This window comes from Rhizobium sp. SG_E_25_P2 (assembly GCF_029892285.1).
Classification (GTDB): domain Bacteria; phylum Pseudomonadota; class Alphaproteobacteria; order Rhizobiales; family Rhizobiaceae; genus Rhizobium_E.
The window spans coordinates 172089-228921 of sequence record NZ_JARXVM010000005.1; the positions used below are offsets into that span (position 1 = coordinate 172089).

At 62.1% G+C, this 56833-nt stretch carries 54 protein-coding genes (2 of these 54 only partly in view); 25 read left to right on the forward strand and 29 right to left on the reverse strand.

Annotated elements, in window-relative coordinates; all coding sequences use genetic code 11:
- Positions 1-61, reverse strand: partial view of a DUF2007 domain-containing protein gene (locus M2360_RS09645; RefSeq protein ID WP_280774762.1) — the beginning only. It extends 158 nt beyond the left edge of the window; 61 of the gene's 219 nt are visible here — the first part of the coding sequence; its start codon is at positions 59-61; its stop codon lies off the left edge, out of view.
- A gap of 118 nt (positions 62-179) precedes the next feature.
- On the opposite strand from M2360_RS09645, the gene M2360_RS09650 reads away from it, so the two are divergent.
- From M2360_RS09650 to M2360_RS09670, 5 genes are all read left to right on the forward strand, one after another.
- Positions 180-1196, forward strand: a complete 1017-nt coding sequence (locus tag M2360_RS09650) for a polyprenyl synthetase family protein (protein ID WP_280774764.1) — start codon at positions 180-182, stop codon at positions 1194-1196.
- A 177-nt stretch (positions 1197-1373) separates the two neighbouring features.
- A complete protein-coding gene (locus M2360_RS09655) occupies positions 1374-3521 on the forward strand; it encodes a tetratricopeptide repeat protein (RefSeq protein WP_280774766.1) in 2148 nt (715 codons plus the stop codon).
- 198 nt (positions 3522-3719) lie between these two features.
- Positions 3720-4592, forward strand: coding sequence for a 4-(cytidine 5'-diphospho)-2-C-methyl-D-erythritol kinase (locus M2360_RS09660; RefSeq protein ID WP_280774767.1), 873 nt, complete (start codon positions 3720-3722; stop codon positions 4590-4592).
- Between the two features lies 1 nt (position 4593).
- Entirely contained in the window at positions 4594-5142 is a 549-nt protein-coding gene (gene moaB, locus M2360_RS09665) for a molybdenum cofactor biosynthesis protein B (protein WP_280774769.1), read from the forward strand.
- Positions 5135-5623, forward strand: a complete 489-nt coding sequence (locus M2360_RS09670) for a DUF523 domain-containing protein (protein ID WP_280774771.1) — start codon at positions 5135-5137, stop codon at positions 5621-5623. Before moaB ends, M2360_RS09670 begins: the two co-directional genes overlap by 8 nt.
- Here the strand turns inward: M2360_RS09670 and M2360_RS09675 are convergent, their stop codons facing one another.
- Complete coding sequence (locus M2360_RS09675; protein ID WP_280774772.1) at positions 5624-6085, reverse strand: plant virulence effector HPE1-like domain-containing protein; 462 nt, start codon at positions 6083-6085, stop codon at positions 5624-5626. It abuts the gene before it with no gap.
- Between the two features lie 80 nt (positions 6086-6165).
- Positions 6166-7437: a phosphoribosylamine--glycine ligase gene (gene purD / locus M2360_RS09680; RefSeq protein ID WP_280774773.1), complete on the reverse strand. Its 1272-nt coding sequence runs from the start codon at positions 7435-7437 to the stop codon at positions 6166-6168.
- A 187-nt stretch (positions 7438-7624) separates the two neighbouring features.
- Between purD and M2360_RS09685 the strand changes: the two genes are divergently transcribed.
- The 3 genes from M2360_RS09685 to M2360_RS09695 all read left to right on the forward strand — a co-directional run bounded on the left by M2360_RS09685 (position 7625) and on the right by M2360_RS09695 (position 12746).
- Positions 7625-8431 carry a MipA/OmpV family protein gene (locus tag M2360_RS09685; RefSeq protein WP_280774774.1) on the forward strand — a complete coding sequence of 269 codons (807 nt, stop codon included), beginning with the start codon at positions 7625-7627 and terminating at the stop codon, positions 8429-8431.
- 52 nt (positions 8432-8483) lie between these two features.
- Positions 8484-9437, forward strand: a complete 954-nt coding sequence (ubiA, locus tag M2360_RS09690) for a 4-hydroxybenzoate octaprenyltransferase (protein ID WP_280774776.1) — start codon at positions 8484-8486, stop codon at positions 9435-9437.
- 144 nt (positions 9438-9581) lie between these two features.
- Positions 9582-12746 (forward strand): M10 family metallopeptidase C-terminal domain-containing protein, encoded by a 3165-nt coding sequence (locus M2360_RS09695; protein WP_280774778.1) that lies wholly within the window; start codon positions 9582-9584, stop codon positions 12744-12746.
- Positions 12747-12798: 52 nt separating this feature from the next.
- Here M2360_RS09695 and M2360_RS09700 read toward each other — a convergent pair whose 3' ends face one another.
- Positions 12799-13365, reverse strand: coding sequence for a DUF6101 family protein (locus tag M2360_RS09700; RefSeq protein WP_280774780.1), 567 nt, complete (start codon positions 13363-13365; stop codon positions 12799-12801).
- A gap of 333 nt (positions 13366-13698) precedes the next feature.
- Here M2360_RS09700 and M2360_RS09705 point away from each other — a divergent pair, with 333 nt between their 5' ends.
- The 4 genes from M2360_RS09705 (at position 13699) to modC (ending at position 18553) form a co-directional block, all read left to right on the forward strand.
- Positions 13699-15867 carry a DUF1217 domain-containing protein gene (locus M2360_RS09705; protein WP_280774782.1) on the forward strand — a complete coding sequence of 723 codons (2169 nt, stop codon included), beginning with the start codon at positions 13699-13701 and terminating at the stop codon, positions 15865-15867.
- 115 nt (positions 15868-15982) lie between these two features.
- Positions 15983-16777: a molybdate ABC transporter substrate-binding protein gene (modA, locus tag M2360_RS09710; RefSeq protein WP_280774784.1), complete on the forward strand. Its 795-nt coding sequence runs from the start codon at positions 15983-15985 to the stop codon at positions 16775-16777.
- Positions 16778-16784: 7 nt separating this feature from the next.
- Positions 16785-17477, forward strand: coding sequence for a molybdate ABC transporter permease subunit (modB, locus tag M2360_RS09715; RefSeq protein WP_280774785.1), 693 nt, complete (start codon positions 16785-16787; stop codon positions 17475-17477).
- Complete coding sequence (modC, locus tag M2360_RS09720) at positions 17474-18553, forward strand: molybdenum ABC transporter ATP-binding protein (protein ID WP_280774788.1); 1080 nt, start codon at positions 17474-17476, stop codon at positions 18551-18553. The genes modB and modC overlap by 4 nt, the downstream gene beginning before the upstream one ends.
- Here modC and M2360_RS09725 read toward each other — a convergent pair.
- From M2360_RS09725 to M2360_RS09750, 6 genes are all read right to left on the reverse strand, one after another.
- Complete coding sequence (locus M2360_RS09725; RefSeq protein ID WP_280774789.1) at positions 18538-18939, reverse strand: winged helix-turn-helix domain-containing protein; 402 nt, start codon at positions 18937-18939, stop codon at positions 18538-18540. The genes modC and M2360_RS09725 overlap by 16 nt on opposite strands.
- Positions 18936-20357, reverse strand: a complete 1422-nt coding sequence (locus M2360_RS09730) for an FAD-binding oxidoreductase (RefSeq protein WP_280774792.1) — start codon at positions 20355-20357, stop codon at positions 18936-18938. Before M2360_RS09730 ends, M2360_RS09725 begins: the two co-directional genes overlap by 4 nt.
- 26 nt (positions 20358-20383) lie before the next feature.
- A complete protein-coding gene (locus M2360_RS09735) occupies positions 20384-21355 on the reverse strand; it encodes an L-threonylcarbamoyladenylate synthase (protein ID WP_280774793.1) in 972 nt (323 codons plus the stop codon).
- Between the two features lie 64 nt (positions 21356-21419).
- Positions 21420-22022 (reverse strand): DUF6656 family protein, encoded by a 603-nt coding sequence (locus M2360_RS09740; protein ID WP_280774934.1) that lies wholly within the window; start codon positions 22020-22022, stop codon positions 21420-21422.
- Between the two features lie 118 nt (positions 22023-22140).
- A complete protein-coding gene (locus tag M2360_RS09745; RefSeq protein WP_280774795.1) occupies positions 22141-23100 on the reverse strand; it encodes a GH25 family lysozyme in 960 nt (319 codons plus the stop codon).
- 73 nt (positions 23101-23173) lie between these two features.
- Entirely contained in the window at positions 23174-23683 is a 510-nt protein-coding gene (locus M2360_RS09750) for a cupin domain-containing protein (protein ID WP_280774797.1), read from the reverse strand.
- Between the two features lie 212 nt (positions 23684-23895).
- On the opposite strand from M2360_RS09750, the gene M2360_RS09755 reads away from it, so the two are divergent.
- Entirely contained in the window at positions 23896-24489 is a 594-nt protein-coding gene (locus M2360_RS09755) for a short chain dehydrogenase (RefSeq protein ID WP_280774799.1), read from the forward strand.
- Between the two features lie 4 nt (positions 24490-24493).
- Here M2360_RS09755 and M2360_RS09760 read toward each other — a convergent pair whose 3' ends face one another.
- The 3 genes from M2360_RS09760 to M2360_RS09770 all read right to left on the reverse strand — a co-directional run bounded on the left by M2360_RS09760 (position 24494) and on the right by M2360_RS09770 (position 27707).
- Positions 24494-25489, reverse strand: a complete 996-nt coding sequence (locus tag M2360_RS09760) for a transporter (protein ID WP_280774800.1) — start codon at positions 25487-25489, stop codon at positions 24494-24496.
- A gap of 77 nt (positions 25490-25566) precedes the next feature.
- Positions 25567-26628 carry a neurotransmitter-gated ion-channel ligand-binding protein gene (locus M2360_RS09765; RefSeq protein WP_280774802.1) on the reverse strand — a complete coding sequence of 354 codons (1062 nt, stop codon included), beginning with the start codon at positions 26626-26628 and terminating at the stop codon, positions 25567-25569.
- Complete coding sequence (locus tag M2360_RS09770; RefSeq protein WP_280774804.1) at positions 26628-27707, reverse strand: cache domain-containing protein; 1080 nt, start codon at positions 27705-27707, stop codon at positions 26628-26630. Before M2360_RS09770 ends, M2360_RS09765 begins: the two co-directional genes overlap by 1 nt.
- A 196-nt stretch (positions 27708-27903) precedes the next feature.
- Here M2360_RS09770 and M2360_RS09775 point away from each other — a divergent pair, with 196 nt between their 5' ends.
- Together M2360_RS09775 and M2360_RS09780 are read left to right on the forward strand one after the other, a co-directional pair.
- Complete coding sequence (locus tag M2360_RS09775; protein ID WP_280774805.1) at positions 27904-29682, forward strand: acyl-CoA dehydrogenase; 1779 nt, start codon at positions 27904-27906, stop codon at positions 29680-29682.
- 10 nt (positions 29683-29692) lie between these two features.
- Positions 29693-30451: a crotonase/enoyl-CoA hydratase family protein gene (locus M2360_RS09780; RefSeq protein WP_280774807.1), complete on the forward strand. Its 759-nt coding sequence runs from the start codon at positions 29693-29695 to the stop codon at positions 30449-30451.
- Positions 30452-30463: 12 nt separating this feature from the next.
- Here the strand turns inward: M2360_RS09780 and M2360_RS09785 are convergent, their stop codons facing one another.
- Both M2360_RS09785 and M2360_RS09790 read right to left on the reverse strand, forming a co-directional pair.
- Positions 30464-30895: a DUF1284 domain-containing protein gene (locus M2360_RS09785; protein ID WP_280774936.1), complete on the reverse strand. Its 432-nt coding sequence runs from the start codon at positions 30893-30895 to the stop codon at positions 30464-30466.
- 25 nt (positions 30896-30920) lie between these two features.
- Entirely contained in the window at positions 30921-31517 is a 597-nt protein-coding gene (locus tag M2360_RS09790; protein WP_280774809.1) for a biotin transporter BioY, read from the reverse strand.
- Positions 31518-31671: 154 nt separating this feature from the next.
- On the opposite strand from M2360_RS09790, the gene M2360_RS09795 reads away from it, so the two are divergent.
- From M2360_RS09795 to M2360_RS09805, 3 genes are all read left to right on the forward strand, one after another.
- A complete protein-coding gene (locus M2360_RS09795) occupies positions 31672-32601 on the forward strand; it encodes a histone deacetylase family protein (protein WP_280774811.1) in 930 nt (309 codons plus the stop codon).
- Positions 32598-32849 carry an exodeoxyribonuclease VII small subunit gene (locus M2360_RS09800; RefSeq protein WP_280774813.1) on the forward strand — a complete coding sequence of 84 codons (252 nt, stop codon included), beginning with the start codon at positions 32598-32600 and terminating at the stop codon, positions 32847-32849. The genes M2360_RS09795 and M2360_RS09800 overlap by 4 nt, the downstream gene beginning before the upstream one ends.
- A gap of 89 nt (positions 32850-32938) precedes the next feature.
- Entirely contained in the window at positions 32939-33961 is a 1023-nt protein-coding gene (locus M2360_RS09805) for a DUF4424 domain-containing protein (RefSeq protein WP_280774816.1), read from the forward strand.
- 195 nt (positions 33962-34156) lie between these two features.
- Here M2360_RS09805 and M2360_RS09810 read toward each other — a convergent pair whose 3' ends face one another.
- The 6 genes from M2360_RS09810 to M2360_RS09835 all read right to left on the reverse strand — a co-directional run bounded on the left by M2360_RS09810 (position 34157) and on the right by M2360_RS09835 (position 43775).
- Complete coding sequence (locus tag M2360_RS09810) at positions 34157-34528, reverse strand: DUF930 domain-containing protein (protein WP_280774817.1); 372 nt, start codon at positions 34526-34528, stop codon at positions 34157-34159.
- 190 nt (positions 34529-34718) lie between these two features.
- Entirely contained in the window at positions 34719-36632 is a 1914-nt protein-coding gene (gene dxs, locus M2360_RS09815; RefSeq protein WP_280774819.1) for a 1-deoxy-D-xylulose-5-phosphate synthase, read from the reverse strand.
- A 153-nt stretch (positions 36633-36785) separates the two neighbouring features.
- Positions 36786-37709 (reverse strand): pirin family protein, encoded by a 924-nt coding sequence (locus M2360_RS09820; protein WP_280774821.1) that lies wholly within the window; start codon positions 37707-37709, stop codon positions 36786-36788.
- Between the two features lie 106 nt (positions 37710-37815).
- Positions 37816-39777: a methyl-accepting chemotaxis protein gene (locus tag M2360_RS09825; RefSeq protein WP_280774823.1), complete on the reverse strand. Its 1962-nt coding sequence runs from the start codon at positions 39775-39777 to the stop codon at positions 37816-37818.
- Positions 39778-40060: 283 nt separating this feature from the next.
- Complete coding sequence (locus M2360_RS09830; RefSeq protein WP_280774825.1) at positions 40061-42013, reverse strand: methyl-accepting chemotaxis protein; 1953 nt, start codon at positions 42011-42013, stop codon at positions 40061-40063.
- 307 nt (positions 42014-42320) lie between these two features.
- Positions 42321-43775 carry a methyl-accepting chemotaxis protein gene (locus M2360_RS09835; protein WP_280774827.1) on the reverse strand — a complete coding sequence of 485 codons (1455 nt, stop codon included), beginning with the start codon at positions 43773-43775 and terminating at the stop codon, positions 42321-42323.
- Here M2360_RS09835 and M2360_RS09840 point away from each other — a divergent pair.
- On the forward strand, positions 43740-44306 hold the full coding sequence (locus tag M2360_RS09840) for a hypothetical protein (RefSeq protein ID WP_280774828.1): 567 nt from the start codon (positions 43740-43742) through the stop codon (positions 44304-44306). The genes M2360_RS09835 and M2360_RS09840 overlap by 36 nt on opposite strands.
- 300 nt (positions 44307-44606) lie before the next feature.
- Here the strand turns inward: M2360_RS09840 and M2360_RS09845 are convergent, their stop codons facing one another.
- The gene (locus tag M2360_RS09845; RefSeq protein WP_280774829.1) at positions 44607-46553 is read right to left on the reverse strand and encodes a methyl-accepting chemotaxis protein; all 1947 of its coding nucleotides are present in this window, start codon (positions 46551-46553) and stop codon (positions 44607-44609) included.
- 174 nt (positions 46554-46727) lie between these two features.
- Between M2360_RS09845 and M2360_RS09850 the strand changes: the two genes are divergently transcribed.
- Together M2360_RS09850 and M2360_RS09855 are read left to right on the forward strand one after the other, a co-directional pair.
- The gene (locus M2360_RS09850; protein WP_280774831.1) at positions 46728-47471 is read left to right on the forward strand and encodes a TlyA family RNA methyltransferase; all 744 of its coding nucleotides are present in this window, start codon (positions 46728-46730) and stop codon (positions 47469-47471) included.
- The gene (locus M2360_RS09855) at positions 47468-48718 is read left to right on the forward strand and encodes a class I SAM-dependent RNA methyltransferase (RefSeq protein WP_280774834.1); all 1251 of its coding nucleotides are present in this window, start codon (positions 47468-47470) and stop codon (positions 48716-48718) included. The genes M2360_RS09850 and M2360_RS09855 overlap by 4 nt, the downstream gene beginning before the upstream one ends.
- A 114-nt stretch (positions 48719-48832) precedes the next feature.
- On the opposite strand, the gene M2360_RS09860 is transcribed toward M2360_RS09855, so the two are convergent.
- Complete coding sequence (locus M2360_RS09860) at positions 48833-49057, reverse strand: YdcH family protein (RefSeq protein WP_280774836.1); 225 nt, start codon at positions 49055-49057, stop codon at positions 48833-48835.
- Positions 49058-49151: 94 nt separating this feature from the next.
- On the opposite strand from M2360_RS09860, the gene M2360_RS09865 reads away from it, so the two are divergent.
- Complete coding sequence (locus M2360_RS09865; protein ID WP_280774838.1) at positions 49152-50069, forward strand: hydrogen peroxide-inducible genes activator; 918 nt, start codon at positions 49152-49154, stop codon at positions 50067-50069.
- A 7-nt stretch (positions 50070-50076) separates the two neighbouring features.
- On the opposite strand, the gene M2360_RS09870 is transcribed toward M2360_RS09865, so the two are convergent.
- The 4 genes from M2360_RS09870 to M2360_RS09885 form a co-directional block, all read right to left on the reverse strand.
- Complete coding sequence (locus M2360_RS09870; protein ID WP_280774840.1) at positions 50077-50661, reverse strand: histidine phosphatase family protein; 585 nt, start codon at positions 50659-50661, stop codon at positions 50077-50079.
- A 19-nt stretch (positions 50662-50680) separates the two neighbouring features.
- Complete coding sequence (fabI, locus tag M2360_RS09875) at positions 50681-51499, reverse strand: enoyl-ACP reductase FabI (protein WP_280774842.1); 819 nt, start codon at positions 51497-51499, stop codon at positions 50681-50683.
- Between the two features lie 176 nt (positions 51500-51675).
- On the reverse strand, positions 51676-52818 hold the full coding sequence (locus M2360_RS09880) for a DnaJ C-terminal domain-containing protein (protein ID WP_280774844.1): 1143 nt from the start codon (positions 52816-52818) through the stop codon (positions 51676-51678).
- A gap of 53 nt (positions 52819-52871) precedes the next feature.
- The gene (locus tag M2360_RS09885) at positions 52872-53261 is read right to left on the reverse strand and encodes an RT0821/Lpp0805 family surface protein (protein WP_280774845.1); all 390 of its coding nucleotides are present in this window, start codon (positions 53259-53261) and stop codon (positions 52872-52874) included.
- A 117-nt stretch (positions 53262-53378) separates the two neighbouring features.
- On the opposite strand from M2360_RS09885, the gene pdxH reads away from it, so the two are divergent.
- Positions 53379-53993 carry a pyridoxamine 5'-phosphate oxidase gene (gene pdxH, locus M2360_RS09890; protein ID WP_280774847.1) on the forward strand — a complete coding sequence of 205 codons (615 nt, stop codon included), beginning with the start codon at positions 53379-53381 and terminating at the stop codon, positions 53991-53993.
- Here pdxH and M2360_RS09895 read toward each other — a convergent pair whose 3' ends face one another.
- Together M2360_RS09895 and M2360_RS09900 are read right to left on the reverse strand one after the other, a co-directional pair.
- Positions 53994-55034 carry a polysaccharide deacetylase family protein gene (locus tag M2360_RS09895; protein ID WP_280774938.1) on the reverse strand — a complete coding sequence of 347 codons (1041 nt, stop codon included), beginning with the start codon at positions 55032-55034 and terminating at the stop codon, positions 53994-53996.
- 81 nt (positions 55035-55115) lie between these two features.
- Positions 55116-55376, reverse strand: coding sequence for a DUF1344 domain-containing protein (locus M2360_RS09900; protein ID WP_280774849.1), 261 nt, complete (start codon positions 55374-55376; stop codon positions 55116-55118).
- A 262-nt stretch (positions 55377-55638) separates the two neighbouring features.
- Here M2360_RS09900 and aroC point away from each other — a divergent pair, with 262 nt between their 5' ends.
- Both aroC and ribB read left to right on the forward strand, forming a co-directional pair.
- The gene (gene aroC, locus M2360_RS09905) at positions 55639-56736 is read left to right on the forward strand and encodes a chorismate synthase (protein WP_280774850.1); all 1098 of its coding nucleotides are present in this window, start codon (positions 55639-55641) and stop codon (positions 56734-56736) included.
- A gap of 10 nt (positions 56737-56746) precedes the next feature.
- Positions 56747-56833: the 5' portion of a 3,4-dihydroxy-2-butanone-4-phosphate synthase gene (gene ribB, locus M2360_RS09910; protein ID WP_280774852.1), read on the forward strand. It continues 1014 nt past the right edge of the window; 87 of the gene's 1101 nt are visible here — the first part of the coding sequence; the start codon lies at positions 56747-56749; its stop codon lies off the right edge, out of view.

Sequence of the window (56833 nt, forward strand, 5' to 3'; positions counted from 1 at the left end):
CGAGCAGGCTCACGGCGTAGGACAGGGCCACCGGGTCGTTGCTGCGCATGATTTCGATCACTTCACGCTCCCTCAGGGTCAAATTTTGTCAATTCATGGGCGCCGGGGCAATTCGCCTCTTGCCGCTAGGCCCCTTGGTTTTTATGGTCCGCCCAAAGAATTCAACAGGAGCCGGTTCTTTGGGCGTGGTCATACCGCTTGATGAAAGCAAAAACAAACAGGCGTCCATCAAGCCTCTGGTCGATCTGACCAAGGGCGATATGGAGCGCGTGAACCAACTCATTTTGTCGAAGGCTGGTTCCGACGTCCAGATGATCCCGGAAGTCGCCAATCACCTGATTTCCTCAGGCGGCAAGCGCTTGCGCCCGATGCTGACGCTGGCTGCGGCCAATCTGTTCGGCTACAAGGGCGAAGGTCACGTCAAGCTCGCGGCCAGCGTCGAGTTCATGCATACGGCGACGCTTCTGCATGACGATGTCGTCGATGAAAGCGACATGCGCCGCGGCCGCAAGACGGCGCGGATCCTCTGGGGCAACCAGGCGAGCGTGCTGGTTGGCGATTTCCTGCTTGGCCAGGCCTTCAAGATGATGGTCGAGGTCGGCTCGCTGGATGCGCTCGATGTGCTGGCCACCGCCGCCACCGTCATCGCCGAGGGCGAAGTGCTGCAATTGTCCGTCGCCAAAAATATGGAGACGACCGAGGACGATTATCTCCAGGTCATCCGCGCCAAGACGGCGGCGCTGTTTGCCGCCGCCGCCGAAGTCGGCCCGATCATCGCCGGCGCCAGCAAGGCCGATCGCGCCGCGCTGCGTTCCTACGGCATGAATCTGGGTCTCGCCTTCCAGCTGGTCGACGATGCGCTGGATTACGGCGGCAAGGCGGCCGAACTCGGCAAGAACACCGGCGACGATTTCCGCGAAGGCAAGATCACCCTGCCGGTCATCCTCGCCTGGCGTCGCGGCTCCGAGGACGAACGCGCCTTCTGGCGCAACGCCATCGAGGGCGGCGAATCGACCGACGAAAATCTCGAGCGCGCCATGGGGCTGATCACCAAATACGGCTCGCTGTCCGACACCATCGCCCGCGCCAACCATTACGGCACCATGGCGCATGACGCGATTGCGGCTCTGCCAGCCTCGCCGCTCAAATCGGCGCTGATAGACGTGATCGAATTTTGCATTGCGCGCGTCAACTAAAAGCCCATTTCGCCCTGTAGCGCCGGATGCTGAGCACGCATCCGGATCTCTTGTGAGGGCTGGCGAATTGTGGTCTTAAGGACGCTTATGATTTGCGTCGTCGGCTTGCATGCCGCTGCCGACGTCGCCACATGCGCGAGGCGGAATGCGCAAAGCGCATCAATGAAAGGCTGTCGAATGGCATTCTTGAACATCGGCCGGTTGAAGTTCGGCACGGCACTGGGGCTTCTTCTCACCTTGTCCGCGCCGGCTCTCGCCGTCGAGGCCGCAAAGCCCGAAGCGGCTGCGCCCGAGATCAGCTTCGACATCGAAAGCGTCGACACTTTCGCCGGGGCGTTTCTCGCCGGCCGCACCGCCGATGGCGACTACGATTACGAAAGCGCGATCACGCTCTACCGCACGGCGCTGAAATTCGATCCTTCCAATCTGGAAGTTCGCGAACGGCTGATGATCTGCCTGTTCATGAACGGCGATTTTGACGAGGGCGTCGCCGAAGCGGTGAAGCTCAAGGACGACCCGGCGGTCGAGCGCATCGCCAAGATCGCCCGCGGCATTGATGCGATCCGCAAGAAGGATTTCAATGAAGCCTATAAATTCCTGAAATATGAAGGTCCCAACGAACTCGACCGCATGATCAACACGCTGATCGTGGCTTGGGGACAATTCGGCGAAGGCAAATCCAAGGAGGCCATCGCTTCCGCCATTGGGCTCAAGGGTCCAGAGTGGTTTTCCGTCTTCCGCAATTACACCGCCGGCATGATCGCCGCTGCGGCTGGCGACATCGAGACTGCGCGCAAGAAGCTGTCGGAAACGGTCGCCAACCGCGAAGAGGGCACGGCTGCGAGCGACACCTATATGCGCGCGGTCATCGCGCTGGCGACGCTCGAAGCGCGCGCCGGCAATCGTCAGAAGGCGCTCGACGCCATTTCCTCGGGCGAAGTCTTCGCGCCCGGCTATATTCCTCTGCAGGCGTTCCGCAAGAAAATCGAAGCGGGCGAAAAGCCCGAATTCGCGATTTCCGACGCGACCCAGGGCATGGCCTCGGTGCTATTTTCCGTCGGCGGCGCGCTAAACCAGTCGCTGGCGAGCGCACCCGACCGGGCCAGCGCCCAGGACATCGTGACCTTTTATCTGGTGACGGCCAACGCGCTGTCTCCTGCCGACGCCGACACGGCCGTGCTGCTCGGCGGTCTGGCTGAGGCCAACGACAAGCCGGAAAAGGCGATCGAATGGTATCGCAAAGTGCCGGAAGGTTCGATCCTGCGCCGCATCGCCGATCTTCAGCTCGGCCTTAACCTCGCCGGCACCGGCAAGACCGAGGAAGCGCGCGAGCATCTGAAGGCGGCCATCGCCGCCGACCCGCGCGACACCCGCGCCTATCTCGCCTATGGCAGCCTGTTGTCCGACAACAAGGAATATGCCGAAATGGCCGCCAATTACGACAAGGCGGTCGAAGTCATCGGTCCTATGCCCAAGCGCACCGACTGGTCGATCTTCTTCCAGCGCGGCATCGCCTATGAGCGTCTCAAGAAGTGGGATCTCGCCGAGCCGAATTTCCGCAAGGCGCTGGCGCTGTATCCGGATCAGCCGCAGGTGCTCAACTATCTCGGCTATTCCTGGGTCGACATGAACATCAATCTCGCCGAAGGCCTTGAGATGATCCGCAAGGCCGTCGATCTCAGGCCCGACGACGGCTATATCGTCGACTCCCTGGGCTGGGCCTATTACCGCCTCGGCCGCTACGATGACGCGGTCTCCGAACTTGAGCGGGCCGTGGATCTGCGCGCCTCGGACGCCACGATCAACGACCATCTCGGCGACGCCTATTGGCGGGTCGGCCGCAAGCTCGAAGCGATCTTCCAGTGGAAGACCTCGCTTGAGCTGAAGCCCGAGCCGGATATGATCCCCAAGCTCGACAAGAAAATCCGCGAAGGCCTGCCTCCGGTCGAAGCCAGCGCGGAAACGACCAAATCGGTCAAGATGGCCGAGACGAAAGCGTCGGCGGCGCAAACCAAGGCCGCCGAGGCCGCGAAGCCTGCTCCCGCCGCTGAAAAGCCAGCCGATGCTGCTCCAGCCGAACCTGCGGCGGTTCTGCCGGCAGCCGAGCAAGAACCTGCCGCTGCGCCGGCGGTCACGGAAGTCGCTCCCACGGCCGAGGCCGGCGCGCATACAGTGGTCAATGGCGACAGCCTTTGGACCATCGCGCGGGACCGTCTCGGCGACGGCCATCGTTTCCGGGAGATCATCGAACTCAATCCGGATCTCAAGCGCCGGCCGGATGCGCTGAAGCCGGGCCAGGTGCTGAAACTGCCTGCCAAGAACTGACAGTTCTCGCCGAGGGGCGCGCCGTCATGCTCGGGCTTGTCCCGAGCATCTGCACCGGCTGAAGTGAAGTTCGAGCGTCTTTGTTTTCCGTGGCAGACTCTCGGGACAAGCCCGAGGGTGACGAACTGGGTGGCTGGCCGTCCTGTGTCAGGATGCGCCGCAGGCTGTATAAAGCCGCCGCCCAATGCAGGGTGATCCATGATCGAAGAATTCGCGCCCGCGAAAATCAATCTCGCGCTGCATGTGACGGGTCAACGCGCAGACGGCTATCATCTCCTCGATTCGCTCGTGGCCTTCGCGGCCGCCGGCGACCGCCTTAGCTTTGCTCCGGCGGAGCAGGATGGCTTCAGCCTGTCGGGCCGTTTCGGGCCGGCCCTCTCGCCTGACGACGCCGGAAACCTGGCGCTCAGGGCGCGAGACGTGCTGCGAGCCCTGGCGACCGAGATGGGCCGCGACGTCGGCTGCGTCCATATCCATCTCGAAAAGAACCTGCCGATCGCCTCTGGCATCGGCGGCGGCTCTGCCGACGCCGCCGCCGCCTTGCGCGGACTGAACCGGCTGTGGAATCTCGGACTCGGCATGGAAAGCCTGCGGGCGTTGGGCCTGCCGCTCGGCGCCGATGTGCCGATGTGCGTCGAGAGCCGCCCGCTGGTCGCCCGGGGCATCGGCGACGACATCAGGCTGCTTGCGGATTTTCCCGCGCTTCATATCCTGCTCGTCAATCCGCTGGTCGAGGTGTCGACGCCGGCAATCTTCAGGCGGCTGACGACCAAGACCAATCCGCCGCTCGCACTTCCCAGCGATGAGGCAGGGCTCTCAGACTGGATCTTCGCGCTTCAGTCGGCGCGCAACGATCTGCAGCCGCCGGCCGAACAGCTTGCGCCGGAGATCTCTGAGGCAATGGCGCTTCTCACGTCCACCAATCCGCTTCTGGCCCGCATGTCGGGCTCCGGCGCGACCTGTTTTGCGCTTTACGCCGATCAGGAGAGACTAACGGCCGCGATGCGCGCGCTTGAGGCGGCGCGGTCGCAATGGTATTGGCGGGCATGCGCATCAACAGGGGAGATCTGACATGTCCCGCATCGACGACACCAGGCCCTTCGTCCCTGTCGGTATTGCCGTGCTCACGGTCTCGGACACTAGAGCCATTGCCGATGACCGCTCGGGCGACACGCTGATCGCGCGCATTGAAGAGGCCGGACATCGGCTGGAAGCCCGCGCCATCGTCAAGGACGACAAACTGGCGATCTATGATCAGGTGAAAGCCTGGACGCTCGATGACCGCATTGATGTGGTCATCACCACCGGCGGCACCGGCTTCACCGGCCGCGACGTGACGCCTGAAGCGTTGGAGCCACTGTTCGAGAAGCGCATGGATGGCTTCTCCGAAGTGTTCCACCGCATTTCCTACGACAAGATCGGCACCTCCACCATTCAGTCCCGCGCCACAGGCGGCGTCGCCAACGCCACTTTCATCTTCGTGTTGCCCGGTTCGCCCGGCGCGTGCAAGGACGCCTGGGACGGCATTCTCAAGCTGCAGCTCGACTACAGGCACATGCCCTGCAATTTCGTGGAGATCATGCCGAGGCTCGACGAGCATCTCAGGCGCGGCAATGGATAGGATCCTGATCAGCGCCTGTCTGCTCGGCGCGCCGGTGCGATATGATGGCAAGGGCAAGTTGCTCGTCCATCCGCTGATCGAGCGTTGGAGGAATGAAGGGAGGCTGGTGTCCTTCTGCCCCGAACTGGCAGGCGGTTTCCAAACCCCGCGACCAGCTGCAGAAATTGCCGCAAACGCCTCCGGCGACGCCGTGCTTGCCGGCGAGGGCAAGGTCATCGATGTCGAGGGCGCCGATGTGACCGCTATGTTCGTGGAGGGCGCGCGACAGGCGCTCGCCAAGGCCCGCGCCGAACGCTGTCGCCATGCGCTGCTGATCGACGGCAGTCCGTCCTGCGGCTCGTTGAGCATTTATGATGGCCGGTTCTTGGGCGAGCGCCATCCGGGTCGTGGCGTTACCGCCGCTCTGCTCGCGGCCAATGGCGTTGAGGTCTTCGCGCCCGTGGATATTGATCGTCTTGCGGCGCTGTTGTCGCCGGCTTGATCACGGAAGCCGCAATTGCATTTTTCCGGGGTCGAACGGCGGCGGAGCGGCTTTGGCTTCTTCAATCGGCGGCGGCATATGCTGCATGTCGGCGCTGACCGCAGACGTTGTGGCGTCGCGGTCGATGATCGGCGTCTCCACGGGCAATGGTTCCGTATCCGCAACGGCGGCGTCGAGGCCCGCGGGCGCCTTGCTGACCATCACCACAGGCGATCCGCCCATCCAGGCCTCGGTGCGATAGATCATTTTCTGGCCGTTGACCGTGCGGATCTCGATTTTCTGCTCGCCGGGCCTGAGCATGGGACCGGTGTCCACGACCTTCTTTTCGGCCATTTGGCCGCAGGCTTCGCAGCGAATGAATTCGACGCTGCGACCGGATCGATCCGTCGCCTTCACATCGATAGACCCGGCGAAAGCCGGCGCGGACATAGCGGCGAAAGCGGCAATGATGGCCAGACGCATGACAGGCTCCCGAAAACGAATTTCCAGGAGCCTATGAAAAATCTATTAAAGTCCGGTCAGCAACGCTGGTAAAGGAAGTGTTAATCGCGCTCGCGCGCCACAGCCCGCCAACCGATGTCCCGGCGGCAGAAGCCGTTATCCCAGCGGAGATCGTCGATGCCGCGATAAGCCTTGCTCTGCGCCTCCGAAACGCTGTCGCCAAGCGCCGTGACATTGAGCACGCGCCCACCAGTCGCCACGAGATGTCCATCCTTGAGCGCGGTGCCCGCGTGGAAGACATGCAGATCCGCCGTATTTTCCGGCAGCGCTTCGATCGGCGTTCCCTTGTCATAGGCGCCGGGATAGCCCTTGGAGGCCATCACCACAGTCAGAGCCGTCTCGTCGCGCCATTCCACTTGTGCGCGGTCGAGTTCGCCCTTGGCGGTCGCCAGCAGAAGCGCCAGAAGATCGGATTTCATCCGCATCATCAGCACCTGGCATTCGGGATCGCCGAAGCGGACATTGTATTCGATCAGTTCCGGCCCCTTGTCGGTGATCATCAGGCCGGCGAAAAACACGCCGCTGAACGGATGCCCCATCTCCGCCATGCCGCGCATGCTCGGCTCGATGATGTCCTTCATCGTGCGCTCGACGAGTTCAGGCGTCATCACCGGGGCGGGGGAATAGGCCCCCATGCCGCCGGTGTTGGGGCCGGTGTCGCCGTCGCCGACGCGCTTGTGATCCTGAGCGGAGGCGAGCGCCAGCGCCGTCTTGCCATCACAAAGCGCAAAGAAGCTCGCTTCCTCGCCGTCGAGAAACGCCTCGACCACCACTTCGGCGCCGGCGGCGCCGAACGCGCCTTCGAAACAATCATCGATAGCCGCGCAGGCTTCCTCGACGGTCATGGCGACGGTCACGCCCTTGCCTGCGGCGAGGCCATCGGCCTTGACGACGATCGGCGCGCCCTGAGCGCGGACATAGGCCTTGGCCTTCGGCGCATTGTTGAAGCGTTGATAGGCGCCGGTCGGAATGGAGAAACGCGCGCAGAGATCCTTGGTGAAGCCCTTGGAGCCTTCCAACTGCGCGGCCGCCTGCGAGGGACCGAAACAAAGGAAGCCCTCGCTGCGCAACACGTCGCTCAAACCGGCGACCAGCGGCGCTTCCGGTCCGAACACGACGAAATCGATGGCCTTGTCCTTGCAGAAAGCGACCACCGACCCATGGTCGTCGACATCCAGGGCGACCAGTTCGGCGTGATCGGCAATGCCGGGATTGCCGGGCGCGACATAGAGTTTGCCGAGAAGCGGAGATTGCGCCAGCTTCCACGCCAGGGCGTGTTCGCGCCCGCCCGAACCGATCAGCAGAACCTTCATGCGCAGCCTCCATTGGAACTTTCGGGCGGTTTAACCCGGTGGGCGGAAAGGTCAAGGCCTGGAATTGTGAAGACAGGCGCAAGACAGCGTTAGACATCTGGTAACCAAATCCGTTAGGAAGGTTTTATCGTAAATGTCGGCATAACAGGCTTCGTCAAAGTCAGGCGAACGCCAGTAGGAGGTTTCCTTGTCCCGTCGCGCCCTAGTTCTCGCCGCCGCTCTCGCCACGCTTCCCATCTCCGCGCTTGCGGAAGACGGTCAGTATTTCTGGTCGGGCGACTGGTATCTGAAGGCAGGCGCCGCCGGTTTCGTCGCGCCGCGCTTCGAGGGCTCCAAGAGCTATATCCTTCAGGCGTCGCCGATCATTTCGCTCAGCCGTCAATCCGCCACGGCGCCGCGCTTCAGTTCTCGCGACGACAATCCCTCCTTCGCCGTGTTTGAAAACGACATGATCCGCGCCGGCGTGACCGGCAAGCTGGTGATGCCGCGCGATCGCGATACATCTGATGATCTCAAGGCGTTGAAGGCTGTGAAGTTCGGCATGGAAGCCGGCGTGTTCGCCGAAGTCTATCCGACCGATTGGATGCGCTTCCGCACCGATATCCGCCACGGCATCCGCAGCCATAACGGCGTTGTCGCCGATCTTGCGCTGGACGCCTTCATGGATGTGACGCCGACCGTGCGCGTCTCCGCCGGCCCACGCCTGTCCATCGCCTCCGACGATTATATGGACGCCTATTACAAGGTCACCAACAAGCGCAGCGCCAAGCATGGCCTGTCGGCCTACGATCCCGATGGCGGCTTCAAGTCGGTCGGCTTCGGTTCCGAGGTGGTCTGGAAGGCGACCGATCGCATCGAGGCGGGCGTGTTCGGACAATACAACCGTCTCGTCGGCTCCGCCGCCGATTCGAGCCTGGTTGAGGAGCGCGGCTCCAAGGACCAGTTCGTGTTCGGCATTTCCTCGAGCTACAAATTCGGCTTCACTCTGCCCTGAGACGCAATGCCCGCTTGACGCGAGCCGGTCTGTCATGGTCATGGCTTAGGGCATGACCAGCCAGATCTCCGACAACGGCCGCGTGGCCGACGCGCCTTCCGACAACTGGGTTTACCGCGCTCTGCCGCGTTGGGCCTGGCCCTATGCGCAGCTTGCGCGATGGGACAGGCCGATCGGCTGGCAGCTTTTGATGTGGCCCTGCTTCTGGTCCGCCGCGCTGGCCGCCAATGCCGCGTTGTCCGAAGGCCGGGCCGTGTTCTGGCAGTTGGTTGGCCACCTCGTTCTGTTCTTCATTGGCTCGGTGGCCATGCGCGGCGCCGGCTGCACCTATAACGATCTGGTCGATCAGGATATCGATATGGCCGTGGCGCGCACCCGCTCGCGGCCCTTGCCGTCGGGTCGCGTCAGTCGGCTGAACGCCAAGATCTTCCTGGCGCTGCAGGCGCTTGCGGGCCTTCTGGTTCTTCTTAGCTTCAACGGATTTTCAATCCTGCTCGGCATTCTCTCGCTCGGTGTGGTGGCGATCTATCCTTTCGCCAAACGGTTTACGGATTGGCCGCAGTTTTTCCTGGGTCTCGCTTTTTCCTGGGGCGGGCTGATGGGCTGGGCGGCGGTGTTCGGCGGTCTGTCCTGGGCTGCCGTCTGGCTCTATCTCGCAGCGGTCGCCTGGACCATCGGCTATGACACGATCTACGCCCATCAAGACAAGGAAGACGATGCGCTGGTCGGCGTCCGCTCCACTGCGCGCCTGTTCGGGGACGCGACCAAGATCTGGCTGACAATCTTCTTCGCGCTGACGCTGCTGCTGCTCGCTTTATCCTTCGGCGCGATCGGCGTCTCTTTTCCCGCTTGGTTGGGTTTGGTCGTCGCCGCAGCGCTGTTTGGCTGGCAATTGTTGATTCTCGATATCGACGACGCGAGTCAGTGTCTGGACCTGTTCAAATTCAATTCCATTGTCGGTGCGGTGGTTTTCGCGGGACTGTTTCTATCGCTTCCCCTTGCGTGACCTGAGCAGCGCTGTTGCATAATTGTGTGAAACTGACCGCATATCTGGAAAAGCTCTGCGATATCGTGAGGTTAAATTGACAGCCTCCCGGCCCTATGGGAAACAACCTATAATTTACCATGATTTGCTGGGGCTTCGGGGCGCATGTCTGATTCTCAAACGCTCGTAGATAAACTTCTTGATATTCCTTACTTTGCTGATCTTGTCGAACAGAACGGCGTGGATTGGCTGACCGATCTCCTCGAAACGCTTGAAACGACGGATTATGATGTCGAGGCGCTGACCTCCATCCTGTCGTCCAGTGATGAGGAAGACGCGTCCGACGAGATTTCGTCATTGCTCTCCTCGGCCACTAGCAGCATGTCGGACACCGACCTGACGGTCGATGCAGCGGACGAATCTTCCGACTCCGAAGATGCCGACGACGAGGAGGAAGAAGAAGATTCCGTTCTCGCCGCCGCCAGTCGGTCTGATGCCGCCGCTGAGGATGACGAGACGACTGACGAGTCCGACGAGTCCGACGATGACAGCGCGTCCGATGACGGCTACGTGGATTGGGACGGCGAAAAAGTCACGACCTTCTCGAACGCTGTCAGCGCGCCGCCGACTTTTCCCGAAGATGATCCCGGCAAATACACCTATTTGAAGAGCTTGTACTATGAGCGTCGCATGAGCCATGACTTTGGCGATGCGGCTAGTGATTTTGGTCTGAACGGCTTTTACCGCAAGATGAATCTTGGCGGCGGCAACGACCGGATCTTCACCACCTCCCTGCAGAGCGACGATCGCTTTGTGTCCGACAGCTACCATGTTTCGGGCGGCGAGGGGTCGGATACGCTGATCCTGCAGGAAGGTAACGGTTTCAACGTTAAACTCGACGGCTGGTCAAATTTTGGCGCCTATGGTGGTTGGGTTGAGATCACTGAAGTCGAAAACATCATCGGCTCGGCGGGCGACGACACCATCACTGGCACTGACGCCGCCAATATTCTCGAGGGCAGCGACGGCGACGACACGATCATCGGCCTGAAGGGCAATGACACGCTGACCGGCGGCGAAGGCGCCGATGCGATCACCGCAGGCGTGGGCGACAATACGATCGGCGGGGGCTCCGGCAACGACACCATCATCGCCGATGCTGGCAACGATACGATCGATGGCGGCGACGGCGCGGATTCCATCGACGGCGGCGAGGGCGACGACGTGATCGCCGGGGGCGATGGCGCAGACACGATCTTTGGTCAAGCGGGTGTGGACTCGATCGACGGCGGCGAAGGCGCAGACGTGATCGACGGCGGCGACGGCGTGAGCACGATCCTGGGCGGCGCTGGTTCCGACACGATCACCAGCGCGGCGGGGGCCGATGTGATCGACGGCGGCGACGACGACGACCTCGTCAAGGCGGGCAACGGCGCCAATTCCGTCGATGGCGGCGCAGGCGACGATACGATCGTCACCGGTGACGGCGACGACACCATCATCGGCGGCGATGGAGCCGATGTCATCAAGGCTGGCGATGGAAGTTCGTCCATCAAGGGTGGCGATGGCGACGACAAGATTACCGCTGGCGACGGCACATTCCATTCCGTCTTCGGCGGTGCGGGCGATGATCGTATTGAGGTTGGAGCAGGCGACGCCGTTCTCGATGGCGGCGACGGCTCAAACCGCATCATTGCCGGCGCCGGCGCGCATACGGTCACGGGCGGCGAAGGCGACGACCGTATCGAGCTGGGCGACGGTGATAATTCGATCTTCGGCGGGGCCGGGGCGGATACGATCACTCTCGGCAAGGGGTTCGACACCATCACGGCTGGCGATGGCTCGGACACGATCAACGCGGGTGATGGGGGCGCTTCGATCTCTGGCGGGGCTGGGGACGACACGATCACCATCGGCGACGGCAAGTTCCACACCGTCCTTGGCGGCGAGGGCAGCGACCGCATCACCATCGGCGATGGCGACGCTTATCTCGATGGCGGCGACGGCTCCAATCGCATTATCGCCAACGACGGAGATCATACGGTGATCGGCGGCGAGGGCAAGGACCGCATCGTCCTTGGCAATGGCGACAATTCGATTTCTGGTGGAGCCGGAGCCGATACGATTATTGTCGGAAAAGGCTTCGATACCGTCATCGGCGCCGACGGCGCGGATATCATCAGGGTCGGCGATGGAGGCTCTTCCATCGACGGCGGCGAAGGCAATGATGATATCACGGCCGGCAATGGTTTCGACACTGTCAATGGCGGCGAAGGCAACGACAAGATCGACGTGGGCGATGGCGGCAGCACTGTAGTCGCCGGTATCGGCGACGATACGATCATTGCCGGCGCGGGTATCGACTCCATTCTTGCAGGCGTTGGCGCCGATCGGATCGAAACAGGCGCAGGCGACGACTATATCGACGCCGGTTCGGGCGACGACACCGTCAAGGCTGGCGATGGCGACGATCGGATCAATGGCGGCGACGGCGCGGACAAATTATATGGCGATGCGGGCAACGACACGATCAACGGCGACGCCAACAATGACGTGATCAATGGCGGCGCCGGCTCAGACCGGCTGTCCGGCGGCGACGGCGCCGACGTCATCGATGCCGGCGACGGCAATGACACGGTGTCTGGCGGTCTCGGTGACGATACGATCACCGGCGGGGCCGGCGTCGACGATATCGACGGCGAAGATGGCGATGATGATCTTGATGGCGGCGCCGGCAATGACAATCTCGATGGCGGCGACGGCAACGACCTGATCAACGGCGGTCTGGGAGACGATAGCATCGTCGGCGGGCTTGGAAACGATACGCTGACCGGCGGCGAAGGCGCGGATGCCGTCTATGGCGGCGAGGGCAAGGATGTCTTGAGCGGCGGTATCGGCGACGACACCATTTACGGTGAGGCCGGCAATGACCAGATCGATGGCGGCAACGGCGCCGACACGATTTCGGGCGGCGCGGGCAACGACACGATCACCGGTGGCGCGGGCCTGGATTCCATGTCGGGCGGCGACGGCGAAGACGTCTATGTCTATAGCTCGACGAAGGACAGCGGTCGCGTTGACCTCATGGACTTCATCTCGGACTTCAGTGTCTCCGAAGACAAATTCGACTTCAGCGAGTTCACTCAGGCCGACGAATTCGTCTTTAAGGGTGACGACGACTTCACCGGCGGCGGCACGGCGGAAATTCGCTACGAGAAGATCTCGGGCGATACCTTCGTTCAGCTGGATCTCGATGGCGATGGCGTGGTGGACATGCAGCTCCAGCTCGACGGATCCCTGACATTGACCTCGTCGAACTTCTCGTTCTGATACCAGAATGTAAAATGGCGCCGAAAGGCGCCATTTCACGGCCGGGGCTGTATCAGTCGCGGGCGAAGATCTCGCGGCCCTGAATTTTCATGCTCACGCCGAGATCGCCGGTCTTGCGGCGCACCAGGAAACGGGGGCGGCGGCTGGCGAAATAGGAATGGCGACGGCGCGGCTTTGCCGAGCGCGCAGCGACGTTCAACAAGTGATCATCCAACTGCCGCGCCACACCGTCGGCCTCGACCATCAGCATCGGGATGCGATAGGCTTCCGACCAGGCTCGCCAATCTGCGGCGATGTCGTAGAGGTCATGGGCGACAAGCAGCGGCACGCAGAAATTGGGATCAGTGTGGTGCAGTTCCAGCGTGACGGTGACTTCGCCATTGCCATGATCAATGGCGCGGGCGGCGACGCCGGCGAAGACGCGGGACGGCAGGGCGATGGTGAGCGGCAAGCCGCTACCGGTCAACATGCGCCGCATGACTGCGCCGCGCTCGTCGAGCGTCACAGTCACTTTGTCTTCTGCGCTGGCCACTTCATAGGTCAGCTGTTGGGGAAACAGGCCCGGATCGAGCCTCAGGACATCGGTGGCCCAGGACGGTTGCATGACGGTGTTCGGCATTTTTCTTGACCCTGTTTTAGCTTGAGAGCTTCTGCTCTTCTCTGCGTTGGGACTTTGCGTCCTCTTTGATGGGGTCAGAATAGGCGGCGTCTGTTTTAGCCGACTTAAAAACTCTGGTTAAAAAACCTTTGTTGTGACAGATGGTTAGCAATTGCCCACCTGAATTGGTTTCATCCGGGTTTACGCTTGCGCTTCAATTTCTCCGGATCTGTCGACGATTTGTAAAGCAATCGACAGCGGCTATCGACTGGTGTCTTGGGACCTCATAATCACCGGTAAGTTTCAGATAAGAACTCTGTGAGACAATCAGAAGGCGCGCGCGAAGGGTCTGTCATGGTCTCCACTTTTCTCACCTACGAAAACGTCAATCGGAACTACAAGGCCAGTCTCGACCGTGTGAAGAGCGACGCCGCGACCTCGCGCGAGGCGCAGTATTATCAGGAGAATATCGGCAAGGTGAAAACCGTCGACGAGTTCGTCGATGATTACCGCCTCTATTCCTACGCCATGAAGGCCTATGGTCTTGAGGACATGACATATGCCTCCGCCTTCATGAAGAAGGTGCTGAACAGCGACCTCACCGACGACAACTCTTTCGCCAACAAGCTGGCCGATCAGAAATATCGAGATTTTGCCGCCGCCTTCAAATTTTCGAGCAATGATGCGCCCATTGTCCAGACCAGCAACCAGATCGACGGCGTGATCGACTCCTATCAGGACGAGATCGACAAGACCAACGAAGAGACCGCCGCCGCCAACGCCTATTACAAATCGGCGATTTCGGAGGTGAAGACGGTCGATGATCTGCTCGACAATTCGGGCCTGCGCGACTACGCGCTCAAGGCCTATGGGGTGGACTCCCCCTATTGGAGCAAAGACTTCCTCACTAAGGTGTTGACCAGCGATGTTGACGATCCCGCGAGCTTCGTCAACCAGTTGACCACGGCTGATCGCAGGAACTACCAGGCGATGGCCAAGGCCTTCAATTTCAACGCCTCGGGCGCGCTCGACAGCGGGGTTGCCGCTCAGACTGCGGATCAAACCGCCGATACGATGTTCGCCTATACGAGCACGGTGCCCGGCCGCACGACGCCGGCGCTCGCAACGCTCAACAAGGAATATTACGAGACCAAGATCGGGACGATCACCTCGGTCGACGAACTCGTCAACGACAGCCGTATGTTTGACTATGTCCGCAATGCCTATGGTTTGCAGGACGTGACGCTGCGCAGCACGCTCAAGAATATCCTGACATCAGACCTGTCGGATCCCGCCAATTACGCCACCACGATGGGCGGCGCGAAATATGAAAAGGTGGCGGCCGCCTTCAATTTCGACACGGACGGCGCGATCAAGGGAACTGATGGGGCCCAGACGGCCAGCCAGCTTACGGAAACGTCAGCGGGTTATCTCATCGGTTATGACGACACACAGCAGCAGACCGACGACGATCTCTACGACTATTATCGGCGGACGATCAGCACCGTTGAGAGCGTGGACGATCTTGAAGGCACCCCCAAGCTCTATGATTTCGTGTTGTCCGCCTTCGGTTTCGACGGCGCGACGAAAAAGACCGACATCGAGAAGGCGCTGACTAGCGAACTCTCCGATCCCACGAGTTTCGCGAGCGCCAACAAGGACAAGCGGTTCCAGGCGTTGACGGAAGCCTTCAACTTCGATGCCGAGGGCAATATGGAGGCGCCCAATCTGGCGCAATCCCAGGCCAATCTCCAGCAGATCGCCAAGGACTATGTCGTTCGCAAGACGCGTTTCGGCAATGACGATGAGAAAGAAAAGGCCACCGAGGAGGCCAGCTATTACACCAAGACCATGCAGACGATCACCAATCGCGACGACTTCCTCGCGGACACGCGCCTGACCGACATCGTGCTCGAAGCCTATGGGCTTGATCCCAAGGATGTCAGCAAGGATTTCCTCAAGCAGGTCATGACCTCGGATCTGTCGGATCCAGACAGTTTCGCCAATCAGCAGACCGATCACCGCTTCGTGGAGATCGCCTCAATGTTCAATTTCACCGAGGATGGTGGTATTGCCGCAAAGACGCCTGGCGTGCAGGACGAGCATGGCCGGCTGACCACCGAATATCTCTATCTCCAGGAAAGCCTGGAAGACGAGACGGGGGCAGGTAGCGTCGGCGCCCAGCTCGCGCTGTATTTCCAACGCATGTTCCCGAGCGTCAACACGGCCTACGACATTCTCGGCGACAAGGCGCTGCTCGAAGTATTCCGGACCGCCTACCAACTGCCGACGGAAATGTCCTCGATGGACATCGACAAGCAGAGCGCGCTGGTCGAGAAATACATGGATTTCGAAGAGCTCCAGGATCCCGAAGAGCTGCAGAAATTCATCACCCGTTTTGCGGCCATGTATGATCTGCAAAACGATACGAGCAGCAATTCGGTGGTCAGCCTCTTCAGCAATTCGTCGTCGTCGATCAGCGCGGACACGCTGCTGTCGATCGCGCAGCTCAGAAACAGCTGATCGCGTTTCACTCCCGCATAAAGCCCGCAGACTGAACCGTGCTCCATGGGATGGCAAGATTCCGATTGCGTCGTGCCGATCATCGATATATCCATTTGGATATCACGAGAGGGAGATGGAACGGATGTTGCGACGGAATGTCTTGAGCGCGTTTATCGCCGCGATGGTGGCAATGGCGGGAGGCGGCGCGGCATTGGCCGAGCAGGCGAAAAGCCTGACGGTGTTTGCCGCCGCCAGTCTCAAGGGCTCGCTCGACAAGGCTGCCCAGCTCTATCAAAGCAAGACCGGGGTGAAGGTCGCCATTTCCTTCGCCGCCAGTTCGGCGCTGGCCAAGCAGATTGAAGCCGGTGCGCCGGCCGATCTCTTTCTGTCAGCGGACCTGAAATGGATGACCTATCTGGTCGACAAGGGCGCGGTGAACAAGGAGCAGGTGGTCAAGCTGCTTGGCAACCGCCTGGTGCTGGTGGGCGCGCCCGATTTCTCCAAGCCGCTGACCATCGGCCAGAATTTCCCGTTGGCCGAGGCGCTTGGCGACGGACGCATAGCCATGGGCGAGCCGAAAAGCGTGCCGGCCGGCAAATATGGCCGCGAGGCGCTGGACTATTACGGAGTCTGGAAGGCCATTGAGCCGAAAGTCGCCGCCGCCGATAATGTTCGCGCTGCCCTGCAGCTCGTGGCGCGCGGCGAAGCGCCCCTCGGCATCGTCTACGAGACCGACGCCAAAGCCGAAGCGGGCGTCAAGGTCGTCGGCGTCTTCCCGGAAGAAAGCCATGCGCCGATCATCTATCCGATCGCGCCGATCGCCCACGCGACCAACCCGTCGACCCAGGATTTCCTGTCTTTCCTGACTGGTGCGGAGGCCCAGGCGATCTTCAAACAGGCTGGATTTACCGTTCTCGCCGGGTCATGATTGGCGCATGGCGTTTTCGGATGAAGAATGGGTTGCGATTGTCTTGAGCCTGAAAGTGGCGGCGCTGGCCGTCACGCTCAGTCTGCCGCTGGGCATAGCCGTTGCCTATCTGCTGTCGCGGCGTGATTTCTGGGGCAAGACCCTGTTGTCGGGTCTGGTGACCCTGCCGCTGGTCCTGCCACCCGTGGTCACCGGCTATCTGCTGCTGATCGCGTTCGGCCGCAAAGGCGTGTTCGGCTCAGCGCTGGAAAGTCTGGGCATCGTCCTGTCGTTTCGCTGGACCGGGGCGGCGCTCGCCGCCGCCGTCATGGGCTTCCCGCTTCTCGTTCAGGCGATCCGCATTTCCATGGAAGCCATTGATGGGCGGTTGGAGCAGGCGGCCCGCACGCTGGGCGCTTCTCCGTTCTGGGTGTTCCTGACCGTCACCTTGCCGCTCTGTCTTCCCGGCATTATCGCCGGCGTGGTGATCGCCTTTGCCCGGTCGCTGGGCGAGTTCGGCGCCACCATCACCTTCGTCTCCGCCATTCCCGGAGAGACTCAGACGCTGGCCTCCGCCATCCATACCGCGCTTCAGGATCCCGACGGCGAGCCGCAGGCTTTTCGTCTGACGCTTCTCTCCATCGCGCTCAGCATGCTGGCGATCTTTCTCTCGGGCTATGTCTCGCGCCTCATTGCCGTCCGCTTGGGAGCCCGGCCATGATCGAGGTGGATATCCGCCATCGCCAGGGCGATTTCGCGCTGTCCGCGCAGTTTTCCGCCGAGGGCGGACTGACGGCGTTGTTCGGCGCGTCGGGATCGGGCAAGACCACGCTGGTGCGCATGCTGGCCGGACTGACGCGCCCCGATCACGGCGTCATCCGTGTCGGCGACACGGTCTGGAGCGACGCCGGACGCGGCCTGTTCACGCCGCCGCATCGCCGCCGGATCGGCTATGTCTTCCAGGAAAGCCTGTTGTTTCCGCATCTCACCGCCCGCCAGAACCTGCTTTATGGCCGGTTTTTTTCGCGCGGCAAGAGCCGGATCAGCGAAAGCGATGTTATCGAACTTCTCGGCGTCTCGCGGCTGTTGGCGCAGCGGCCGGCCACGCTCTCGGGTGGGGAAAAGCAGCGCATCGCCATAGGGCGCGCTCTTCTCTCCAATCCGCGACTGATCCTGATGGACGAGCCGCTGTCGGCGCTCGACCGGGCGCGCAAGGCTGAAATCCTGCCTTATATCGAGCGCATCCGCGACGAGTTCGGCATCCCGATCGTTTATGTCAGCCATTCCGTGGAGGAGGTGGCGCGACTGGCGAACCGGATCGTGCTGCTTGACGAGGGCCAGGTGATGGCAGTGGGTGCGCCGGGGGAGGTGCTGGCGGGGGTGAGTGGGCTGACTGAACCGCTGGCGCCGCAGGCGGTCATCGAGGCGCGTCTGGTCGGTCACGATCCCTATTACGGCGTCAGCATCGCCGAGATCGGCGCGCATCTGATCACCATCCAGCAGGTCGCAGCTCCCATCGGGGCCATGCTGCGGCTCCGCATTCCCGCCACTGACGTTGTGCTGTCGCAGTCGCGGCCGGTGGGATTGAGCGCGCTCAATATCCTGCCCTGCTTTGTCAGAAAGATGTCCACCGAGGGACGGCAGGTTCTCGTGACACTGGATTGCAATAGTCAGACGCTTCTGGCCCGGATCACGCTTCTTTCCGCTGAGCGATTGGAGCTTGCGCCGGGAGACGTCATCCACGCCATCTTCAAGGCGGTGACGGTGGAAGGCGCGGGGATCTATCGCGAAGGCTGATCGGAGTCGGATGCGGGGGCCGCCTCTGTTTCAGCCTCATCCACTCGCATATTAACTTCCATCCAGGCGAGATCGCCGCGCAGCGCCTCCGCCGTGCGGGCCTCCATCGCCCGGAAACGGGTGAGCAGTTCTTCGCCGAACGGCGTCAGCGCAGCGCCGCCGCCGGATTTGCCGCCATGCTTGGTGGCGATTACGGGCTCGATGAACAGATGGTTGAGCTCATCCGCCAGCAGCCAGCCGCGCCGATAGGACATGTCCATGCGCTGCGCCGCCTGGCGGATCGAACCGGTCTCGCGGATCAACTCCATCAGTTGCGCCTTGCCGTGGCTCAGCGGCGCGCCACCGGGAAAGGTGAACCGCAAATTGGTGCGAATGCGGCCCGTCATGGCGTCCGGATCACCTTGTCGGGGTTCATGATCAACGCCGGGTCGAACGCCTTCTTGATCCGCCGCATCAGGTCGATCTCGATGTCGGAGCGGATCTCCGCCAATTCATCGCGCTTCAATTGCCCAATGCCGTGCTCGGCCGAGATCGAGCCGCCGAAATCCAACACCAGCGCATGCACGATGGCGTTGATCTCGCGCCACCTGTCGATGAAGGCCTGCTTGTCGGCGCCGATCGGCTGGGAAATGTTGTAATGGATGTTGCCGTCGCCGAGATGGCCGAAAGCGCAGATCCGCGCACCGGGAATGGCATCCATCACAGCCTGTTCCGCCTTCGCCATGAAGGCGGGAATGGCCGACACCGGCACCGACACGTCATGCTTGATCGAGCCGCCCTCGGGCTTCTGGGCGTTGGACATGCTTTCGCGCAGCCTCCAGAAATCGCGCGCTTGTTGGCTGGAGGCTGCGATGGCGGCATCCCGGACGAGCCCCGCCTCGAAGGCCTCCTCCATCAGACTGTGCATCATCGTCTCCGCAGCCTCGGCGCTGTCCGAAGTCGAAATGTCGATCAGCGCATACCACGGATAGGCGTCTGACAGTGGCTCGCGGACGCCTGGGATATGCTTGACGGTGAACTCGACGCCAATCCGCGCCATCAGCTCAAAACCGGTCAGCGAGGAGCCGCAGATCGCCGACGCTCGTTCGAACAGCGAGAGCGCTGCCTCGGCGCTGTTGAGCCCGGCAAATGCGACCTGATGGCCGCGCGGGCGCGGAAACAGCTTCAACACCGCTCCGGTGATCACGCCAAGCGTGCCCTCGGCGCCAATGAACAGGTCGCGCAGGTCGTAACCGGTATTGTCTTTTTTCAGCTTGCGCAGCCCGTTCCAGATTTCCCCGGTCGGCAGCACCACTTCGAGCCCCAGGCAGAGCTGGCGCATATTGCCATAGGCCAGCACCTGCGTGCCGCCGGCATTGGTGGAGAGATTGCCGCCGATCTGGCAGGAGCCCTGCGAGCCCAGCGACAGCGGAAACAGTCGCTCATGGCACGCCGCTTCCTCCTGAATGGTCTGGAGAATGCAGCCTGCATCAACAGTCATCGTATTGGCGGCTGCGTCCACGTCACGGATGCGATTGAGCCGCGCCAGCGACAGAAGCACGTCGGCGCCGCCTTCACGCGGCGTCTGGCCGCCGACATGGCCAGTATTGCCCGATTGCGGCACGATCGGCGTGCCGGTCTCGCTGGCGAGCGCCATGATCGCCGAGACTTCCTCGACAGTGCCGGGCTTGAGCAGGAGAGGGGAGGCGCCGAAATAGAGGCCACGGGTCTCTTTCAGATGCGGGGCGATTTCGGACTGGTCGGTAATCGCATATGCCTCGCCGACAATGGCCATGAACCGGTTGAGAAGCGTCTGGTCGAGCATGCCTTGTCCTTCTGGCCTCTGACTGTTCAGCTTTTGGGAGCCGCCGCTCTTGAAAGCCGGTCGTTGATCGCCTCGCCCAGACCATCCATCGGGATCGGGGCGAACACGATGGCTGCGGGCGCCAACGCATCCGCCTGCTTCATCATCGCGAACAGATTGGCGGCCGCTTCGCGCAGGTCGCCACGCGGGCTGAGATCCAATTCTTCTACGGCCATGTCACGGCCGGCGATGTCCTGGCCTGCAAAATTGATCAGCGCCTCGCCGGGCCTGACGCAATCCACGTCGAGGCGCACGCCAACATCAGGCGCATAATGCGAGGCCAGCATGCCCGGCGCTTCGATCGCCGCGCCATGATCGGCGCGAATGAGCTGCACGCCGAGCACGGCTTCGATCTCGGCTGCGTCGAGCCCGCCAGGCCGCAACAGCTTGGCTTCGCCGCCTTCGATCTTGACGATGGTGCTTTCGACGCCGACCGCCGCCGAGCCGCCATCGAGCACAAGCTTGATCCGGTCGCCGAGATCATCAGCCACATGGGCGGCGGAGGTCGGGCTGATCCGCCCCGAACGATTGGCCGAGGGCGCGGCGAGCGGCTTGCCATAGGAGGCGATCAGCTCACTGGCGAAACCGCGCGGGCAGCGTAGACCCACGGTCGGCAGGCCTGCGGTGCAGAGATCATGGATGTCGCTGTCCGCCTTCAGCGGCAGCACCAGCGTGAGCGGCCCGGGCCAGAACGCTTCGGCCAGCTTTCGCGACAGCGAATCGAAATGGGCGTGGCGCTCGGCCATGGCGAGATCGGCGACATGGGCGATCAGCGGGTTAAAGCGCGGCCGTCCCTTGACCTCATAGATGCGGGCGATGGCGTCGGGATTGGTGGCGTCGGCGGCCAGCCCATAGACGGTTTCGGTGGGCATGGCTATCGGCTCGCCAGAAGACAGGATCTCGACGGCGCGGGCGAGCGCCGCGTCCTTATGTGTCTCAATGTCGATAATGTCCGCCATGAAGCCGTCTTTCGTCAGGCCTCGCCTATAGCGCGGGCAGAGCGGCTTGCCAAGTTGGCAGTCTTCAGAGCGCGCGGATGATCCGGCGCAACTGATCTTGCTTGGCGCCCAGCATCAGCACATTCTTAAACGCCACTTTGGGATCCTGCGTGCGGAACAGCAGGCCATTGCCGCGCACACTGGTGTTGATGGTCAGCTTCTGCTGGTCCTCGTCCTTCTCCACGGCGACGGCGAAATACATGCGTTCGGCGCGCATGTTGATCTTCTCGAAGGTCAGATGCTCGACCTCGATATCGGCGAAGAAATTGGCGATGTAGAAGGCCCATTTCACGTCCTTGAATTCCGCGAAACTGGTCTTGGCGGCGGTAACGTGGCAATAGCCGAGATGCGGCGTTCCCTTGAGCGTGCGATGGAAAACCAGCTTAGGGAACCGGATCGAGCGGTGAAAGCCGTTCAGCCGCTCATGCGTGCGTTCGCCGGCCGTCGTCAATTGCTTGCCGGCGCGTTCGGCCACTTCCTCATAGCTCAGGTAACGTTTCTGTACGCCGTCCCAGCTGGGACGGTTGCGGTCGATGCGACCGGTCCGCAGGAAATCGGAATGGACGGTCGGCTTCTTGGGAGCCTGCTCCTCCTTCTTCTTTTCCTCGAAATATCGCAGTTGCGCAATCATTTCGGTCTTGGATGTCGGTTGTTCCTGGGCTTGCATTCGCTCGCTCTACGCTCTCTCACTTGCTTGCAGGCTAGAGGCGCATGATTACGCGAGGCTTGCCCCAAGGCCGTGAAACTCAACGAAAATATTGCGCTGTCTCGGTTTCCGAAGCCGCCTGCTCGCCACCAGAGAGCGTAAAGCTCGCCCCACCGATATGGCTCACGCCGAGCGCGCCCTTGGCGCTGACCAGATATTGCAGCACGGGCGGCCGTTCCGGCAGAAGTTCGCCGCGGCTCCAGGCGCGGGCGAGCGTCGCCCGGTCGCCTCCAGCGGAATTGACGTCGATATCTTCCTGCGCGCCGTCGATGCGCATCGGGCAGGCTTTTTCGTCGCAATTGGCGATCGAGGAGAATTGCCAGAGGAAATAGTTTTCCCAATGGCCCATCGGGAATACGCCCTTGATCTCCGGCTTGTAGCGCGCATACCACAGCGGCAGGCGCGACAGCAGCGGATGCTCCTCACGTTTCAGCGCGATCAATTTCGCGGTATCGTGATTGGTGTAAAGCACGGGATAGCGCCCGGTGCGCGCCTTGATATGGCGGGCGAAGATCTCGGCGTCCTCGAGCGACATGTATTTTTCGGTGTCGAGGCCTTCGATGTCGAGCGCCATGAGATCGTCGGGCGCGGGGCGGGCGTAATCGAGAAAGTGATTGGCCTGGTCGATCGGGTTGCCGGGCCGGGCCAGATGATAGGCGCCCCACAGCAATCCGTTCTGCCGCGCGAGCAGCCTGCGGGTCTGGTAGAGTTCCCGGCTGACCGCATATTTGCGCCACATCGTCTTGCAATGCGCCGCCGTGTCGCCCTTATGCGGCTTGGAGCAATCATAGACTTCCGGCAAACCATCGGACGCCTTCGAGATGAAGCCGGCGATGCGCTTGTTGGCGACCAGCTTTTCCCAGTCGAGAATGTTCAACTCGTAAGCGTCGAGCACGATCGCCTTTCGAGGGTCCTTCCAGGGCTCGTCATCGGCCGCTCGCGCGGCGGGAAGGCCTGCCAGAAGGGCTGTCGCCAGGGTGATTGCTCGAAATAGGTTCATGCTCGCCTTGCCGGTTTGTTGAAAGCAAAGCGTGCGCCAGTAAGGTTAACAAGTGGTGAGAATGCGACCGGCTTCAGAAAAAGTCGGGCGTCATCATCAGCGCCATCGAACCGACGATGGCGGGCGGAAGGATATAGGGAACGCTCTTTCGCTTCAACTTGCCGAGCATGGTGCGAAGAAGAAGAACCTGGGCCGAATATTTGCGGCGGCAGAAGGCGATCTTCCGGACATAATCGTCGATCTCCCACAGCGCGCGGCTGCCTTGGGCGAAATAGGCGATGTCGCCCGCTTTCAACACGCGCGTCGCGCTGTCCTCCGTCGTCACCCGCACCGCGCCTTCGAGAATGACCACCGTCTCCTCGTCATGGAACGTCCACCAGAAGCTCCCGGCGCTGCATTCCCAGATCTTGGTCTCTGCTCGGCCGTCGACGCTGGGCGAATGCAGACCTGCCCGCGCTCGGGGGGCGCCCGAGACAATCCATGCCGGATTGATGGGGGCGTCTTCAAGCGTCACATCCTCCGGGCGTCCCGCCACGAACGAACCGTCAAGCGCTTTCAATGTGCCTGTACTCGCCTGAGCCATGTTCAAATTCCCTTTCTCCCGATGAAACCGTCATCGCACAAAATCCTCGCGGAACCTTTGATGAGGTCGCTAAAGTTTTAGCCGGTTGGCGTTCTTTTGGGTCAGTATCGCGTGTTTGCCGGTCTGCTGTTCCGAAACGGGCCACCTTGCCCCCGTCGGCGCGTTTGGGTACCGATGAGACAGACGAAGGTTATGCATAGGGAGAGACCGGCATGAAGATTTTGGTGATCGGCGCGAGCGGCGTGCTCGGCTCAGCCGTGGCGCGCGAATTGTCGGCGCGCCATGAGGTGATTTCCGCCTCGCGCAATGGCGACGTAAAAGTCGACGTCAAGGATGTCGACAGCATTCGGGCGATGTTCAAGACGGTCGGCGAGGTCGATGCAGTGGTCTCCGCCGCCGGCAAGGTGCATTTCGGCCCGCTCAAGGACATGACAGCCGACCTGATGGCGGTTGGCGTCAAGGACAAGCTGATGGGCCAGGTCAATCTGGTGCTCGAAGGGACCCCTTATGTTCGCGACGGCGGCTCGTTCACGCTCATCTCCGGCATTCTCGGTCACGACCCGATCCGCGCCGGCTCCAGCGCCAGCCTGGTCAATGGCGCGATCGATTCCTTCGTGAAGGCCGCAGCCATCGAACTGCCGCGCGGAATCCGCATCAATGCGATCAGCCCGACCGTGTTTGAGGAATCCATGGAAGGCTACGGCCCGTTCTTCCGCGGCTACAAGCCGGTCCCCGTGGCCGACGCCGCGCTTGCTTATTCGAAAAGCGTCGAAGGCGCCCAGACCGGGCAGGTCTATCGGGTCTGAGCCCTTACAAGATCCTCGCCCGCCGAAGCAGCATCCAGGCGGCGCCGATAGACAGCGTGATCAGCACTCCCGCAAAGAAGGTGCCGCCTTCGGTATGAGCGAAGGGCAGGTTTTCGGTGTTCATGCCGAAAAAGCCAGTGACCAGCGTCGGCGGCATCAGGAAGGCGGTCAGCAGCGACAGGATATAGAGGTGGCGATTGGTTTCGGCCTGCGCGCGGGAATCGATATCTTCATGCAGGAGCCGCGCCCGTTCCTGCAGCGAAAACACATCGCGCTCGACCACCTCGATCCGCTCGGTCAGCTTCTGGGCGATTTCCTGAAAGCCGTCGGGCGCCTCGTCGTCGTCTGAGGCGGCGGCGCGGCGGAGCAGCGCCAGTTCGGTGCGCAGGTGGCGATAGAGCTTGACGATCGAGCGCCGGGCCGGGGCCAGCCGGTGGCGCTCGTCACGCTCGGCGTTTTCATAGACGAAATCCTCGATGCGGTTGAGTTCGTCGTTGATCTCCTGCGCCATGGCCATCACCGTGCGCTGGAATTCGATCACCAGCGTCGAAAACACATCCATCGGACCTGAGACGCGGGCGCTGTTCTTCTCCAGCGCTTGGCGCGCCCGGTCGATGCTGCGCAGCGGATGCAGCCTGGTGGTGATGATCATCTTGTCGGTGATGGCGAAATGCAGCCAGCCGATTTCCGAGGTCATTTCGTCAAAGCCCCGCTGCAGGTCGATGATCGTGCCGCAGACGATCTCCGGCGACACCGATAGCGTCGCATGCGCGTCTCTGCTCGTCAGCGCCTGCACGGCCTCGGATGGCAGGCCTTGTATGCCTTCGAGAAGATGCGGCACGCGGGCATCCGACAGGCCCAGATGCAGCCAGAGAAAGCCGGGTTGCGATAAAAGCGCCTCTAGATGGGTGTCCGGCGGCAATCTCAGGCTCGCGCCTGACTGCGGCTCAAAACGTGTCGCCCAGACGAAACCGGGAATGGTGGAGACGGGAAGCTCCATGCTGTCAGCGACGTCCTTCTGTCCGAAACTTTGCCCGGACAGCAATAGGTCGCCGACATGACAGTTTTGCTACAAAATCATGACAGCGAGCGCACGACCGAGCAGATGCAGATCAGCGTGAAGATCGCCGGCAGGGTGAAGCGAACGCTGCGGTGGATTTCGCGAACGAGATAGACGTTGCGCCGCACGGCCGGAAAATCGGCGTATTGCAGTCCAAGATGGATGAGCAGAGTGAGCACCAGGTAGAAATAGCCGAGCGAAATCATGAAGGCGATCGGTGAATTGACCGACATGGACCCCGGAAAGCTCGATTCGAAGGTGAAAGACAGCGCCGCCAGCGCCAGAAGCGCCGAATAGGTGATGCCCGCGTGGTCGACTTTCAACTTCTGCGGAGCCCAGAGAATGAACAGCGACACCGACACGACGGCCGCGAACGGGACGAAGATCCGCAGGAGATAGCGCGGCCATTCGCGGCTCATGGTGGCGGTTGCGGTGGCGCGCACGAATGGCTTGGCGTTCCATCCGTAGAATTGGGTGAGCGTGAAGGACAGCCGTTCTGGCCGCCAATCCGAGATCGAGATCTGCTCCGCGATGGCGGAGAGTTCACGGTCGCGATCATCGACCACGAAAATCAGATCGCTTGCCGAATAGCGCGGGGCAGTGAAGATGAAATCGATATTCTGCCGGTCGAAGGGAAAGGCGGCGAGATCGACCGAAATCCGGAAATCGGCGTCCAACTGCCGGATCAGAGCAATCGAGCCGTCGGCGGAGATCGAGAGGGCCACTGAACGAGAACGGGGCTCATCGATCTGATTGGCGATCGTGACGTCGGGCGTCCAGATCTCGGCGATCTTGCTTTCGGCTTCCTCGCCGAAATAATCGTGCCGGTAGACACCGGCCGCGATCGGATCAAAGGCTTGGTTCGGGTCTCTCCATCCTTGCGTATATTCCACGCGCGCCGAAATTTCGTCCTTGGTTTCCTCAAGCCGGGTGATGTTGAGCACCCGCACCGAGAGGTGGGTTTCGATGGGAAGATGCACGCGTCCCGGCAGCGACGGCGGCGGTCCCGAGGCGAAAGCCTGAGACGCCAGGCCCGCGAAAAGCAAAAACGTCGCGAAAAGCCTGCGGAGCGGAAACATCAGGCGTCTCCGCCGCTGCGAAGCGCCCGGGCGGCGCCGTCGCGCATTTTGAGATAGGCTGCGAGCGCGGTGGTGGGCGCGCCGATGCGGCCGCTCTGCAATTCATCGGCAAGTTCTTCGAGCGGACGGAAGACGAAGGCCCTGAGGCCGGCCATGATGACGCCGAACCCGATCATTAGTCCGGACAGCGCTACAACGATCACGGTCACCAATGTGGCGCGGAAAGCCGCCTCCGCCACCGTGAAATCGCGGGCGACGATCATCGCGCCGATCACTTTGCCCGAATAATCGAGGAGCGGTCGCGTCATCACCCCAAGCGTCGCGGCCTCGCGCTTGGTGATCTCAAGCTCTGGTCCGCGCGACAGTTTGATCAGACCGTCCTTCTGCAGCGCTTCAAACAATGTGCTGTTTGTGGAGCCGTCGAGCTGCAACTTGGCGCCGCGCTCGCCGAAACCGCCTTTGGCGGTGGGGATGTATTGCGGGTCGAGGAAAATCGCGAAATCCGCTCCAGTGGAGGATTTCGACGCCTCCATCAGCATTTTCAGACTGACGCCGACTTCCACCGTGCCGATCACCGCATCACTGTCAATTGCGGCGGAGACGGCGCGCAGGCTGAGGCCCTTCAAGCCGATTTCGAGACCCTTCTGCGGCTTGCGGCTGCGGTTGGCGGCCAGCACCATCGGCCGGATCTTTGACAGATCCTGCCCGAAGTCCTCGGGAGCCCAGACGCGCAGGAAGGATTTGATGTCGGCTGTCTGGAAATGCAGCACGTCGACGCCCGCTTCGAGCGCCAGGCTGTCGAGCGTCGGCTTCATCTTGGCCATGAGCCCCGCCCGATCGCCAGCCTTCAGCAGCGCGATCACCTGATTATCCTGGGCGATCAGTTCAGAATGACTGACCGTCAGGTTTTCCGCCTGAGTCATGGCGGTGATCAGCACGAGGCTGGTCGCCTCGATTTCCTTCTTCTCGCTTGCGGAAAGCGCTGCACGTCCATCCGCATAAAGGATCCAGCCGCCGATCGCCAGGGTCGCCCCCAGGATCAGGCTGGCGATGACGGCAATTCTGCGCTCGAGCTTCATGGTGGTCCCGCAATCGAAATGAAACGCTTCTAGCGTTAGCGACTGCGGGAAAACTTGTCGACGATGGTGAACTATGCGGAAAGCTGCATTCCACAGTCCCCTTAATTGACGTTTACGTAAAAATCAATTAGACCGACTTTCGAAAGTCCGCAGCGCGCGCTAGGCTGCGGCGGCACGATCAGCTTGGAGGAGCGGAATGTACAAGGCGCCCGTGGGAGAAATTCTGGCTGCGCTCAAGGCGCAGGGGTTGGACATGGCGTTGGGACGCGGCGCTTATGCGGAGCTGACTGGCGATGTCGTTGAGGCCATCGTGGAGGAGGCGGGAAAGTTCGCCAGCGACGAGGTCGCGCCTCTGGGCGAGATCGGCGACAGGCAGGGTTCGCGCCTGATCGACGGCGCGATCAGGACGCCCGATGGTTGGGCGGATCTCTACAAGGCCTGGTCGACCGCCGGATGGAATTCGCTCACCGCGCCTGAGGCCTATGGCGGCCAGGCGCTGCCGCATATGCTTCTCGTGGCGACGCTAGAAATGTGGAATGGCGGCTCACTCGCGTTCTCCCTCTGCCCGACGCTCACCATCGGCGCGATCGAGGCGATCGAGGCGCATGCGACGCAAACGCTCAAGCAAACATACCTGCCCAAAATGATCTCCGGCGAGTGGACCGGCTCGATGAACCTCACCGAGCCGCATTCCGGCTCCGATCTCGGGGTCATGCGCAGCCGCGCCGAGCGCCGCGACGACGGCAGCTACCGCATCTTCGGCCAGAAGATCTATATCACCTATGGCGAACACGATTTCACAGACAATATCATCCATCTCGTGCTGGCCCGCCTGCCGGACGCGCCTGCCGGTTCGCGCGGCATCTCGCTGTTTTTGGTGCCGAAATTCCTTGTCAATGGCGATGGCTCGCTCGGCGCGCGCAACGACGCCTATTGCCATTCCATCGAGCACAAGCTCGGCATTCACGGCTCCCCCACCTGCACCATGATCTTCGGCGACGGCAAGTTCGGCGAGGAGAAGGGCGCGATCGGCTATCTGATCGGCGAGGAGAACAAGGGTCTCGCCTGCATGTTCACCATGATGAACAACGCCCGTCTCGCTGTCGGTATGCAGGGCGTCGCCGTCTGCGAAGCGGCGACCCAGAAGGCCATCGCCTACGCCAAAGAGCGCACCCAAGGCCGCGCGCCCGGCTGGACCGGCGCCGGCATGAGCCCGATCATCGAACATCCCGACATCCAGCGCATGCTGGCGACGATGAAGGCGCTGACCGCAGGCTCGCGCGCCATCGCTTATGCCTGCGCTCACGCCATTGACATGGCGCATGTGACAGAAGGCGATGACAACAGGCACTGGCAGGAGCGCGCCAATCTGCTGACGCCGATCGCCAAGAGCTTCCCCACCGATTGCGGGGTCGAGGTCGCCTCGCTCGGCGTGCAGGTGCATGGCGGCATGGGTTTCATCGAGGAAACCGGCGCGGCCCGGCTCTATCGCGATGTGCGCATCACCACGATCTATGAGGGCACCAACGGCATCCAGGCCATCGATCTCATCGGCCGCAAGCTGCCGCAGTCGAATGGCGCACATGTGCTCGGCTTCATCGACGAGCTCGCCGCAACGGTCGATCAGGTCCGCGCCTCCAACGATCCCGGATTCGGCCGCACTGCCGACAGCCTCGACGCTGCGCTCGCCGATCTCCGCGAAGCCACCACCTGGCTGCTCGCCAGCATGGGCGAGGGGAAGATGACCGAGGCGCTCGCCGGCGCCACGCCCTATCAGCGCCAGTTCGGGCTCACACTCACCGGCGTCTATCTCGCCAAATCCGCCATCACCCCTGTCGACGATGGCAAGGCCGAGACGCGCGTCGCGCTCGCCCGCTTCGCCAGTGAAAACCTGATCGCCGAGACGGCGGCGCTGAAGGACCGTGTCATGCACGGGGCTGAAAGCCTGGCCGCCGTTCGCGCCGCCCTTGCCTGAGGAGACCATCATGACCGACCATATCCTGATCGAGCGTCCCGAGGCGCATCCCGGCGTCACCGTCATCCGCATGAACCGGCTCGACAAGAAGAACGCCATCACCCGCGACATGTATGGCCAGATGGCGTTGGCGCTGGCAGAAGCCGACGCCGATGACGCCATCCGCGCCGTCGTTCTCTCAGGCGGGCCCGGCTGCTTCTCGTCTGGCAACGATCTCGCCGATTTCATTCAGATCGCCGCAGTCGAAAGCGAAGCCAAGAATGTCATCGCCTTCCTGCATGAACTCGCGCGCTTCACCAAGCCGCTTCTGTCGGCGGTCGATGGCATCGCCATCGGCGTCGGCGTCACCATGCATATGCATTGCGACCTGACCTTCGCCTCGACGCGCACTGTGTTCAAGACGCCGTTCACCGATCTCGCCGTCGTGCCGGAAGCCGGCTCGTCGCTGCTCGGCCCGCGCATCATGGGCCATCAGCGCGCTTTCGCCATGCTGGCGATGGGGGAGGGCTTCTCCGCCGAAGAGGCGCGTGAGGCCGGCCTGATCTGGAAGGTTCTGCCGGAGGACGAGGTCGAAGGCGCCGCACTCGCCGCAGCCTCCAGACTGGCCGCCAAGCCGCGCGACTCGCTCACGATCTCGCGCCGGCTGCTGAAGGGCGACGTCGATGCGCTGCGCGATCACATGGATGAGGAGATGAAACACTTCCTCGCCCAGTTGCGCTCCAAGGAGGCCGCAGCCGTCTATGCCGGCTTCTTCGCCAAGAAGGGATAAACCCTTACTGCGCTATAGCTTCGTGTCGGAAAAGCCGTCGCTCGCGATCGCCGTGCAGAAATCCGCCCAGGAACAGTCCTTGCAGGCCTCGCGGATATCTCCGCTCGCAAAGGCGGCGCGCAACGCCTCGACCCGCTCTGCGGTCAGCACGATGGCGGAGCCCTTGTCCGCAAGGTCGGGCAGCAGGCGAGCGACAGAGGCGATGGCCGTGCGATCCATCTCCATCGTCGAGGCCAGCGAACAGTCGTGATCGGACATATCGCGACAGGCGGCGGTGAAGCCGTTGCAGATGTCATCGGGGCCTGCGGTGAGTTCCACCCCTGCGCCGGCTTTGATCGCGGCGACCACCCGGCTCATATTGGCGACGAAGGCCGGCGTATAGCCATAGCCGCGATAGGTCAGCACGCATAAAAAATGATGCCCGCGCAAGCGCACGGGCATCATGTCATTCAAGAGAATGTCTTTTCGTTCAGCCACGGATCAGGCTGGACGCGCCGGAGATCACGCCCTTGGCAATGAGGATCGCGAGCGCAGCCTTGACGAGGTCGATGGCGATGAACGGAACCACGCCGACCGCGAACGCAGCCTGGAGATTCTCGATCAGGGTGGCCTGACCCATAAAGGTCGACAGCCAGGCGACGCCGCAGGCGAACATCGCCACCTCACCGATCACAACGGCGATAGCCGCGCCAACGAAGCCACGGGCGAAACCGCGATCAACCATCCAGCCGATGATCACGGCCTGCAGGAAAAAGCCGACGAGATAGCCGGCCGACGGGCCGAGTGGCAGGAGCGACTTGAACTGGGCGAAGACCGGCAGGCCCATCGCGCCTTCGAGCAGGTAGAGACCGAGCGACGCAGCGGCAAGGCGATGACCAAAGGTCAGGCCGATCAGGATCACGGCGAGCGTCTGCAGCGTGGTCGGCACCGGCCAGCCGATCGCGATCTGCGACATGGCGGCGAGAAACAGGCTGCCGCCGAACGCGATGGCCGCCTTGCGGGCGAGCGTCGAGCCAAACAGCGTGTCGAGCGTCTGGGCGCCCGAGGAGAGAGCGAGATTTGCCATCGGAAATTTCCCTTCCTACGAAATATGGTCCCACCTCTGTCACAAACCGGTCAGTCCTTGTCAATCCGTCCTTCGGTTGGGTTAACGATTTTATCCCGCGCCGCGGCGCCGGCGACTGTGGACCGGCAAGGCGTAAGAGGCTATATCAGGCGCCATGACGACACGCCTCTATGAACATCAGGTCTTTCTCGCTCATCATGTTCCGGAGGGCCATCCGGAACGTCCAGATCGTTTGCGCGCCCTGAATGCGGCGCTCGAGCATCCGCATTTCTCCACGCTCGACCGCCAGGAAGCGCCCGTCGCCAATGAGGACGCGGTGCTGCTCGCCCATCCCGAGGAACATCTGTTTTCGGTGATGCGCTCGATGCCCGAAGAAGGCGTCAAACAGATCGAGGCCGACACCCATGCCAGCCCCGAAAGCCTGAAGGCGGCGCTCACCGCCATCGGCGGGGCTATGGCGGGCGTTGACGACGTCTTCGCTGGCAAGGCCGACAATGTCTTCGTGGCGGGCCGACCGCCGGGCCATCACGCCGAGCATGACAAGGTCATGGGCTTCTGCTTCTTCAATACGGTGGCCATCGCCGCCCGCCATGCGCAGAAGACCTATGGCGTCGAACGCGTCGCCATTGTCGATTTCGACGTGCATCACGGCAATGGCACCCAGGATATTTTCTGGAACGATCCCTCGGTGCTGTTCTGCTCGACGCATCAGATGCCGCTCTATCCCGGCACCGGCGCCAAGGACGAGACGGGCGCTCACGATACGATCGTCAACGCGCCGCTCAGCCCCAATTCCGCCGGCGATCATTTCCGCGAGGCGATGAAGAGCCGGGTATTGCCGGCGCTTGAGAATTTTCGCCCCGATTTCCTGCTGATCTCAGCTGGCTTCGACGCCCATCACCGTGATCCGCTCGCCCAGATCAATCTGGTCGGCGACGATTTCGACTGGATCACTGGCCGCCTGATGGAAATCGCGGGGAAATATGCGGGAAACCGTCTCGTCAGCGTGCTCGAAGGCGGCTATGACCTCGAAGGCTTGGCGGAATCGGCCGGGCTGCATATTGCGCGACTGATGAGAGGATGACGATGAGCGACGCCACAGATCTTTCCGGCCTGAGTTTCGAACAGGCCGTGCAGGAACTCGAATCGATCGTTGCGCGTCTCGAACGCGGCGACGTGCCGCTCGACCAGTCGATCGCCATTTACGAACGCGGCGAGGCGCTGAAGAAACATTGCGAGACCCTGCTCGGCGCCGCCGAATCCCGCATCGAAAAGATCCGTCTTGATCGGGCCGGCAAGCCCGCGGGCGTCGAGCCGCTCGATCCGGCGTGATGGCGCGCGCGTTCGTCTTCATAGTCGGGCGCCGTTGACCCCCGTTAGCAAGCCCGCTAGCGTCCCGCCGCATGATCAGGAGGGACACGATGACCAGAAATTTCGCCTTGGCCGCCGGGCTTTTCGCCCTTGGCGCGAGCACCGCTCTGGCCAATGACACCACTGCCGTCTTGAAGACCGGCGGGCTGGAATTCACCCGCAGCGCCGACATTTCCATGGAGAAGGAAGTTCTCTTCATTTCCATGCAGCAAATTCGCGTCGACTATGTGTTCCGCAATTCGTCCGATAAGGCGATCGATACGCTCGTCGCCTTCCCGATGCCGGATATCGACGGCGGGCCGATGTCGGATGTTTCCTCCGGCGATCAAAACCAGGACAATTTCCTCGATTTCACCGTCACGCAGGACGGGGTGGCGATCGAGCCTCAGCTGCAGCAGCGCGCCTGGGCCAATGCGCTCGACGTGACCGAGGAGATCAAGGCGGCCGGCATATCGCTTCTTCCCAACAGCGAAGCGACGCAAAAGGCGGTCGATACTCTGCCCAAGGAGACGCTCGACAAATGGGTGGCCGACGGTCTGGTGCGGATCGACAGCTGGGACCAGGGCAATGGCGAGGAAACCCACTACATTCCGATCTGGACGTTGAAGTCAGCCTATTACTGGCGCGCGCGCTACGAGCCTGGCGTCGATATCAACGTGTCCCACACCTATAAGCCCAGCGTCGGCGGCACGGTGCAGCCGGCCTTCCTCAACGAGAACCAGCAGCCCAAGGGGCAGTATTACGAGGAATACAAGGCCAAATACTGCGTGGACGACGGCTTCGTGCGCGCCGCGCAGAAAACGCTGAAAGCCATGATGGCCGGCAAGCCCTATCACTACGAGTCCTGGATTTCCTATGTGCTGACCACCGGCGCAAACTGGGCCGGTCCGATCAAGGACTTCACCCTCATCGTCGACAAGGGATCCAAGGACAACTATGTCAGCTTCTGCGGAACCAACGTCAAGAAGATCGGCCCGACGACCTTCGAGATGAAGGCGACGGATTTCTGGCCGGAAAAGGATCTCGATGTGCTGATCCTGAACTACAACGATCCTGCAGCCAATCCGGGGTGAGGGTTTAAGCGGTAAGGGGTGGCGCCGTTGCTACCCCCTCATCCGGCCTGCCGGCCACCTTCTCCCCACAGGCGGGGAGAAGGAGACTCCTGGCGATGTCGGCGCTCCATCCGCCTTCTCCCCGTCCTACGGGGAGAAGGTCCCGGCAGGGGGATGAGGGGCGGTCACGCGCATGTATTGCCGATCAGATCCCTCTCAATCATAAAGCTGATACTGCTCCCACTCTTCCCGTGGAACCCTGCTTCCGATCTTGTAGTCGAACCTGACGACATCGACATGATCGGCGCTGGTGGTGCAGCTGTAGGACAGCCGGTACCACTCGCCCTTGCGGCGGAAGACGGCGCCGGGGGCGTCGATATGGGCCTTGCGGTAATGCGGGTCGGAGAAGGTGTAGGCGATCACTTTGTCGCCTTTCACTTTGGCCATGCCTTCGGTGTCGCAGCGCTGCTCCAGCTGGTCGCGTGGCGCCAGGCGCTTGATCTGGCTGAGCATTTTCTGGTCGATGGCGTGGGCCGGCATGGGCGTGAGGAGACTGGCGGCCAAGGCTGCCATTCTGCTTGTCTTCATTCCGTTTTATCCTCGTTCAGTCTGCTGAAAAGCGGTCGGCAAAGCGACGGCTGGGGTCGTCAGGTGACGATGGGACGCATTGGCGCGGGCAATGCGCTCCTCAAATTCCACCACAGTCGGGCGAGAATGGGGCGGGGGCTCGAATGAGCAGGGAGAACCGCGCCGCGTGGCGGCGCGATGGAGGGAGAAGTCAGGCGAGCCGCTCGGCCATTTCGCGTCCCAGCGCGGAGAACACCGCGCTCACGATGCCCTTGCGGTCGAGACCGGCATAAGCGTTCATCGCCTCAGGCTTGGCCTGATCCATATAGATGTCCGGCATCACCAGCGGCCGCACCTTGAGGCGTCCGTCGAGCAGGCCCTCGATCGCCAGCGCATGCAGCACATGCGCGCCGAAGCCGCCGATCGCGCCTTCCTCCACCGTCACCAGCACTTCATGGTGCCGCGCCAGCTGACGGATCAGTTCGAGATCCAGCGGCTTGGCGAAGCGGGCGTCGGCGACCGTGGTCGACAGGCCCGCCGCATCGAGATCTTCCGCCGCCATCAGACAGTCGGCAAGGCGGGTGCCGAAGGACAGGAGCGCCACCTTCGAACCCTGCTTGACCACCCGGCCCTTGCCGATCTGCAGGATCTCGCCGCGTTCGGGCAGGTCGACGCCCACGCCTTCGCCGCGCGGATAGCGGAAAGAGATCGGGCCGTCGTCATAGGCCGCAGCAGTGCGCACCATATGCTTGAGTTCGGCTTCGTCGGCGGCGGCCATCACCACCATGCCCGGCAGCGTGGCGAGGAAGGTCGTGTCGAACGATCCCGCATGGGTCGGCCCGTCGGCGCCGACATAGCCGGCGCGGTCGATGGCGAAGCGCACCGGCAGCGACTGGATCGCCACGTCATGCACCACCTGGTCATAGGCGCGCTGCAGGAAGGTTGAGTAAAGCGCGGTGAACGGCTTGTAGCCGTCGGCGGCGAGGCCGGCGGCGAAGGTCACGCCATGCTGTTCGGCAATGCCGACATCGAAGCAGCGCTTGGGAAAAATCTCGCCGAACTTGTCCAGCCCCGTGCCCGTGGGCATGGCGGCGGTGATGCCGACGATCTTGGAATCGTGATGGGCCTCCTGGATCAGCGCATCGGCGAAGACCGAGGTGTAGGACGGCGCATTCGGCTTGGCTTTCGCCTGTGCGCCGGTGATGACGTCGAATTTGTTGACGCCGTGATATTTGTCGGCGGCGGCTTCGGCGGGCGCGTAGCCCTTGCCCTTCTGCGTCACCACATGGATCAGCACCGGTCCGGTGGAATTGTCGCGCACATTGCGCAGCACCGGCAGGAGATGGTCGAAGGAGTGACCGTCGATCGGGCCAATATGGTAGAAGCCGAGCTCCTCGAACAGCGTGCCGCCGGTCACATAGCCGCGCGCATGCTCCACGGCGCGGGTGATGGCGCGGTCGACCTTCTTGCCGAGATAGGCGGTCAGCTTCTTGCCGAGTTCGCGGAAGCCGAGATAGGTGCGGCCCGAGGCGAGGCGGGCGAGATAGGCGCTCATCGCGCCTGTCGGCGGGGCGATCGACATGTCGTTGTCGTTGAGGATGACGATCAGCCGGGCGTCGAGCGAACCGGCATTGTTGAGCGCTTCAAACGCCATGCCGCCCGACAGCGCGCCGTCGCCGATCACGGCGATGACATTGCGCCTGCGGCCATCGAGATCGGCCGCCACGGCCATACCCAAGCCTGCGGAAATCGAGGTCGAGGAATGGGCCGCGCCGAACGGATCATAATCGCTTTCGGCCCGCTTGGTGAAGCCGGACAGACCGTTTTCCTGCCTGAGCGTGCGGATGCGTTCCCGCCGGCCGGTGAGGATCTTGTGCGGATAGCATTGATGGCCGACATCGAAAATGATGCGATCATCCGGCGTGTCGAACACTTTGTGAAGCGCGATCGTCAGCTCGACCACGCCGAGGCCTGCGCCCAGATGCCCGCCTGTCTTGGAGACGGCGTCGATCATCTCGACCCGAAGCTCGGCGGCGAGCTGCGGCATCTCCTTGTCGTCGAGCTTGCGGAGATCCTCGGGATAGGAAACCTTGTCGAGGAGCGGCGTCTGGGGCATTGCGTTCACGGGCTGGTCCTGTCACCGGACAAAGTTGAAGCCGGCTTATTATCGCTCTTTGAGCCTTTTTCAACAGCAAACAACGCTGAAAATGAGGCGCGCATCGGACCACCCTAGCCCCAATCGCGTCAGCCGCCAAGCTTGGCGCGCCAAAACGCGTCGTTACGTCGCCGGCAGCGGGATGAATTCCTCCTCGTCGCCGGGCACGATATCGAACTTGCCGGTGCGCCATTCTTCCTTGGCTTGTTCGATCCGCTCCTTGGAGGAGGAGACGAAATTCCACCAGATATAGCGCTTCTCGGCCATCGCCTCGCCGCCGAACAGCATGATGTGGCAGCCCGTCGGTCCCGCCGTCAGGTCGATCGAGTCGCCCGGGCGGAATACCAGCAATTGATCGGCGGGATGTTCGATGCCGGAAATCAGCACCGTTCCCTCCAGTACATAGGCGGCGCGCTCTTCCGCGCCGGCCGGGAAGGGACAGGTCTCGCCGGCGCCGATCGTCAGGTCGACATAAACCGTGTCGGTCGGCGTCTTGACTGGCGAGGCGAGGCCTTGCCAGGATCCGATCACGACACGGCCGCGGCTTGCGCCGTCTTCAAACACTGGCAGATCGCCGACGCCGGTATGGGCGAACACGGGGTCGATCTCTTCATGGCTTTCCGGCAGCGCCAGCCAGGTCTGCAGGCCGGAGATTGAGAAGGGCTTTCCGCGCAGATTGTCCGGCGTCCGCTCGGAATGGACGATGCCGCGCCCGGATGTCATCAGATTGATGTCGCCGGGCTTGATCACCATACCGGTGCCCAGACTGTCGCGGTGATGGATCTCGCCATCAAACAGATAGGTGACCGTGGACAGCCCGATATGCGGGTGCGGCCGCACATCCATGGCCTGGCCGGCGCGCAACAGGGCAGGGCCCATCCGGTCGAAGAAGATGAACGGGCCGACCATTCGGCGCTTGGCGGAGGGCAGCGCACGGCGCACCTCGAAATTGCCGATATCGGACGAGCGCGGAATGATCAGAAGCTCGACCTGGTCGACGGCCTGCGCGTCGCCGGGCTCTGGATCGTGGCCGGGAAAGAAGGACATGGTCTGTCTCCTGTTCAGACAACGACTATGGCCGAGGAGCCGGAAAATGAAAACCCCCGGACGGCGGACCGTCCGGGGGCGTCATGTCTGTGAGGGATGGAGCCGATCAGAACTCCTCCCAGTCGTCCTTGACAGCGAGATTGCCGCTTGTCGGCCGGGGCGCGGAGTTGCGACTGCGCTGCGGAGCGCTGAAGGTTGCGCTCGCCATGCGAGAAGCGGTCTGGCGCAGAAGGTTTGCGGGCTGCGCCGCCGTATGAGCAAGCGAAAACCGGTTGACGAGATCGCGCAGCTTGGCGGCTTCCTGGGCCAGCGTTGCAGCCGCCGCGCTCGATTGTTCCACCATGGCCGCATTCTGCTGCGTGGAATGATCCATTGAGGAAACAGCGGCGTTGACTTCCTTGAGCCCGATCGATTGTTCGCGGGACGCCGTGGAGATTTCCTCCATCTTGCGATTGATCGTCAGGATGTGGCCGCCGATCGCATTGAGCGCGGCGCCTGCGTCGCGCACCAGTTTCACACCATTACCGACTTCGTTCGACGAGTTCTGGATCAGTTCCTTGATCTCCTTAGCGGCATTGGCCGACCGTTGGGCGAGTTCGCGCACTTCCTGCGCCACGACGGCAAAGCCCTTGCCGGCGTCTCCGGCGCGTGCGGCTTCCACGCCGGCGTTCAACGCCAGCAGATTGGTCTGGAAGGCGATTTCGTCGATCACGCTGATGATGCTGGCAATCTTGCCGGAGGAATCCTCGATGCGCTGCATGGCGGCTTCGGCATTGGCGACGATCGCGCCTGATTTGCCGGCGTCGGCATTGGCCACCGTCGCCTCGTCGAGCACTTCCTTGGTCAGATGCGTCGAATTGGAGACGTTGACGGTGATTTGTTCGACGGCCGATGTGGTCTCTTCAAGCGAGGCGGCTTGCGATTCCGTGCGCTTGGCGAGATCGGCTGCGCCGGTGGCGATCTCGCGCGAACCAGCATCGATGACGCTCACGCTCGACCGGATGGCGGACAATGCGTCGCCGAGCTGCTTGACCGAGGCGTTGAAGTCGTGCCGCAGGGCTTCGAAGTCTGGTGCGAAAGGTTCGGTCAGTTCGAAGGCCAGATCGCCATCGGCCAGCCGACGCAATCCGCCGGCAAGTCCCGAGGTCGCCTGTTTGAGGCGGGCGGCAGCCTCGGATTCGGCGCGGGCCTGCGTCTCCAGGCGGCTGCGCTCCATCATCTGACGGTTCTCTTCCGCTTCGGCCTCGAGTTTGCGATTGCGAATGAACGCGGCCCGGAACACGTCGAGCGCCCGCGCCATGGCGCCGATCTCGTCGGCGCGGTCATGACCTTCGACATCCACAGAGATGTCGCCATTTGCGAGATGCTCCGTGGCGTTCGCCAGCTTGCGCAGCGGGCGGATTGCGGTGAGCCTGAGAAGAAGGGCGATGGCGCCGAGCGCGATGGTCAACACGGCGAAGCCGATCAGGAGTTTCGTCTTGATCGCAGCCGACACGGCGGCGCGCTCGGGAGCGAGATCGACGGCGGCGCTATAGGCGCCCACGACTTCGCCCGCCTGAATATTCATTTTTGCGGTATGACAGGCCGCGCAGGCTGGATCGGCCGCAGTGCCCTGACCCAGAATGACCGGGCGCGTGATGCGCATATGTTCGCCTGCGACCGTGACCTGGCCGGCCTTGTCGGTGATTGTCTTTTCGTCAACGGCGTCTTTGGGGCCTTCGAATTCCTGTGCGCCTTCCGATTTCTGGAAGGCCACGATCTTCGGACCCATCACCAGCCAGAGATCGACGCCCTGGCTCTGGGAGGAAAAGCGCTCCATGGTTCCGTCGAGCGTTTCGATCGCGGGATCGCCGTCCGCCACCTTGTCCCGGTTCAGCATGGCGCTCACATGCACGGATTCCAGCATGTCGAGCGCCGCATCGCCGCGCTTCTGCGCGTTTTCTTCGATCGACGCATTCTGCTGGGAAATTTCATAGGCGAGATTGGCGGCGCCAACCAACACCAGAACAGCTGCGACGCTGCCGATGATCTGCACCGACAGTGGTAGAGAATTGATGATGGATTTCACGATGGCTCCGCCCCACACGAATGACAGGTTTTGACAAAGCGCAAGCCATGCGAAACCTGCTCATGTTTTAGCTATATAAAATTAACGAACCGTTGGTTTGTCATGCGGATTTACTTTTCTTGCTTTGCGCGCAAGTCTCTGTAAAAAAATACAAAATTGAATCAGTATATGCTAAATAACGCTTGCGGACAGCGAGCCGGTCTTTCGTCTGCCTGTGGCCCTTCCTCCAAAAAAAAGCGGGGCCGAAGCCCCGCGCGTCGTCGTCCATGCTTGTTTGGCCGTCTCAGAACTCTTCCCAGTCGTCCTTGACGGCGGCGTTGCCATGCGAGACGGCTTTGGCGGCAGGGCGGGCCGCGACGGGGCGAGAGACTGCCGTGCTGGCCGCCGCCGGACGCGCCATGGCTGCAGCCGTCTGGCGAAGCGCTGCCGTCTGGGCGGCCGCGCCATGCTCCAGGCGGAACTGTGCCACGAGATCGCGCAGCTTGCCGGCTTCCTGGGCGAGCGAAGCTGCGGCGGCGGTGGACTGCTCCACCATGGCGGCGTTCTGCTGGGTGGTCTGGTCCATCTGGTTGACGGCAGTGTTGACTTCCGCGAGCCCGGTCGATTGTTCGCGCGCCGAAGTGGCGATGGATTCCATGTGGCGGTTGATCGTGCCGATATAGCCGCCGATGGTCTTCAGCGCCTCGCCGGTGTCGCGCACCAGTTTCACGCCGTTTTCGACTTCCGAGGTCGAATTCTGGATCAGCCCCTTGATTTCCTTGGCGGCCTTGGCCGAGCGCTGGGCGAGCTCGCGCACTTCCTGCGCCACGACGGCGAAGCCCTTGCCGGCGTCTCCAGCGCGGGCGGCCTCGACGCCGGCGTTCAGCGCCAAGAGATTGGTCTGGAAGGCGATCTCATCGATCACGCCGATGATATTGGAGATCTGCTGGCTCGATTGTTCGATGCGCTGCATCGCCTCTTCGGCATGGGACACGACGCCAGCGGAGTGCGCGGCGCTCTGATTGGCGGCCTGAGCCACGGTGCGGGCCTCGTCGGTCAGCTTGCTGGAGCTTGAGACATTGGCGGTGATCTCATCCAGCGCAGCCGCCGTTTCTTCGAGCGAGGCGGCCTGCTGCTCGGTGCGCTTGGAGAGGTCGGAGGCGCCGGAGGAAATTTCCCGCGTGCCGGAATCGATCGAGCGCGTGGCTTCGGCGACGGAGGCGAGCGTGTCGCGGAGCTGCGAGACCGCTGCGTTGAAATCGAGGCGAAGGCCGTCGAAATCCGCAGCGAAAGATTGCGACAGTTCGACGCCGAGATCGCCATTCGCCAGTTGTTTCAGCCCAGCGGCGAGGCCTGCAGTCGCCTCGGCCATTTCGCCGGCGCGGCGGCGGTCCTGTTCGGCCGCGCGGGCGCGTTCCGCTTCCGTCATGTGGCGGTCCTGGGCGGTCTGCGCTTCGAGGTCGCGGGCTTTGACGCCAGTGTCCTTGAATACCTGCACAGCCCTGGCCATGGCGCCGATCTCGTCGCGGCGATCCGCGCCTTGAACCGATGCTTCGAGATCCCCCTTGGCGAGAATATCCATGGTGGCGGAAAGGGCGCTGATCGGCTTGACGACCGTCGCGCGGACGACAGCGTAACCGATGGCGCAGACCAGCATGAACCCAGCCAGAATCGCGAAGAACACCATCAGAATGGCGTGTTCTGTGGTCGAGGTGATCTTGGCGCTTTCCGTTACCTGCTTGTCGGTCAGTTTAGCGGTGGCTGCGGTGATCGCCTCGGAAACACCGACAATCTCCGGCTGGCAGATCTTGTAGAATTCTCTCTGGATCTTCTGATTGGCTGTCGGGTCCGTCGTGCTCAATCCGGCCGCAATGATATCGCTGCAGGTGACATCAATGACTTTCAAAGCCTGCGCCTTGATGTCCGGAAGCGATGTTTCGGTCGCCGCGGCTGCAATGGCGGTATCCATGAGATCGATAAATCTCCGATGCGCGACATCGAATTCCGCCTTTGCGCTATTCAGAATTTTTGGATCGGAGGCCATGATAATGTCGCCGACAGTGGCGCGGATGGTCTGAAAATTGCGGTTGGCGCGCGCCAAGGACACGGCCGCGACGGATTCGTGCTCTATGAGATCGCTGTATCCGCCATCAATGTCGCTCATGACTGATGCGGAATAGAGCGCCACTGCCAGTGTAAAAAACCCGAAGAGCCCCATAATCAGCAGGAATTTCAGCGTGATCGGAATGTTTTTCATGGAGTTTTCCCTTTTATATTTACGAGCGGCATGCGCCAAATAACAAACCACGAATGGTGTCTACATATTTAATCAAAAACGAACAGTTAACGTGTGGTTGTGGTTCGTGGGGCGTGATTTATTATAATCTATATATTATAATAAAGTGAAATATGTTTTTGCGTGGCTGTTTTACTTAATCGACCGTGCGTGATTGGGCGCTTGGAGAGTATCAGCGTTCTGATTGAAACCAGCGCACAGTCGCTCAAAACAAAACGGCGCGGGACCTTGGCCCCGCACCGTTTTGTCAGAGGAATATCTGCTGATCTCAGAACTCTTCCCAGTCGTCCTTGACGGCGGCGTTGCCATGCGAGGCGGCCTTGGCGGCTGGGCGAGCCGGGGACGGGCGGGCCGGAGCGGTGCGAGAGGCGGACGGGCGGGCGGCCGCAGTGGGACGCGCCATGGCGGCTGCCGTCTGACGAAGCGCTGCCGTCTGGGCGGCCGCGCCATGCTCCAGGCGGAACTGGGCGACGAGATCACGCAGCTTGCCGGCTTCCTGGGCGAGCGAGGCGGCGGCGGCGGTGGATTGCTCCACCATCGCGGCGTTCTGCTGGGTGGTCTGGTCCATCTGGTTGACGGCGACATTGACCTCTGCGAGGCCGGTCGATTGTTCGCGCGCCGAAGTGGCGATGGATTCCATGTGGCGGTTGATCGTGCCGATATAGCCGCCGATGGTCTTCAGCGCCTCGCCGGCGTCACGCACGAGCTTGACGCCGCCTTCGACTTCCGAGGTCGAATTCTGGATCAGTCCCTTGATCTCCTTGGCGGCGCTTGCCGAACGTTGGGCGAGTTCGCGGACTTCCTGGGCGACGACGGCGAAACCCTTGCCGGCTTCGCCAGCGCGCGCCGCTTCGACGCCGGCATTGAGCGCCAAGAGATTGGTCTGGAAGGCGATCTCGTCGATCACGCCAATGATGTTGGAAATCTGCTGGCTGGATTGCTCGATGCGCTGCATGGCCTCTTCGGCATGCGCCACCACCTTGGCGGATTCCGCCGCGCTCTTATTGGCCGATTGCGCCACGCCCCGCGCCTCGTCGGTCAGCTTGCTGGAGCTCGAGACATTGGCGGTGATCTCATCCAGCGCTGCGGCGGTCTCTTCCAGCGAGGCGGCCTGCTGTTCGGTGCGCTTGGAAAGGTCGGAGGCGCCGGAGGAAATTTCCCGCGTGCCGCTGTCCATGTTCTGCACCGCGACAGACACCGAGGCGATGGTCTGGCTCAATTGCTCGACGGTGACGTTGAAGTCGGACCTCAGGCTTTCATATTCGGCGGCGAAGGCCGTGTCGATCCGGCAGGTCAGGTCGCCCGAGGCAAGCTTCTTCAGGCTTTCGCCGAGCGTTGAAGTGGCGATGCGCAGCTGTTCGGCCTCGCGGGCGGCGCGCTGCTGTTCGGCGAGGCGGTTCTGCTCGGCGTCGCTGCGCAGTTGCTCGCTCTGGCTTTCGAGTTGGCGGGCCCGGAGCGCATTGTCCTTGAACACCTGCACCGCAACGGCCATTTTGCCGATTTCGTCGCCGCGGTCGCGGCCGGAAATCTCCAGGTTGAGATCTCCATCAGCCAGCTTCGCCATACCCGACCGCATGATGTCGAGCGGCGCGACAAGCCATGCGCGCACAGCGAAATAGGCGGCTGTCATGATGACCGCAGTGCCGATGATCATGCCTGCAAGTGTAGAGTTGGCGATGAAGAGCGATTGGACCGTCAGGTCGTCGCTGACTTTTGCCGCCACAGCTTCCAGCTCCTTCGTTTTGTCGGCAATGACCTTACTCAATGGCGGAAACTTGGTCTGACATTGGCTTCTGAAGAGCTCGATCGCCTTTATGACATCTGCGTCTGTAGTAGTTGCGGCGCCAGCAACGAAGGAAGCCGCGCAATCCTTGTCGAGGATCGTGATACCGAGTTCCCGAAATGTTTTCAGGTCTTGATCGTCTGGGAGCGCCTTTATGGCTGTGTTCGTGAAATCATCGAAGCTTTTTCGCGCAGAGGCAAACTCAGCTTTCGCGGTTTCAACTGCCGTAGGGTCAGAAACCATGATGGTTTCGCCGATCGCCGCTCGGGCGTTCTGGAATGCCCGATTGGACTTTGCGAGAAACTGGGCTGCGCGCTGTTCTGTCACCAGAAGTCCGGAATAGGCTGTATCGACATGCTTGATCTTCTGGCCGGCATAGAACGACGCCGCGACGGCGAAAGCGCCGAAAGCGGCGAGGATCAGCAGGATTTTATAGACGATAGGAAGGTTTTTCATAGCGGTCCTTCATAAGATTGATCCGATCACCCGATTTAGGAGATTGCCTGCGCGAGGCCTGTTCAAGGCTGTTCGTCGCATGCCCCGGCGAAATCATTTCGCTATGTCTCACCTCGGAAGGTGCGGTGGTGGCAGTCGCCGGTCAGCTCTTTGCAGCGCGCGACGGTCGATGGTTAAGGATACGAAAAACTTATTTAGGGAAGCTTAATATATCATTTTCTAATTCGACTTATGGCGTTGTAAAATAAGCGTCTCCAATGCAAAAACGCGGAGCAATGCCCCGCGCTGTGGTGTTCAGGCAATGAGTTCTTTCGTTCAGAACTCTTCCCAGTCGTCCTTGACGGCGGCATTGCCATGCGAGACGGCCTTGGCGGCTGACCTAGCCGGAGCCGGGCGGGCGGCGGCCGGTCTGGAGGATGAGACGGGCCGCGCCATCGCGGCTGTCGTCTGGCGAAGCGCTGCCGTCTGGGCGGCCGCGCCATGCTCCAGGCGGAACTGGGCGACGAGCTCACGCAGCTTGCCGGCTTCCTGGGCGAGCGAGGCTGCGGCGGCGGTGGATTGCTCCACCATGGCGGCGTTCTGCTGGGTGGTCTGGTCCATCTGGTTGACGGCGACATTGACCTCTGCGAGGCCGGTCGACTGTTCGCGCGCCGAGGTGGCGATCGATTCCATATGGCGGTTGATCGTGCCGATATAGCCGCCGATCGTCTTCAGCGCCTCGCCGGTGTCGCGTACCAGTTGCACGCCGCTTTCCACCTCGGTGGTGGAGTTGCGGATCAGCGACTTGATTTCCTTGGCGGCGTTGGCCGAGCGCTGCGCGAGTTCGCGGACTTCTTGGGCAACGACGGCGAAACCCTTGCCGGCTTCGCCCGCTCGGGCCGCCTCGACGCCGGCGTTGAGCGCCAAGAGATTGGTCTGGAAGGCGATCTCGTCGATCACGCCAATGATATTGGAAATCTGCTGGCTGGATTGCTCGATGCGCTGCATCGCCTCTTCGGCATGCGCCACCACCTTGGCGGATTCGGATGCGCTCTGATTGGCCGATTGCGCCACAGTGCGGGCCTCGTCGGTCAGCTTGCTGGAGCTCGAGACATTGGCGGTGATCTCGTCGAGCGCGGCGGCCGTTTCTTCGAGCGAGGCGGCCTGCTGTTCGGTGCGCTTGGAGAGGTCGGAGGCGCCGGAGGAAATTTCCCGCGTGCCGCTATCCATATTCTGCACGGCGACAGACACCGAGGCGATGGTCTGGCTCAATTGCTCGACGGTGACGTTGAAGTCGGACCTCAGGCTTTCATATTCAGCGGCGAAGGCCGTGTTGATCCGGCAGGTCAGGTCGCCAGAGGCAAGCTTCTTCAGGCTGTCGCCGAGCGTTGAAGTGGCGATGCGCAGCTGTTCGGCCTCGCGGGCGGCGCGCTGTTGTTCGGCGAGCCGGCTTTCTTCGGTCGCGCCTCGGGCGGCGCGCGCCTCTTCCTCAAGCCGTTTGTTGTTGACGGCGTTCTGGCGGAACACTTCGACCGCGCCGGCCATGGCGCCCACTTCGTCGGCGCGTCCGGCAAAGGGGATCTCGGTCGTGATATCGCCTTCGGCCAGGCGGCGCATGGCGGCTGTGATGCGCTGGATCGGGTTGGCGACGCCTGAGACGGCGACGAACATGCCAATAATCCCAATTGCGGATGCGACGATGGAAATCGCCAGCGTCGCCATGAAGTCGAAGCCCGCCGAAGCTTCGGCGTCCTTCACCGTGTCATGGGCGTTGCCGACCACGAAATCCACCAGTTCGTTGATCTTGGTGTTGACCGCGTCCGCCCGCGGCTTCAACTCACTGCGAAAATAGGGAAAGGCCTGCGATTTCTTGTCGGCTTTGACCAGATCGACAAAACCCTGTGCGGCTGCGTAATAGTCGGCAATCAGCGGCTTGATCTCGTTGATCAGAGCGCGACCCTTTTCCGTCCGGACACCGCTTTCATAATTGGCAATCGATTTGTCGAGTTCGTCCTTGGCCGTGGCCAGGTTCGTTTCTTCGGCAACGAAGTCGTCCTTGTTGCCGATCATCGCGTGACGGGCGAGCGCCAGCCTGACATTGGCGAAACTCCCCTTGATCTCGCGCGCGTTCAGCAGTCGCTCAACCCAGTAATCGCCGATGTCGGCGGTTGCCGCGCCCATGGTTGCCATGCTGCGCAGGGAAACTGCGGAGAGCGCGATGACGGAAATGACAATCGCCCCCATTATGCCAATCATCATCGTCTTTATGTCAGGTCTGTTCATCTCTTCCCCCATGGATTCTGAGGGGGAATTATATGCTTAACTCATAAATAAATTCCTTATGTCTAAAATAGGGTGAAGATGGAATTGGCGCTGGACGCGTCTCTCTTGCCGCCCGCCTCTTGTCTTCCTCGTCGGAAGCTGATCAACCGGCGCTTTGATCCAGGAACGCACGCCATGACTGAACTTCGCCGCCTCGACCAGCTTCTCATCGAAAGAGGCCTGTTCGAAAGCCGCTCTCGCGCCGCCGACGCCATCAAGCGCGGGGCGATCACCGTGGATGGCGCTGTCGCGACCAAGCAGGGAGCGCTCGTCCCCGAACTGGCCGATATCCTGGTCGACGATCCGGCGCGCGCCTATGTCTCGCGCGCCGCGCTCAAGCTCAAGGCGGGGCTCGAGGCTTTCGGCCTGTCGCCTGCGGGTCTCGATTGTCTGGATATCGGCGCCTCCACCGGCGGCTTCACCCAGGTGCTGTTGGAGGAGGGCGCGGCCCATGTCACGGCCGTCGATGTCGGCCATGGACAAATGGCTCCGCGCATCGCCAATGATCCCCGCGTCGCCAATATCGAAAGCGTCAATGCGCGCGCGCTCGACGCCGGTCATCTCGGTGGCCGCACGATCGGCGCCGTTGTCTCCGACGTCTCCTTCATTTCGCTGAGGCTGGCGATGCCGCCGGCGCTTGATCTCGCAGCGCCCGGCGCCTGGTGTCTGCTGTTGGTCAAGCCGCAATTTGAGGTCGGTCGCGAAGGCGTCGGCAAGGGCGGCCTGGTGCGCGACAAGCGTCTGGCCGACAAAACCGTCGCGGATATGGTCGATTGGCTGAATTCGCTTGGCGGATGGGAAAGCCTGGGTGTAAGCCCCTCTCCAATTTCCGGCGGCGACGGAAATTCCGAATATCTCCTGGCCGGAAGAAAAACATGAGCGCAGAACAACTGACCATTCACGCCATCGGCGCTGAGGGCGACGGCATCGCCCGCAGCGAATCCGGTCCTGTTTTCGTGCCGTTCACGCTGCCCGGCGAAGAGGTGGCGGTGGCGCGCGTCAAGAACCAGGCGTCCGTCATGTCCTGGTCGACGACATCTCCCGACCGGGTGACGCCGCCCTGCAAGCATTTCGGCCCCGAGGGCCAGGGCGGCGCCTGTGGCGGCTGTTCGTTGCAGCATTGGGCGGATGCGCCCTATCAGGCCTATAAGCGCGATCTCGTGGTCGCGGCGCTGCGTCAGCACCGCATCGAAACCGAAGTCCTGCCGCTGATCGCCTGCGCGCCGGGCGAACGTCGCCGCGTGACCATGTCCGGGCGTCCGACCGACAAGGGCCTGATGCTCGGCTTCATGCAGGCCGGCAGCCATCATATTGTCGCCGTTGAGGAATGTCCCATCGCCCATCCGGGCATCGTCAGCCGCCTGCCGGCCATCCGCCGCATCGCCGGCGCGCTGGCCTCGGGCGCCGATCCCTTCCGGGTGACGATCCAACTGACAGCGTCGGGTCTCGATCTCGCCTTCGACGAGATGAAAAAGCCGGACCAGAAGAAGCGGCAGGCGGCCGTCGATCTCTGTCTCAAGGAAAAGGGCGTCGCCCGCATCTCCGTCGCTGACGAGATCCTGGTCGAGCCGCATAAGCCGGTTGTCATGTTCGACCAGATCCCGGTGGTGCTGCCGCCCGGCGGCTTCATGCAGGCCACCGAACGCGCCGAGCAGGCGATGGCCGAGCTCGTGCTCGCCCATGTCGGCAAGGCCAAGCGCGTCGCCGATCTGTTCGCCGGCTGCGGCACATTCTCGCTGCGTCTGGCCCGCAAGGCGCATGTGCATGCCGTGGAATTCGATGGCCCAGCGCTGGCCGCGCTGGATCACGCCGCCCGCAACACCCAAGGGCTGAAGCCCGTTTCCGTCGAGCGCCGCGATCTGTTCCGCCGGCCGATGCAGCCGATGGATCTCAAGCAGATCGACGCTGTCGTCTTCGACCCGCCGCGCGCCGGCGCCGAAGCCCAGGTCCGCGAACTCTGTCGCTCGAAAGTGGCCCGCATCGCCGCCGTCTCCTGTAATCCGACCACGTTCGCGCGCGATCTCGCAATTTTGATCGATGGCGGCTTCACGTTGAAACGCGTCACCCCAATCGACCAGTTCCTGTGGTCGTCGCATGTCGAGGCGGTGGCGCTGCTGGAGCGCTGATCGCCCCAAACAGAAACGCCCCTCGCTGTAGAGGCGAGGGGCGACAGGCGCAGCCAGATACCAAGGAACCTTGGTATGAGGGGGACGGCCCGGGCAAGGATCCGGGCCAGGGGCTTACGCCTTGATCGGGATCGTCTTCATCTGGCGGCGGTTCAGACGATCCTGTTGGAAAGCCGCGCCCGCGCGCTCCAGCGCGGCGATCTGATCGCGCAGCTTCAACTTCATGCGCTTGAGCGCCGTGATCCTGATCGTATCGGGCTGCTTGGCCTTCATCTCGCCTTCGATCTTGCTCTGCAGGATTTCATGGCGGACGCGCAATGCTTTCATGAGCGGGTTCATATCGGTCTCCTTGGTTACGATTATGAATATGGGCTACGTCGCTTGATTGCGCCAATTGATTGATTATATGAATTCGATAGAGAGGAGCTATCGAATGCCCTATCGCCCCACCCATCGCCAGCTGGAATATCTCGTCGCTCTGGGCGATGTCAGGCATTTCGGCGAGGCGGCCCGGCGCTGCCATGTCTCGCAGCCGACGCTGTCGGTGCAGGTGGCGCTGCTCGAAAAGCAATTGGGCGTCACCCTGATCGATCGGTCCGCCACGCAGATCGCGCCCACGCCGATCGGCGACGACATCATCGCGGCAGCCCGCACGCTGTTGTTGGGGCTGGACGAGATCGTCGCGCTGGCGTCATCGGGCCGGAAAAACCTTGGCGGCCTGATCCGTCTCGGCATTGCGCCGACGGTCGGGCCCTATCTGATGCCCTATTTCCTGCCTGCGCTGCACGCCCGCTACCCGGCTTTGAAAGTGTATCTGCGCGAGGACCGTCCGACCGCGCTGGAAGATCGCATCCGCACTGGAGACATCGATTGCGCGCTGGGTCCGCGTCCCCCAGACGAGAGCAGTTTCGCCTATGCGCCGATCTGCCGGGAAGAGATCATGCTCGGCCTGCCGAGTGGTCACCGTCTCGCCGGACGCGACGAGATCACGCTGGCCGAACTCTCGGGCGAAACCCTGCTGACGCTCGGGCGCGGCCACCGCCTGTTTGAAAATGTCCGCGGCCTCGCCGAAGCCTCGGGCGCTGTTTTCGCCGAAAATTACGAAGGCACCAGCCTCGACGCCATCCGCCAGATGGTGGCGATCGACATGGGCATGTCGCTGTTTCCGGAACTCTATATCCGCTCGGAATTTCTGAAGGAGCAGAATGTCGCGCTCGCCCGCATCCGCGACTGGCCGATCTGGCGCGACATCGGCCTCTACTGGCGCGCCTCAAGCGCCCGCAAGCCGCATTACGAGGTGCTGGCGGAGATGGCGCAGGCGACGGCGCGGGATCTGTTGGGGCGGGAGTGAGAGCCGCTCACACCCACGCAAGCGTGCCGTCGTCCGCGCGGCGCAGGATCTTGTCCTGCGGCACGTCCATCTTGGCGGCGGCGTCCTTGTCCAGCGTGCCGGAGAGCTTGAACAGGCAGCGGATCACGCCGCCATGGCAGACGGCGACGGTGGGGCGGGTGATGGCGCGAAACCAGGAGCCTACCCGCCAGGAGAGGATCTCATAGCTTTCGGCATTGTCGCCCGGCGGGATGAAATCCCATTTCTGCCGCTTGCGCGCCTTCACTTTGTCTGGCGTGTCGACGGAGATTTCAGCCGAGGTCCGGCCTTCCCAATCGCCGAAGCAGATTTCCTTGAGGCGGTCCTCGATCTCGTAGGCGAGGGGATCGACGCCGGCGGAGCGGCGCAGGATTTCCATCGTCTCGCGGGCCCGGCCGAGCGGGCTGGAGACGAAGTGGAAGCCGGTGAGGTCGGCCTCGAGGCGGGCGAGCGCCACGCCGTTTTCGGCCGCCTGCTGGCGGCCGAGATCGTTGAGCGGAATATCCTTCTGGCCCTGAAGCCTCCACTCGGCGTTCCAGGCCGTCTGGCCATGGCGGATGATGTAGAGGCTCACAGGGGCTCCCGAAAAAGGATCAGTCCTTGACGACGCTGATGTCGGGCGCGTCCACCGCCTTCATGCCGACGACGTGATAGCCGGAATCGGCGTGGTGGGTTTCACCAGTGACCGAGCGCGACAGATCCGACAGCAGGTAAAGGCCGACATCGCCGACCTCCTCGATGGTGACGGTGCGACGCAGCGGCGCGTTATACTCGTTCCACTTGAGGATATAGCGGAAATCGCCAATGCCCGAGGCGGCAAGCGTCTTGATCGGCCCGGCGGAGATCGCGTTGACGCGGATGTTCTTCGGTCCGAGGTCGACGGCGAGATACTTCACGCTGGCTTCCAGAGCAGCCTTGGCGACGCCCATCACGTTATAATTCGGCATCACCTTTTCGGCGCCGTAATAGGTCAGCGTCACCATCGCGCCGCCATCCGTCATCAGCTTTTCGGCGCGACGGGCGACAGAGGTGAAGGAATAGACCGAGATGCGCATGGTCTTGTCGAAATTGCCGGGCGTGGTGTCGACATAGCGGCCGGTCAGCTCGTCCTTGTCGGAAAAGCCGATGGCGTGCACCAGAAAGTCGATCTTGCCCCAGATCTTTTCGATCTCGGCGAAGGCTGCGTCGATGCTGGCTTCATCCGACACGTCGCAATCACCGGCGACGATTGCGCCGATTTCGGCGGCAAGCGGCTCGACGCGCTTCTTCAACGCTTCACCCTGATAGGTCAGAGCGATTTCGCCGCCCTGCGCATGGATGGCCTTGGCGATGCCCCAGGCGATCGAACGGTTGTTGGCGACGCCCATGATGACGCCGCGCTTGCCCGCCATCAGTCCGGCAGATTGTACCATGAAGACCTCTCCAGATAAGACGAATGTCGAACGCCTATCGCACAGGGAGGATGGCGGTTCAAGCGCCGGCCGCTTCATCAATTGTTTGCAAATGTAAGAATTGTCTATTTGCCGCCTTCAACCAGCCGCAATAGGCGAACGCGCCGGGATGCACACTGAATTCTTTTACAAAAGCGTCACAAATACAGGCCGTTCTTCATCGAACGCATCAAATCGATCACTTTTTGGTCCGGATGGTCCCAGAGCAGCACCCGCACCTCGGCGATCAGGTCGCCGCGCTTGTCCTTGGAAATGGGCAGGCCTTTGCCGGCGATGCGGGCCCGGTATTGCGAGCCGGACCAGGGTGGAATCGTCACTTTCGCTTCGCCATCCGGCGTCGTCACCGTCGCCTCGCAGCCGAGCACGGCGTTTTCGATGTCGATGTCGACATAGGTCAGGAGATCGCCGCCGTCCCAGCGGAACCATTTATGCGGCTTGATGCGCAGGGTCGCAACCACGTCGCCGCGCTTCATGCCGGGCAGGCGGTGGCCATAGCCTTCCACCCTGACCACGCTGCCGTCATGCGCGTTCTCGGGCAGGGGGATGCTGATCATCTTGCCGTCCGGCAGTGTCACGGTCGGGTTGAGACGCTTGAGCAGGTCCTCGATGCTCACGGGCGCGTCGAGCACCAGGTCTGGCGCGCGCTCGGGGGCTGTCGCCGGGCGGATCAACCGCTTGAACACATAGGAGATGAGATCGAGCGCTGGCGAAACCTTGATCTCGCCGCCTTCCGGCTCGGGCTCCGCATTGGGCTGGGCGCGGGTCGCTGCGCGTTGTTCCGTGCGGGCCTCCGCGCGCGGCTCGGTCTTCGGCTCGACGCGGGGATCGGCCTTCTTGTCGCCGGCCGAAGCGGGCTGTTCGGGGCCTTTTTTGCCGCCGAACATCTTGGCCAGCACATCCTCGGCGCTTTCATGCTTCTCCGCGCCTTTTTGAGCCTGTTCGGCTTCCACGGCGGCTGCGGCGGCGGCGGCCCGGGCGCGGGCCGCGCGGGCCTCTGCTTCCATGCGGGCGCGCTCGGCGCGCTGCTCCATGAAGGTCTTTTCCTTGCTGGCGGTGGTCTGGCCGGAGGAGCGGGCGCGGGCCTGATCGAAGCGGCGCCGCTTTTCGGGATCGCGCAGAATGTCATAGGCTCGGCCGACTTCGCTGAAGCGGCTCGTGGCTGTCGGGTCGTCCGGATTCTGGTCGGGATGCAACGCCTTGGCGGCGGCTCGCCAAGCAGCCTTGATTTCGTTTTGGTCGGCGTTTCGGCTGACGCCGAGAACCGAATAGGGATCACGCATGACTATCCACCCTGACTAACGCCGCCGCCGCCGCCGCTCCTTCAGACGGGCGGTCAGTCGGCTTCCTTGAAATTCACGAGACGCCATTCTCCTTCGTCCACAAGACAGGCCTTGCCCGAAAAATTGGAGATGCCGCGATAGGAATGACGCGTCGTCGTGAATGTCCGGCAGGCAAAGCCGCCATCCGCTTCTTCCGTGATCGCACTGATAACCCCGGCGCTGCCGGTGTTCGCATTAGCCCAGGGTATGGACGCCGCTCCCATTTTCGTCAGGTCGACCGAACTCACGGCGTTACGGACGGTGATTTCGTCCGATTCCTTTTCTGTCGGCGCCGAAGACTTGGGCGCCACTGAATTGGTGGTGAGAGAACGATCGGCGCTGTCGAGGCTCGGCATCATGCCGCCGCCGAAGCAGCCCGACAGGCAAACCGGCAACAAAATCATCGCTGCCGTCCGGAGGACGGCGACAAAATGACCCTTTTGGGCGCCGGTTCGCTTTGATATGTGTCGCAACAGCTACGGCCCGATTACTCAAACTTATGATAAGGCATTTGGCGGACTATGAGCGACAATGAGTTAAGAAGCGGTGACTTCACCGATGAAAATGAGCCCTTTTCTCTGTTTGGCGCATGGCTGAAGGATGCCGAGGCGGCGGAAGTCAACGATCCCAACGCCTTGGCGCTGGCGACCGTCGATGAGGATGGTCTGCCGAATGTCCGCATGGTTCTCCTGAAGGGCTTCGACGCCGACGGTTTCGTGATCTACACCAATTATGAGAGCACGAAGGGTAGGGAGCTTCTGGGTCAAAAAAAGGCGGCCATGGTGTTTCACTGGAAATCCCTGCACAGGCAGATCCGCATTCGCGGTCCGGTGGAGCCGGTGTCGGACGCCGAGGCCGACGCCTATTTCGACAGCCGCCCGCGCGGCTCGCGCATCGGCGCCTGGGCGTCCAAGCAATCGCGGCCGCTTGAAGGTCGCTTCGCGCTGGAAAAGGCGGTGACCGAATACACCGCGAAATTCGGCATCGGCTCCATCCCCCGGCCGGAATACTGGTCGGGTTTCCGCCTGAAGCCGGTGTCGATCGAATTCTGGCACGACCGCCCCTTCCGTCTTCACGATCGGGTGGAGTTTATCCGGGCGGACGCGGGTTGGGAGAAGGTGCGGAAATATCCTTGATCAGCCCATCAGCTTAAACGGCAGCCCCGAGGCCAAAGCGCGCACATAGCGCGCTTTCTGATACAACCCGTTCAACGACACGCGCGGCAGCGCCTGCATGTCGGCCGCTCCGCCGGCGCGCAGCGTGCCCGGCCGGGTGGTGACTCCAATCAGCCCGTGCCGTTTCAACCGCTCGCGCTCGCGCGGCGACACGGAGCGGGCGTCGCCATAGGGATAGGCGAAGCTGCGGCAGGGGCGGCCTGTCAGTTCCGCCACATAGGCGGCCGAATCTGCGACTTCGGCCTCGGCTTCGGCGTCGGCCAGACGCGCCAGGCCGCGATGGCTGACCGTATGAGCGCCGTATTGGGCGAGGGGATCTCCGGCCAGGTCCAGCAATTCGGCTTTCGTCATCACGAGATCGCGGCAGACTTCGAGCGCATCGACGCCGTTGCGAGCGGCCAGCGCATCGATCGCCGCCACGGCTGCCGATTCGTCGATCCGGTTGATGATGTTGGACAAGCGATCGAAGGCCACCTGTTTCTGGGCGACCGTCGCGGTCGGCAGGTTTTCGATTCCGCGGCCGAAATCGAAGTCGATGCGGTCGACCTGCCGCAACAGCGCGGCGAGCGTTTCCCACCAGGCGCTATGACTGGCGTCGCTCAATCCCTTGGAGATGAAGATCGTATAGGGCGCGCCATGGGTCGCAAACACCGGCCTGGCATGTAGCGCGTTGTCGCGAAAGCCGTCGTCGAGCGTGAAACAGGCGAATCGTCGCCCGGTCGGGGGCGCCAGCAGCCTTTCGGCTGCGGCCTCCAGCGAGACGAAATCATAATCAAGTTCCCGCAGCGCCACCAGCACCGCATCGAGAAAGCCAGGCGTCACGTCGAGAATGCGGTTGGGTTGGAACGCGGCGGCGGAGGCCGGCCGCACATGGTGAAGGGTGAAAATCAGGCCGTCGCCCGCCGCATCCTTGCCGACGCCGAAGCGCGAAAGAATCGCCGCGAGTTCCAGACCCGCGGTGATGGCGGCCTGTCGGGCGACGGGCCTGATCCTGTGAACAATCCCATCGGTCATCAGAGATCCATTGAAAAGGAGCGATTGCCTCAGCTTTATCGCTCGGCTGTTAATTGAAGATTGAAATTACTACTCGACGATCTGCAGATCGTTGATCACCCGCTTGCCGTCGCTTTCGGTGTAGAACACCACGACCTTCACGCCCTTCTTCAGGCCTTCGAAATTGAATTCCTCAGGCGCGATATATTTCTTGCCGTCGGCGAGCGTGAGCGTGAGGTTGTTTTCGTCGACGCCTTCGATCACGGCTTCGACATCGGCGCTTTCGGCGGAGCCGGGCTGCGGCAGGAGAAAGAAAGCTGCTCCTATCAGCATGGCGATGAGAATGCGCATTTTCGTCCCCACGAATATGGTCTTCAATAAAAGATGCATCCTATGTCCCCTGAGAATGTGGCGAAAATTTCCCTCAATTTGGATTTTCCGCAGCCAAAGTGTTAACACGCGCCCCGACCGGCGCAAGCGGCCTTGTTGGACCCCTGATGCGGATTTGCGATTTCGCGGCGTCGAAAAAGCTTCAAATTTGCCAAATGAGGCTCTATGTGTGCCGGCGGCGCCGTTGCGGCGGACCGCCATTTCGATCGGAAGAAATCAGTTCATGTCGCACAATACTTTCGGCCATCTGTTTCGCGTCACCACCTGGGGGGAGAGCCACGGTCCGGCGCTCGGCTGTGTGGTCGATGGATGCCCTCCTGGAATTCGCTTCACGCTTGCCGAGATCCAGCACTGGATGGACAAGCGTAAACCCGGCCAGTCGAGCTTCGTTACCCAGCGCCGCGAGGAGGATCTGGTCAAGGTTCTCTCCGGCGTGATGCCCGAGGCGGACGGCGAGACCTATGTCACGACAGGAACGCCGATTTCGCTGATGATCGAGAACACCGACCAGCGCTCCAAGGATTACGGCGAAATCGCCCGGCAATATCGTCCCGGCCATGCCGATTACGCCTATGACGTCAAATACGGCGTTCGCGACTATCGCGGCGGCGGCCGGTCCTCGGCCCGCGAAACCGCCGCCCGCGTCGCCGCCGGCGGCCTGGCCCGCAAGGTGGTTCCGGGCGTGATCGTGCGCGGCGCGCTGGTGCAAATCGGCGTCCACAAGATCGACCGCGCCAATTGGGATTGGGCCGAGGTCGACAACAACCCGTTCTTTTGCCCCGACCCGGCCATGGTCCCGGTCTGGGAGGAGTATCTTTCCGACATTCGCAAGAGAGGCTCCTCCATCGGCGCCGTCATCGAAGTCGTGGCCGAAAATGTGCCGGCCGGCATCGGCGCGCCGATCTATAGCAAGCTCGATCAGGACATCGCCTCGTTGCTGATGTCGATCAACGCGGTCAAGGGCGTCGAGATCGGCAATGGCTTTGGTGCGGCCGAAATCACCGGCGAGGAAAACGCCGATGAAATGCGCATTGGCGCCGACGGCAAGCCGGTCTTCCTGTCCAACAACGCCGGCGGCGTGCTGGGCGGCATCTCGACCGGCGAGCCGATCGTGGCGCGCTTTGCAGTGAAGCCCACTTCGTCGATCCTCACCGAGCGCGCCTCCATCGATGCCGAAGGGCGTGAAGTCAATGTTCGCACCAAGGGCCGCCACGACCCCTGCGTCGGAATCAGGGCGGTGCCTGTCGGCGAGGCGATGCTGGCTTGCGCGATTGCCGATCATTATCTGCGGGACAGAGGCCAGACGGGCCGTTTGAAATAGGGAGTAACCAATGGCCTATGACCAGAAGCGCGTCGTCGACGCGATCCGCGCGTTTGAAAAAGGCGAAATCATCGTCGTCACCGATGACGACGATCGC

What these genes read in the sequence shown, in the direction of transcription:
- M2360_RS09705 (WP_280774782.1), top strand. Translation starts at nt 13,699, where the DNA reads ATGGTCTCCACTTTTCTCACCTACGAAAACGTCAATCGGAACTACAAG.
- M2360_RS09785 (WP_280774936.1), bottom strand. Translation starts at nt 30,895, where the DNA reads ATGATGCCCGTGCGCTTGCGCGGGCATCATTTTTTATGCGTGCTGACC.
- M2360_RS09860 (WP_280774836.1), bottom strand. Translation starts at nt 49,057, where the DNA reads ATGAACCCGCTCATGAAAGCATTGCGCGTCCGCCATGAAATCCTGCAG.
- M2360_RS09670 (WP_280774771.1), top strand. Translation starts at nt 5,135, where the DNA reads ATGGATAGGATCCTGATCAGCGCCTGTCTGCTCGGCGCGCCGGTGCGA.
- M2360_RS09770 (WP_280774804.1), bottom strand. Translation starts at nt 27,707, where the DNA reads ATGAAGCTCGAGCGCAGAATTGCCGTCATCGCCAGCCTGATCCTGGGG.
- M2360_RS09675 (WP_280774772.1), bottom strand. Translation starts at nt 6,085, where the DNA reads ATGCGTCTGGCCATCATTGCCGCTTTCGCCGCTATGTCCGCGCCGGCT.
- M2360_RS09805 (WP_280774816.1), top strand. Translation starts at nt 32,939, where the DNA reads ATGACCAGAAATTTCGCCTTGGCCGCCGGGCTTTTCGCCCTTGGCGCG.
- M2360_RS09845 (WP_280774829.1), bottom strand. Translation starts at nt 46,553, where the DNA reads ATGAACAGACCTGACATAAAGACGATGATGATTGGCATAATGGGGGCG.
- M2360_RS09695 (WP_280774778.1), top strand. Translation starts at nt 9,582, where the DNA reads ATGTCTGATTCTCAAACGCTCGTAGATAAACTTCTTGATATTCCTTAC.
- modA (WP_280774784.1), top strand. Translation starts at nt 15,983, where the DNA reads ATGGAACGGATGTTGCGACGGAATGTCTTGAGCGCGTTTATCGCCGCG.
- ubiA (WP_280774776.1), top strand. Translation starts at nt 8,484, where the DNA reads ATGACCAGCCAGATCTCCGACAACGGCCGCGTGGCCGACGCGCCTTCC.
- M2360_RS09755 (WP_280774799.1), top strand. Translation starts at nt 23,896, where the DNA reads ATGAAGATTTTGGTGATCGGCGCGAGCGGCGTGCTCGGCTCAGCCGTG.
- M2360_RS09760 (WP_280774800.1), bottom strand. Translation starts at nt 25,489, where the DNA reads ATGGAGCTTCCCGTCTCCACCATTCCCGGTTTCGTCTGGGCGACACGT.
- pdxH (WP_280774847.1), top strand. Translation starts at nt 53,379, where the DNA reads ATGAGCGACAATGAGTTAAGAAGCGGTGACTTCACCGATGAAAATGAG.
- M2360_RS09795 (WP_280774811.1), top strand. Translation starts at nt 31,672, where the DNA reads ATGACGACACGCCTCTATGAACATCAGGTCTTTCTCGCTCATCATGTT.
- M2360_RS09780 (WP_280774807.1), top strand. Translation starts at nt 29,693, where the DNA reads ATGACCGACCATATCCTGATCGAGCGTCCCGAGGCGCATCCCGGCGTC.
- M2360_RS09735 (WP_280774793.1), bottom strand. Translation starts at nt 21,355, where the DNA reads ATGGCGGACATTATCGACATTGAGACACATAAGGACGCGGCGCTCGCC.
- M2360_RS09850 (WP_280774831.1), top strand. Translation starts at nt 46,728, where the DNA reads ATGACTGAACTTCGCCGCCTCGACCAGCTTCTCATCGAAAGAGGCCTG.
- M2360_RS09800 (WP_280774813.1), top strand. Translation starts at nt 32,598, where the DNA reads ATGACGATGAGCGACGCCACAGATCTTTCCGGCCTGAGTTTCGAACAG.
- M2360_RS09790 (WP_280774809.1), bottom strand. Translation starts at nt 31,517, where the DNA reads ATGGCAAATCTCGCTCTCTCCTCGGGCGCCCAGACGCTCGACACGCTG.
- M2360_RS09700 (WP_280774780.1), bottom strand. Translation starts at nt 13,365, where the DNA reads ATGCCGAACACCGTCATGCAACCGTCCTGGGCCACCGATGTCCTGAGG.
- M2360_RS09900 (WP_280774849.1), bottom strand. Translation starts at nt 55,376, where the DNA reads ATGCGCATTCTCATCGCCATGCTGATAGGAGCAGCTTTCTTTCTCCTG.
- purD (WP_280774773.1), bottom strand. Translation starts at nt 7,437, where the DNA reads ATGAAGGTTCTGCTGATCGGTTCGGGCGGGCGCGAACACGCCCTGGCG.
- M2360_RS09730 (WP_280774792.1), bottom strand. Translation starts at nt 20,357, where the DNA reads ATGCTCGACCAGACGCTTCTCAACCGGTTCATGGCCATTGTCGGCGAG.
- M2360_RS09830 (WP_280774825.1), bottom strand. Translation starts at nt 42,013, where the DNA reads ATGAAAAACATTCCGATCACGCTGAAATTCCTGCTGATTATGGGGCTC.
- M2360_RS09745 (WP_280774795.1), bottom strand. Translation starts at nt 23,100, where the DNA reads ATGAACCTATTTCGAGCAATCACCCTGGCGACAGCCCTTCTGGCAGGC.
- M2360_RS09655 (WP_280774766.1), top strand. Translation starts at nt 1,374, where the DNA reads ATGGCATTCTTGAACATCGGCCGGTTGAAGTTCGGCACGGCACTGGGG.
- moaB (WP_280774769.1), top strand. Translation starts at nt 4,594, where the DNA reads ATGTCCCGCATCGACGACACCAGGCCCTTCGTCCCTGTCGGTATTGCC.
- M2360_RS09865 (WP_280774838.1), top strand. Translation starts at nt 49,152, where the DNA reads ATGCCCTATCGCCCCACCCATCGCCAGCTGGAATATCTCGTCGCTCTG.
- M2360_RS09725 (WP_280774789.1), bottom strand. Translation starts at nt 18,939, where the DNA reads ATGACGGGCCGCATTCGCACCAATTTGCGGTTCACCTTTCCCGGTGGC.
- M2360_RS09855 (WP_280774834.1), top strand. Translation starts at nt 47,468, where the DNA reads ATGAGCGCAGAACAACTGACCATTCACGCCATCGGCGCTGAGGGCGAC.
- M2360_RS09775 (WP_280774805.1), top strand. Translation starts at nt 27,904, where the DNA reads ATGTACAAGGCGCCCGTGGGAGAAATTCTGGCTGCGCTCAAGGCGCAG.
- M2360_RS09765 (WP_280774802.1), bottom strand. Translation starts at nt 26,628, where the DNA reads ATGTTTCCGCTCCGCAGGCTTTTCGCGACGTTTTTGCTTTTCGCGGGC.
- modC (WP_280774788.1), top strand. Translation starts at nt 17,474, where the DNA reads ATGATCGAGGTGGATATCCGCCATCGCCAGGGCGATTTCGCGCTGTCC.
- M2360_RS09810 (WP_280774817.1), bottom strand. Translation starts at nt 34,528, where the DNA reads ATGAAGACAAGCAGAATGGCAGCCTTGGCCGCCAGTCTCCTCACGCCC.
- M2360_RS09660 (WP_280774767.1), top strand. Translation starts at nt 3,720, where the DNA reads ATGATCGAAGAATTCGCGCCCGCGAAAATCAATCTCGCGCTGCATGTG.
- fabI (WP_280774842.1), bottom strand. Translation starts at nt 51,499, where the DNA reads ATGGTACAATCTGCCGGACTGATGGCGGGCAAGCGCGGCGTCATCATG.
- aroC (WP_280774850.1), top strand. Translation starts at nt 55,639, where the DNA reads ATGTCGCACAATACTTTCGGCCATCTGTTTCGCGTCACCACCTGGGGG.
- M2360_RS09750 (WP_280774797.1), bottom strand. Translation starts at nt 23,683, where the DNA reads ATGGCTCAGGCGAGTACAGGCACATTGAAAGCGCTTGACGGTTCGTTC.
- modB (WP_280774785.1), top strand. Translation starts at nt 16,785, where the DNA reads ATGGCGTTTTCGGATGAAGAATGGGTTGCGATTGTCTTGAGCCTGAAA.
- M2360_RS09885 (WP_280774845.1), bottom strand. Translation starts at nt 53,261, where the DNA reads ATGATTTTGTTGCCGGTTTGCCTGTCGGGCTGCTTCGGCGGCGGCATG.
- M2360_RS09820 (WP_280774821.1), bottom strand. Translation starts at nt 37,709, where the DNA reads ATGTCCTTCTTTCCCGGCCACGATCCAGAGCCCGGCGACGCGCAGGCC.
- M2360_RS09880 (WP_280774844.1), bottom strand. Translation starts at nt 52,818, where the DNA reads ATGCGTGATCCCTATTCGGTTCTCGGCGTCAGCCGAAACGCCGACCAA.